The organism is Geobacillus sp. LEMMY01 (assembly GCF_002042905.1).
Lineage (GTDB): Bacteria > Bacillota > Bacilli > Bacillales > Anoxybacillaceae > Geobacillus > Geobacillus proteiniphilus.
In genome coordinates this window covers 1-56,414 of record NZ_MVKA01000024.1, presented here as the reverse complement: position 1 = coordinate 56,414, position 56,414 = coordinate 1, and the positions used below count along the sequence as shown (strand labels likewise).

At 53.0% G+C, this 56,414-nt stretch carries 60 protein-coding genes and 1 pseudogene (1 of these 61 running past the window's edge); 45 read left to right on the top strand and 16 right to left on the bottom strand.

Annotated features, from left to right (window positions below):
* Positions 1-1,245 carry the 3' portion of a phosphoenolpyruvate--protein phosphotransferase gene (ptsP, locus tag B1A75_RS12445; RefSeq protein ID WP_079936292.1) on the top strand. It extends 477 nt beyond the left edge of the window, so 1,245 of the gene's 1,722 nt are visible here — the last part of the coding sequence; its start codon lies beyond the left edge, outside the window; its stop codon occupies positions 1,243-1,245.
* On the opposite strand, the gene B1A75_RS20310 is transcribed toward ptsP, so the two are convergent.
* On the bottom strand, positions 1,220-1,357 hold the full coding sequence (locus B1A75_RS20310; protein WP_254866632.1) for a DUF5370 family protein: 138 nt from the start codon (positions 1,355-1,357) through the stop codon (positions 1,220-1,222). The genes ptsP and B1A75_RS20310 overlap by 26 nt on opposite strands.
* 149 nt (positions 1,358-1,506) lie before the next feature.
* Between B1A75_RS20310 and B1A75_RS12440 the strand changes: the two genes are divergently transcribed.
* The 4 genes from B1A75_RS12440 to odhB all read left to right on the top strand — a co-directional run bounded on the left by B1A75_RS12440 (position 1,507) and on the right by odhB (position 8,000).
* Positions 1,507-3,483, top strand: a complete 1,977-nt coding sequence (locus B1A75_RS12440) for a methyl-accepting chemotaxis protein (protein ID WP_074043531.1) — start codon at positions 1,507-1,509, stop codon at positions 3,481-3,483.
* A gap of 92 nt (positions 3,484-3,575) precedes the next feature.
* Complete coding sequence (locus B1A75_RS12435; RefSeq protein WP_074043532.1) at positions 3,576-3,848, top strand: hypothetical protein; 273 nt, start codon at positions 3,576-3,578, stop codon at positions 3,846-3,848.
* Positions 3,848-6,700: a 2-oxoglutarate dehydrogenase E1 component gene (locus tag B1A75_RS12430; protein ID WP_074043554.1), complete on the top strand. Its 2,853-nt coding sequence runs from the start codon at positions 3,848-3,850 to the stop codon at positions 6,698-6,700. Before B1A75_RS12435 ends, B1A75_RS12430 begins: the two co-directional genes overlap by 1 nt.
* 31 nt (positions 6,701-6,731) lie before the next feature.
* Positions 6,732-8,000 carry a 2-oxoglutarate dehydrogenase complex dihydrolipoyllysine-residue succinyltransferase gene (gene odhB / locus B1A75_RS12425; RefSeq protein WP_074043555.1) on the top strand — a complete coding sequence of 423 codons (1,269 nt, stop codon included), beginning with the start codon at positions 6,732-6,734 and terminating at the stop codon, positions 7,998-8,000.
* Positions 8,001-8,268: 268 nt separating this feature from the next.
* Here odhB and B1A75_RS12420 read toward each other — a convergent pair whose 3' ends face one another.
* A complete protein-coding gene (locus B1A75_RS12420; RefSeq protein ID WP_074043533.1) occupies positions 8,269-8,523 on the bottom strand; it encodes a hypothetical protein in 255 nt (84 codons plus the stop codon).
* 148 nt (positions 8,524-8,671) lie between these two features.
* Positions 8,672-8,959 carry a hypothetical protein gene (locus B1A75_RS12415; RefSeq protein WP_239691224.1) on the bottom strand — a complete coding sequence of 96 codons (288 nt, stop codon included), beginning with the start codon at positions 8,957-8,959 and terminating at the stop codon, positions 8,672-8,674.
* Positions 8,960-9,318: 359 nt separating this feature from the next.
* On the opposite strand from B1A75_RS12415, the gene B1A75_RS12410 reads away from it, so the two are divergent.
* The 9 genes from B1A75_RS12410 to B1A75_RS12370 all read left to right on the top strand — a co-directional run bounded on the left by B1A75_RS12410 (position 9,319) and on the right by B1A75_RS12370 (position 18,429).
* Positions 9,319-10,104 carry an SDR family oxidoreductase gene (locus B1A75_RS12410; RefSeq protein ID WP_079936291.1) on the top strand — a complete coding sequence of 262 codons (786 nt, stop codon included), beginning with the start codon at positions 9,319-9,321 and terminating at the stop codon, positions 10,102-10,104.
* Positions 10,105-10,130: 26 nt separating this feature from the next.
* Positions 10,131-10,997, top strand: a complete 867-nt coding sequence (locus tag B1A75_RS12405; protein ID WP_079936290.1) for an NAD(P)-dependent oxidoreductase — start codon at positions 10,131-10,133, stop codon at positions 10,995-10,997.
* A 176-nt stretch (positions 10,998-11,173) separates the two neighbouring features.
* On the top strand, positions 11,174-12,385 hold the full coding sequence (locus B1A75_RS12400; RefSeq protein ID WP_079936289.1) for an acyl-CoA dehydrogenase: 1,212 nt from the start codon (positions 11,174-11,176) through the stop codon (positions 12,383-12,385).
* 19 nt (positions 12,386-12,404) lie between these two features.
* Entirely contained in the window at positions 12,405-13,187 is a 783-nt protein-coding gene (locus B1A75_RS12395) for an SDR family oxidoreductase (RefSeq protein WP_079936288.1), read from the top strand.
* 26 nt (positions 13,188-13,213) lie between these two features.
* Positions 13,214-14,833 carry a long-chain-fatty-acid--CoA ligase gene (locus tag B1A75_RS12390; RefSeq protein ID WP_079936287.1) on the top strand — a complete coding sequence of 540 codons (1,620 nt, stop codon included), beginning with the start codon at positions 13,214-13,216 and terminating at the stop codon, positions 14,831-14,833.
* A gap of 91 nt (positions 14,834-14,924) precedes the next feature.
* A complete protein-coding gene (locus B1A75_RS12385) occupies positions 14,925-15,509 on the top strand; it encodes a TetR/AcrR family transcriptional regulator (RefSeq protein ID WP_483299635.1) in 585 nt (194 codons plus the stop codon).
* A 98-nt stretch (positions 15,510-15,607) separates the two neighbouring features.
* Positions 15,608-16,666, top strand: coding sequence for a phosphotransferase family protein (locus B1A75_RS12380; RefSeq protein WP_079936285.1), 1,059 nt, complete (start codon positions 15,608-15,610; stop codon positions 16,664-16,666).
* 9 nt (positions 16,667-16,675) lie between these two features.
* Positions 16,676-17,458: a 2-phosphosulfolactate phosphatase gene (locus B1A75_RS12375; protein WP_079936284.1), complete on the top strand. Its 783-nt coding sequence runs from the start codon at positions 16,676-16,678 to the stop codon at positions 17,456-17,458.
* Positions 17,455-18,429 (top strand): quinone oxidoreductase family protein, encoded by a 975-nt coding sequence (locus B1A75_RS12370; protein ID WP_079936283.1) that lies wholly within the window; start codon positions 17,455-17,457, stop codon positions 18,427-18,429. Before B1A75_RS12375 ends, B1A75_RS12370 begins: the two co-directional genes overlap by 4 nt.
* A gap of 140 nt (positions 18,430-18,569) precedes the next feature.
* Here B1A75_RS12370 and B1A75_RS12365 read toward each other — a convergent pair whose 3' ends face one another.
* Positions 18,570-19,727, bottom strand: coding sequence for an aminotransferase A (locus B1A75_RS12365; RefSeq protein ID WP_079936282.1), 1,158 nt, complete (start codon positions 19,725-19,727; stop codon positions 18,570-18,572).
* A gap of 154 nt (positions 19,728-19,881) precedes the next feature.
* Positions 19,882-20,109 (bottom strand): IDEAL domain-containing protein, encoded by a 228-nt coding sequence (locus tag B1A75_RS12360; RefSeq protein ID WP_011230536.1) that lies wholly within the window; start codon positions 20,107-20,109, stop codon positions 19,882-19,884.
* Between the two features lie 189 nt (positions 20,110-20,298).
* Here B1A75_RS12360 and corA point away from each other — a divergent pair, with 189 nt between their 5' ends.
* The 4 genes and pseudogenes from corA to B1A75_RS12340 form a co-directional block, all read left to right on the top strand.
* Positions 20,299-21,297 carry a magnesium/cobalt transporter CorA gene (gene corA, locus B1A75_RS12355; protein ID WP_074043537.1) on the top strand — a complete coding sequence of 333 codons (999 nt, stop codon included), beginning with the start codon at positions 20,299-20,301 and terminating at the stop codon, positions 21,295-21,297.
* Between the two features lie 76 nt (positions 21,298-21,373).
* Positions 21,374-22,024 carry a glycoside hydrolase domain-containing protein gene (locus B1A75_RS12350; protein WP_079936281.1) on the top strand — a complete coding sequence of 217 codons (651 nt, stop codon included), beginning with the start codon at positions 21,374-21,376 and terminating at the stop codon, positions 22,022-22,024.
* 171 nt (positions 22,025-22,195) lie between these two features.
* Positions 22,196-23,824 carry a diguanylate cyclase gene (locus B1A75_RS12345; RefSeq protein WP_079936280.1) on the top strand — a complete coding sequence of 543 codons (1,629 nt, stop codon included), beginning with the start codon at positions 22,196-22,198 and terminating at the stop codon, positions 23,822-23,824.
* A 55-nt stretch (positions 23,825-23,879) separates the two neighbouring features.
* Positions 23,880-24,176 (top strand): annotated as a pseudogene (locus tag B1A75_RS12340) (glycosyltransferase family 2 protein); the annotation flags it as partial.
* Positions 24,177-24,345: 169 nt separating this feature from the next.
* Here B1A75_RS12340 and B1A75_RS12335 read toward each other — a convergent pair.
* Together B1A75_RS12335 and B1A75_RS12330 are read right to left on the bottom strand one after the other, a co-directional pair.
* Complete coding sequence (locus B1A75_RS12335) at positions 24,346-24,780, bottom strand: YkyB family protein (RefSeq protein ID WP_074043539.1); 435 nt, start codon at positions 24,778-24,780, stop codon at positions 24,346-24,348.
* 80 nt (positions 24,781-24,860) lie between these two features.
* Complete coding sequence (locus tag B1A75_RS12330) at positions 24,861-25,730, bottom strand: metallophosphoesterase (RefSeq protein WP_074043540.1); 870 nt, start codon at positions 25,728-25,730, stop codon at positions 24,861-24,863.
* 181 nt (positions 25,731-25,911) lie between these two features.
* On the opposite strand from B1A75_RS12330, the gene B1A75_RS12325 reads away from it, so the two are divergent.
* The 10 genes from B1A75_RS12325 (at position 25,912) to B1A75_RS12280 (ending at position 33,850) form a co-directional block, all read left to right on the top strand.
* Positions 25,912-26,967, top strand: a complete 1,056-nt coding sequence (locus tag B1A75_RS12325; protein ID WP_079936279.1) for an RNA-guided endonuclease InsQ/TnpB family protein — start codon at positions 25,912-25,914, stop codon at positions 26,965-26,967.
* Positions 26,968-27,176: 209 nt separating this feature from the next.
* The gene (gene fadH / locus B1A75_RS12320; protein ID WP_074043541.1) at positions 27,177-27,944 is read left to right on the top strand and encodes a 2,4-dienoyl-CoA reductase; all 768 of its coding nucleotides are present in this window, start codon (positions 27,177-27,179) and stop codon (positions 27,942-27,944) included.
* Positions 27,945-28,158: 214 nt separating this feature from the next.
* Positions 28,159-29,376: an EAL domain-containing protein gene (locus B1A75_RS12315; protein WP_079936278.1), complete on the top strand. Its 1,218-nt coding sequence runs from the start codon at positions 28,159-28,161 to the stop codon at positions 29,374-29,376.
* Between the two features lie 48 nt (positions 29,377-29,424).
* Entirely contained in the window at positions 29,425-29,658 is a 234-nt protein-coding gene (locus B1A75_RS12310) for a hypothetical protein (RefSeq protein WP_074043543.1), read from the top strand.
* Positions 29,659-29,859: 201 nt separating this feature from the next.
* Complete coding sequence (gene abbA, locus B1A75_RS12305; RefSeq protein WP_074043544.1) at positions 29,860-30,057, top strand: antirepressor AbbA; 198 nt, start codon at positions 29,860-29,862, stop codon at positions 30,055-30,057.
* 102 nt (positions 30,058-30,159) lie between these two features.
* Positions 30,160-30,633, top strand: coding sequence for a cyclic-di-AMP-binding protein CbpB (gene cbpB / locus B1A75_RS12300; RefSeq protein ID WP_074043545.1), 474 nt, complete (start codon positions 30,160-30,162; stop codon positions 30,631-30,633).
* 195 nt (positions 30,634-30,828) lie between these two features.
* On the top strand, positions 30,829-31,539 hold the full coding sequence (dapD, locus tag B1A75_RS12295) for a 2,3,4,5-tetrahydropyridine-2,6-dicarboxylate N-acetyltransferase (RefSeq protein WP_011230549.1): 711 nt from the start codon (positions 30,829-30,831) through the stop codon (positions 31,537-31,539).
* Positions 31,540-31,598: 59 nt separating this feature from the next.
* Complete coding sequence (locus B1A75_RS12290; RefSeq protein ID WP_074043546.1) at positions 31,599-32,735, top strand: N-acetyldiaminopimelate deacetylase; 1,137 nt, start codon at positions 31,599-31,601, stop codon at positions 32,733-32,735.
* 45 nt (positions 32,736-32,780) lie between these two features.
* Complete coding sequence (locus tag B1A75_RS12285; RefSeq protein WP_074043547.1) at positions 32,781-33,023, top strand: YkuS family protein; 243 nt, start codon at positions 32,781-32,783, stop codon at positions 33,021-33,023.
* A 164-nt stretch (positions 33,024-33,187) separates the two neighbouring features.
* Entirely contained in the window at positions 33,188-33,850 is a 663-nt protein-coding gene (locus B1A75_RS12280; RefSeq protein ID WP_013145901.1) for a potassium channel family protein, read from the top strand.
* A 71-nt stretch (positions 33,851-33,921) separates the two neighbouring features.
* Here the strand turns inward: B1A75_RS12280 and rnjA are convergent, their stop codons facing one another.
* The 3 genes from rnjA to B1A75_RS20555 all read right to left on the bottom strand — a co-directional run bounded on the left by rnjA (position 33,922) and on the right by B1A75_RS20555 (position 36,082).
* Entirely contained in the window at positions 33,922-35,589 is a 1,668-nt protein-coding gene (gene rnjA, locus B1A75_RS12275; protein ID WP_011230553.1) for a ribonuclease J1, read from the bottom strand.
* Positions 35,586-35,801, bottom strand: a complete 216-nt coding sequence (locus B1A75_RS12270) for a DNA-dependent RNA polymerase subunit epsilon (protein WP_013145900.1) — start codon at positions 35,799-35,801, stop codon at positions 35,586-35,588. The genes rnjA and B1A75_RS12270 overlap by 4 nt, the downstream gene beginning before the upstream one ends.
* Positions 35,802-35,947: 146 nt before the next feature.
* A complete protein-coding gene (locus B1A75_RS20555) occupies positions 35,948-36,082 on the bottom strand; it encodes a hypothetical protein (RefSeq protein WP_014195339.1) in 135 nt (44 codons plus the stop codon).
* 176 nt (positions 36,083-36,258) lie between these two features.
* On the opposite strand from B1A75_RS20555, the gene B1A75_RS12265 reads away from it, so the two are divergent.
* Positions 36,259-37,041 (top strand): Cof-type HAD-IIB family hydrolase, encoded by a 783-nt coding sequence (locus tag B1A75_RS12265; RefSeq protein ID WP_079936277.1) that lies wholly within the window; start codon positions 36,259-36,261, stop codon positions 37,039-37,041.
* A 53-nt stretch (positions 37,042-37,094) separates the two neighbouring features.
* Here the strand turns inward: B1A75_RS12265 and def are convergent, their stop codons facing one another.
* Positions 37,095-37,649 carry a peptide deformylase gene (def, locus tag B1A75_RS12260; RefSeq protein ID WP_074043549.1) on the bottom strand — a complete coding sequence of 185 codons (555 nt, stop codon included), beginning with the start codon at positions 37,647-37,649 and terminating at the stop codon, positions 37,095-37,097.
* Positions 37,650-38,176: 527 nt separating this feature from the next.
* Here def and pdhA point away from each other — a divergent pair.
* From pdhA to B1A75_RS12235, 5 genes are all read left to right on the top strand, one after another.
* Entirely contained in the window at positions 38,177-39,286 is a 1,110-nt protein-coding gene (pdhA, locus tag B1A75_RS12255; protein WP_074043550.1) for a pyruvate dehydrogenase (acetyl-transferring) E1 component subunit alpha, read from the top strand.
* Positions 39,287-39,289: 3 nt separating this feature from the next.
* A complete protein-coding gene (gene pdhB / locus B1A75_RS12250) occupies positions 39,290-40,267 on the top strand; it encodes a pyruvate dehydrogenase complex E1 component subunit beta (RefSeq protein WP_011230559.1) in 978 nt (325 codons plus the stop codon).
* 72 nt (positions 40,268-40,339) lie between these two features.
* Complete coding sequence (locus tag B1A75_RS12245) at positions 40,340-41,635, top strand: dihydrolipoamide acetyltransferase family protein (protein WP_074043551.1); 1,296 nt, start codon at positions 40,340-40,342, stop codon at positions 41,633-41,635.
* 4 nt (positions 41,636-41,639) lie between these two features.
* Complete coding sequence (gene lpdA / locus B1A75_RS12240) at positions 41,640-43,052, top strand: dihydrolipoyl dehydrogenase (RefSeq protein WP_074043552.1); 1,413 nt, start codon at positions 41,640-41,642, stop codon at positions 43,050-43,052.
* Between the two features lie 240 nt (positions 43,053-43,292).
* A complete protein-coding gene (locus tag B1A75_RS12235; protein ID WP_042380168.1) occupies positions 43,293-43,535 on the top strand; it encodes a hypothetical protein in 243 nt (80 codons plus the stop codon).
* A 26-nt stretch (positions 43,536-43,561) separates the two neighbouring features.
* On the opposite strand, the gene B1A75_RS12230 is transcribed toward B1A75_RS12235, so the two are convergent.
* Positions 43,562-43,939 carry a DUF1885 family protein gene (locus B1A75_RS12230; RefSeq protein WP_042380166.1) on the bottom strand — a complete coding sequence of 126 codons (378 nt, stop codon included), beginning with the start codon at positions 43,937-43,939 and terminating at the stop codon, positions 43,562-43,564.
* 325 nt (positions 43,940-44,264) lie between these two features.
* Between B1A75_RS12230 and B1A75_RS12225 the strand changes: the two genes are divergently transcribed.
* The gene (locus B1A75_RS12225) at positions 44,265-44,390 is read left to right on the top strand and encodes a GapA-binding peptide SR1P (RefSeq protein ID WP_042380163.1); all 126 of its coding nucleotides are present in this window, start codon (positions 44,265-44,267) and stop codon (positions 44,388-44,390) included.
* Positions 44,391-44,501: 111 nt separating this feature from the next.
* Here B1A75_RS12225 and B1A75_RS12220 read toward each other — a convergent pair whose 3' ends face one another.
* Complete coding sequence (locus B1A75_RS12220; protein ID WP_042380158.1) at positions 44,502-45,974, bottom strand: aminotransferase class I/II-fold pyridoxal phosphate-dependent enzyme; 1,473 nt, start codon at positions 45,972-45,974, stop codon at positions 44,502-44,504.
* Between the two features lie 157 nt (positions 45,975-46,131).
* On the opposite strand from B1A75_RS12220, the gene B1A75_RS12215 reads away from it, so the two are divergent.
* From B1A75_RS12215 to B1A75_RS12195, 5 genes are all read left to right on the top strand, one after another.
* A complete protein-coding gene (locus B1A75_RS12215; protein WP_042380156.1) occupies positions 46,132-47,091 on the top strand; it encodes an NAD(P)H-dependent flavin oxidoreductase in 960 nt (319 codons plus the stop codon).
* 16 nt (positions 47,092-47,107) lie between these two features.
* Positions 47,108-47,401, top strand: a complete 294-nt coding sequence (locus tag B1A75_RS12210) for a UPF0223 family protein (protein WP_042380152.1) — start codon at positions 47,108-47,110, stop codon at positions 47,399-47,401.
* Between the two features lie 124 nt (positions 47,402-47,525).
* The gene (locus B1A75_RS12205; RefSeq protein WP_011230567.1) at positions 47,526-47,714 is read left to right on the top strand and encodes a hypothetical protein; all 189 of its coding nucleotides are present in this window, start codon (positions 47,526-47,528) and stop codon (positions 47,712-47,714) included.
* 106 nt (positions 47,715-47,820) lie between these two features.
* Complete coding sequence (locus B1A75_RS12200; RefSeq protein ID WP_079936276.1) at positions 47,821-48,615, top strand: inositol monophosphatase family protein; 795 nt, start codon at positions 47,821-47,823, stop codon at positions 48,613-48,615.
* Between the two features lie 156 nt (positions 48,616-48,771).
* The gene (locus B1A75_RS12195) at positions 48,772-50,322 is read left to right on the top strand and encodes an IS1182 family transposase (RefSeq protein ID WP_139761734.1); all 1,551 of its coding nucleotides are present in this window, start codon (positions 48,772-48,774) and stop codon (positions 50,320-50,322) included.
* 115 nt (positions 50,323-50,437) lie between these two features.
* Here the strand turns inward: B1A75_RS12195 and B1A75_RS19930 are convergent, their stop codons facing one another.
* Positions 50,438-50,608, bottom strand: a complete 171-nt coding sequence (locus tag B1A75_RS19930) for a DUF5325 family protein (RefSeq protein WP_011230569.1) — start codon at positions 50,606-50,608, stop codon at positions 50,438-50,440.
* Positions 50,609-50,726: 118 nt separating this feature from the next.
* Here B1A75_RS19930 and typA point away from each other — a divergent pair, with 118 nt between their 5' ends.
* The 3 genes from typA (at position 50,727) to B1A75_RS12180 (ending at position 53,255) form a co-directional block, all read left to right on the top strand.
* Positions 50,727-52,565: a translational GTPase TypA gene (gene typA / locus B1A75_RS12190; protein ID WP_042380146.1), complete on the top strand. Its 1,839-nt coding sequence runs from the start codon at positions 50,727-50,729 to the stop codon at positions 52,563-52,565.
* Positions 52,566-52,668: 103 nt separating this feature from the next.
* Positions 52,669-52,977, top strand: a complete 309-nt coding sequence (locus tag B1A75_RS12185) for a YlaH-like family protein (RefSeq protein WP_014195349.1) — start codon at positions 52,669-52,671, stop codon at positions 52,975-52,977.
* A complete protein-coding gene (locus tag B1A75_RS12180) occupies positions 52,974-53,255 on the top strand; it encodes a hypothetical protein (protein ID WP_011230572.1) in 282 nt (93 codons plus the stop codon). Before B1A75_RS12185 ends, B1A75_RS12180 begins: the two co-directional genes overlap by 4 nt.
* A 70-nt stretch (positions 53,256-53,325) precedes the next feature.
* On the opposite strand, the gene B1A75_RS12175 is transcribed toward B1A75_RS12180, so the two are convergent.
* Positions 53,326-53,526, bottom strand: coding sequence for a YlaI family protein (locus tag B1A75_RS12175; protein WP_013145887.1), 201 nt, complete (start codon positions 53,524-53,526; stop codon positions 53,326-53,328).
* A gap of 160 nt (positions 53,527-53,686) precedes the next feature.
* Positions 53,687-54,286 carry a YhcN/YlaJ family sporulation lipoprotein gene (locus tag B1A75_RS12170; protein ID WP_079936275.1) on the bottom strand — a complete coding sequence of 200 codons (600 nt, stop codon included), beginning with the start codon at positions 54,284-54,286 and terminating at the stop codon, positions 53,687-53,689.
* 133 nt (positions 54,287-54,419) lie between these two features.
* On the opposite strand from B1A75_RS12170, the gene B1A75_RS12165 reads away from it, so the two are divergent.
* Positions 54,420-55,751 (top strand): PhoH family protein, encoded by a 1,332-nt coding sequence (locus B1A75_RS12165; protein WP_033025022.1) that lies wholly within the window; start codon positions 54,420-54,422, stop codon positions 55,749-55,751.
* A gap of 298 nt (positions 55,752-56,049) precedes the next feature.
* Positions 56,050-56,414, top strand: a 365-nt coding sequence (locus tag B1A75_RS12160) for a transposase (RefSeq protein ID WP_139761733.1), incomplete at its 3' end; no start/stop codon positions are given.

Below are 56,414 nucleotides of genomic sequence, written 5' to 3'. Positions count from 1 at the left end.
ATCGCTGAAGACTTGACGCCATCCGATACGGCGCAGCTGAACCGCCAATATGTCAAAGGATTTGCCACTGACATCGGCGGGCGGACGTCGCACTCGGCCATTATGGCCCGCTCACTCGAAATCCCGGCTGTCGTCGGCACGAAGGCAGTGACGGCGGAAGTGCAAAACGGTGACATCGTCGTCGTGGATGGGCTTGACGGTCAAGTCGTCGTCAATCCGTCGCCGGAGCTGCTCGCCCATTATGAGGAAAAGCGGGCGCGCTATGAGGAGCAAAAGGCGGAATGGGCGAAACTCGTCGATCAACCGACGGTGACGGCCGACGGCGTGCATGTCGAGCTGGCGGCCAATATCGGCACGCCGGATGATGTGAAAGGAGCGCTCGCCAACGGAGCGGAAGGGATCGGGCTGTATCGGACGGAGTTTTTATACATGGGACGCTCGGAGCTGCCGACGGAAGAAGAGCAGTTGGCCGCTTACAAAACGGTGCTTGAAAAGATGGATGGCAAGCCGGTCGTCGTCCGGACGCTTGACATTGGCGGCGACAAAGAGCTCCCGTATTTACACTTGCCGAAAGAGATGAACCCGTTTTTAGGATTCCGGGCAATTCGTCTTTGCCTTGAGATGCAGGAGATGTTTCGCACTCAACTGCGAGCCCTGCTGCGGGCGAGCGTGCATGGCAACTTGAAAATCATGTTCCCGATGATCGCCACGCTCGATGAATTTCGCCAAGCGAAAGCGATTTTGCTTGAAGAAAAAGAAGCGCTCCTCCGCCAAGGCGTCCCGGTCACCGACGGGATCGAAGTCGGCATGATGGTGGAAATCCCGGCCGCTGCGGTCATGGCCGATCAGTTTGCCAAGGAAGTCGATTTCTTCAGCATCGGTACAAACGATTTAATCCAATATACGGTGGCGGCCGACCGGATGAATGAGAGGGTGTCGTATTTGTATCAGCCGTACAACCCGGCCATTTTGCGTCTCATCAGTCACGTCATTGACGCCGCTCACCGCGAAGGGAAATGGGTCGGGATGTGCGGGGAAATGGCCGGCGACCCGATCGCCATTCCGATTTTGCTCGCCCTCGGTCTTGATGAGTTCAGCATGAGCGCCACCTCGATCTTGCCGGCGCGCGCCCAGCTGAAACAGCTGTCGAAAGAAGACGCAGCCCGCATCAAAGAGACGGTGCTGTCGCTTGGCACAGCCGAAGAGGTTGTGACCTTTGTCAAACAAACATTTTCTCTTGCCTAAACGAAAGCGTGGCGACGTTCGCGTCCGCCGCGCTTCTTTTTTGTCTGCCGCTTCGTAGCAGGACGCTGTATTCGATCTCAAATCGATATCCTTCGTGTTCGATGGCCCCCATCATCATTCACCCGCCTGCGTTCTATTGTCCCGCACATCGCTATGCCCTATGTATGAATTAAGAAGCTGCTCCTATAGACGGAGGACGATGGTCCTTTTATAATGAAACGTAGTTCGACAAAAAGAGGAAACAGAGGGGAGAAATAGCGAGTGTTCCGGACATTGCGCAGCAAATTGATCGTCTTGATGGCTTTATTGTTAGTTATTTCCTTGGCAGCGACGCAGCTCGTTGGAGTTGTGCAAATGCGGCGGATGGTTGACACTGATGTGAAACAACGGGCGCAGACGGCGCTCGATGGGTTGCTTGGCGACATTCGCGACAGTTTTCAAAGTGAAGAGAACAGCTTAGTGCAATTCAGTGAATCGCCGTTGGCTTTGCAAATGGTTCGGGACGAAAGCGCCTGGTCAGGGCTGGAAAAGCAGTTCCGCACGTTTTTGCGCTTGCATGAGAATGTGCAATTCATCTATATTGGCACTGAGCAGAAGAAAATGTACATCACGCCGATGACAGAGCTCCCGGACGGATACGATCCGACGAGCCGCCCGTGGTATAAGGAAGCGATGAAGCGGCCGGATGAAGTCGTGTGGACCGAACCTTATGTCGATGCCATTACCGGCAAGAACGTTGTGACGTTGGCCAAAGCGGTGAGCGAAAATGGCCGCATTGCTGCAGTCATCGGCATCGATATGACGCTCGATGCGGTGACGAGAATCGTCAATGCGAGCGACGTCGGCTATCACGGTTATCCGGTGCTGTTTGACTCGAAAGGGACGGCGGTCGTCCACCCGCAATATAAAGGAAAAAACATGGCCAAAAACGCAACGGTCCGCTATATGCTCGAACATAAAAAAGGGATGCGGGAATATGAACAAAACGGCGAACAGCGGGTTATGTATTTCACCACGATTCCGGAGCTCGGCTGGAAAGTCGGCGTCGTCTATAAAGAAAAGGACTTATCGGCGATGAGCCGATCGCTTGGGGTAAACATGCTTGTCATTACAGTTATTGCGCTCGTTGTGGCGCTTGTTGCCGTCTATTTCTTGGCGCGCTCGATCACAAGGCCGATTGCCGCGCTGCAAGAGCAAGTCGAAAAGGCGGCGGGCGGCGACTTGACGGTGCAAGCGCGTGTCACAGCCAAAGATGAGATCGGCCGCCTCGCCCGCCACTTCAATGACATGATCGACCATATGCGGACGCTGATCAGCGAGGTGAACCGCTCGGTCAATGAATTGGCCGTTTCGGCCGACCATTTGAGCGCTGTCTCGGAAGAAACGATGGCCACAAGCGAACAAGTGGCGAAAGCGATCGGCGAAATCGCCAAAGGAACGACCGATCAAGCGGGAAGCCTCGATACGATCAATGAGCGGACGACGGCGCTGTCCCAGCAAATCGAAGCGGTCACGAATGCGACGGCTGGCATGGAGTCGCTGTCCGATGAGACGAAAACCGCGAGCTACGATGGCTTGGAGCATTTAAACATTTTGCAGAAAAAATCGGAGGAAGCGAAAAATGAACTCGAGTCTGTAGAAAATGTCATTAGCGACCTTGTGAAAAAGATGGATGAAATTGACGGCGTCATTCAAACGATCACGGCCATTTCCGGACAGACGAATTTGCTGGCGTTAAACGCCAGCATCGAGGCGGCGCGGGCTGGCGAGCATGGCAAAGGGTTTGCCGTTGTCGCCGATGAGGTGCGCAAGCTGGCCGAACAATCCGCGAAAGCGACGGAGATGATCCGTGCGACGATCGTTGCCATCCAGCAGCAAGCCGGGCTGGTGATGGAAGCGGTCGGCCGCTCCAAGCAGGCGTACAACGAACAGCGGGAAGCGGTGCACACGACCGGCGATTCATTTGTCAAAATCACCGGCATGATGGAGCAAGTGGCGGCGGCGATCGCCGGGATTATGGAGGAAGCAAAGCGGATGAACGCAAGCAAAGACGATGTCGTTGGGGCGATGCAAAACATCGCCGCCATCGCCCAACAAGCAGCGGCAGCGGCGGAAGAAGTGGCCGCTTCGGCTGACGATCAGTTACAAGCCCTTTCGACAGTGACTGAATCGGCGGAGGCGTTAAGCGAAATGAGCCGGCAGTTGAAACAACTGGTGGAAAAGTTCAAGATTTCGTAAAAAACGGAAGGCGTCCCAACGGCAGCGGGGCGCCTTTTTTATCATCCCCCGCCGAGAAGACCCCACTTCCAAACGATTAGCGTAAGTGGGAGATGAAGGCCGGTCGGCGTTCGCCTAAAATCATGAATGTTCCGCCGCAACGCGGTCACGATCTTTTTTCTATTCATACAATGATAATAAGTGAAATTTTTTCAGCTTCTTCGTCGATTTTAGTGGGCGATAGTGCTAAAATAAACAGTGAAAACGTTTATACCGTTATTTTGCTGCACGTTCGGGAATACTGGCAGCTAAACGAGAGCTTTCACGCATGGATGGCTGTTGCCCAGCCCGAACGATGCGAAAACGAGGTGGAGGTTTTTTCATGATGGCAAAACAGACGAACTACGCTCAACCGTGGAGCCAGTTTTACGGGCCGAACCTCGGTTATGTCATCGAAATGTACGAACAGTATCTCGATGACCCAAACAGCATCGACCCGGAACTGAAACAATTGTTTGAACAGTGGGGGGCGCCGGTCTTGGAAGAACCGGTTTCTCCTGCGGATGATGAAGCAGCCAAAACGCATCAAACGTTTCGGCTGCCGGAGACGCCGACCGTTTTCAGCAAACTTGTCGCCGCTGTCAAGCTGGCGGACAGCATTCGCCATTATGGCCATCTGGCTGCCGATACGAATCCGCTTGTCAAAAAGGAGAAAAAGCTGCGCCGCTTGGAGCTTGACGAATACGACTTAACTGAAGAAGACTTAAAGCGAATTCCGGTCGCGTTTCTTTGCCCGCACGCTCCGGCGCATGTCAAAAACGGCTGGGACGCCATCTTGCATTTGCGCAAAATTTACACGGACAAAATCGCGTTCGAATTCTCGCAAGTACATAATCTCGAAGAGAGGAACTGGCTCATTCAGCAAATCGAGTCCGGAGCGTATTACCCGAGCTTGGCGAACAAAGAGCGGGTCGCTTTGTTGCGCCGCCTGACGGAAGTGGAAGGGTTTGAAAAGTTCATCCACCGGACGTATGTCGGGCAAAAACGGTTTTCGATCGAAGGGCTTGACGCCATGGTGCCGCTTTTGGATGAGCTCGTCCGCCAGGCGATCGAACATGAAATCGACGCCGTCAACATCGGCATGGCGCACCGCGGCCGGCTGAACGTGCTCGCCCATGTGCTCGGCAAGCCGTACGAAATGATTTTCGCTGAGTTCCAGCATGCGGAAAGCAAAAATTTCATTCCGTCCGAAGGGTCGGTGGCGATCACGTATGGTTGGACGGGCGACGTGAAATACCATTTGGGGGCAGCGCGCCGTTTGCGCAATAAAAGCGCCCATACGATGCGGATTACGCTCGCCAACAACCCAAGCCATCTCGAAGTGGTCAATCCGGTTGTGCTTGGTTACACGCGCGCCGCGCAAGAAGATCGGACGAAACCAGGCGTGCCGGTGCAAAATACCGATGCGTCGTTTGCCATCTTGATTCACGGCGACGCCGCGTTCCCGGGGCAAGGGATCGTCGCTGAAACGCTCAACTTAAGCCAGCTGCGCGGCTATACGACCGGTGGGACGATCCATATCATCGCCAATAACATGATCGGCTTTACGACGGAAAGCTACGATTCACGCTCGACGACGTATGCTTCCGATATGGCGAAAGGGTTTGAGGTGCCGATTGTGCACGTCAACGCCGACGACCCGGAGGCTTGTTTGGCGGCCGCATGCTTGGCGTTTGCCTACCGCCAGCGGTTTAAAAAAGACTTTGTCATTGACCTAATCGGCTACCGCCGCTTCGGCCATAACGAAATGGATGAGCCGATGGCGACGAACCCGACAATGTATGCGATCATCAACGAGCACCCGACCGTGCGCCAGCTGTATGCGCAAAAATTGATCGAGAAAGGGATCATCACCGAGCGGGAAGTCGACGAAATGGAGCAAGAGGTGGCCGAACGGCTGAAAATCGCCTACGAGCGGGTGCCGAAAAACGAAGACGAGCTTGATTTCATCATGGATCCGCCCAAACCGGTCGTCGATCGGCTGCCGGAAGTGAAAACGGGCGTGGCGAAAGACGTGCTCCATCGTGTGAACGAAGAATTGCTGCAGTTTCCGGACGGATTCAACGTCTTTAACAAGCTTGAGCGCATTTTAAAACGGCGAAGCGGTGTGTTTGCGCAAAACGGCAAAGTCGATTGGGCGCACGCGGAAATTTTAGCGTTTGCCACGATTTTGCAAGACGGTGTGCCGATCCGCTTGACCGGACAAGATTCGCAGCGCGGCACGTTTGCGCAGCGCCATTTGGTGCTCCATGACGTGAAAACCGGAGAAGAGTATGTGCCGCTTCACCACATCAGCGGCGCCAAAGCGTCGTTTGTCGTGTACAACAGCCCGCTGACGGAAGCCGCCGTGCTCGGCTATGAATACGGCTACAACGTTTACGCGCCGGAGACGCTCGTGCTTTGGGAAGCGCAATTTGGCGACTTCGCCAACATGGCGCAAGTGATGTTTGATCAATTCATTTCATCCGGCCGGGCGAAATGGGGGCAAAAATCCGGGCTTGTCATGCTCTTGCCGCACGGCTACGAAGGGCAAGGCCCTGAACATTCAAGCGGCCGCGTCGAGCGCTTTTTGCAGCTGGCGGCGGAAAACAACTGGACGGTTGCCAACTTATCGACGGCCGCGCAATATTTCCATATTTTGCGGCGGCAGGCGGCGCTGTTGACAAGAGAAGAAGTGCGTCCGCTCATCATTATGACGCCAAAAAGCTTGCTCCGTCATCCGCTGGCAGCGTCGGATGCGGAAGCGTTCGTTGACGGTGCGTTCTCGCCGGTGCTCGAGCAGCCGGGATTGGGCGCTGACGCTGGCAAAGTGGAACGCATCGTGTTTGGCACCGGAAAATTGATGATCGATTTGGCGGAACAAATCGGCAAAATGGAAGGTCTTGACTGGCTGCATATCGTGCGCATTGAAGAGCTGTATCCGTTCCCGGAAGAAGCGGTGAAAGACATCATCGCCCGCTATCCGAACGTCAAAGAGCTCGTCTGGGTGCAAGAAGAACCGAAAAACATGGGGGCATGGCTGTATATGGAACCGCGCCTGCGGGCGTTGGCTCCAGAGGGTGTCGACGTCAGCTACATCGGGCGGCGCCGGCGCGCCAGCCCGGCGGAAGGCGATCCGGTCGTCCACCGAAAAGAGCAAGAGCGCATCATCCGCTGTGCATTGACGAAGCATGAATGATGACTACGGAACATTTGAGGAGGGCATCAACGTGGCTGAGATCAAAGTCCCAGAGTTAGCAGAATCCATCACGGAGGGAACGATCGCCCAATGGCTGAAAAAACCGGGCGACTACGTGGAAAAAGGAGAATCGATTTGCGAGCTTGAAACGGATAAAGTGAATGTGGAAATTATGGCGGAAGAGTCGGGTGTTTTGCAACAGCTGCTTGCCAATGAAGGCGATACGGTTGCGGTTGGCCAAGCGATCGCCATTATCGGCGAAGGAGCGGCAGCACCGACTGCCGCTCCGCAAGCTGCCCCGCAGCCAGCCGATGAAACGGAAACGGTCGCGCCGGCCGACAGCAATGAACAGCCAGCGCCGCAGCCAGTCGCGGCCGCCCAAGCTCCGGGCCAACGACCGATCGCCTCGCCGGCCGCTCGAAAAATGGCGCGCGAAAAAGGAATTGATTTGACGCAAGTGCCGACCGTTGATCCACTTGGGCGCGTGCGCAAACAAGACGTCGCCTCGTTTGCCGCACAACCGGCCGCCGCTTTGCAGCCGGCTCCACAAGCTGCGCCGACGTCGACGCCGGCCGCCGTTCCAGCCGCTGAGGCCGGCAAGCCGGTCATCCGCGAAAAAATGTCGCGCCGTCGGCAAACGATCGCCAAACGGCTGCTTGAAGTGACGCAAACGACTGCGATGTTGACGACGTTCAACGAAATTGACATGTCGGCGGTCATCGATCTGCGCAAGCGGAAAAAAGATAAATTTTTCGAAGAGCATGACGTCCGCCTTGGCTTTATGTCATTTTTCGTCAAAGCGGCTGTCGCTGCGCTGAAAAAATATCCGTACGTCAACGCGGAAATTCAAGGCGATGAAATTTTGTTGAAAAAATATTATGATATCGGCGTCGCCGTGTCGACGGACGAAGGGCTTGTCGTCCCGGTTGTGCGCGACTGCGACCGGAAAAACTTCGCTGAAATTGAGCGCGACATTGCCGAATTGGCAGCGAAAGCGCGCAGCAACAAGTTGTCGCTCGCCGATTTGCAAGGCGGCACGTTTACGATTACGAACGGCGGCGTGTTCGGTTCGCTTCTGTCGACCCCGCTTCTCAACGGGCCGCAAGTCGGCATTTTAGGGATGCATTCGATCAAACTGCGTCCGGTTGCCGTCGATGAGGAGCGGATCGAAAACCGTCCAATGATGTACGTCGCCTTGTCATACGACCACCGCATCATCGATGGCAAAGAGGCCGTAGGGTTCTTAAAAACGGTGAAAGACTTGATCGAAAATCCGGAAGATTTGCTGCTTGAAAGTTGATTAGGAAGGAAAAGGGGAGCCTGCGATGCGCGGGCTCTTTCTTTTTCCCCGCCTTTCCTTGATCGGTGAATGATTTTCCATGTCTTACGGAACACTACCGGAAAAAAGGGGGGAATTTGATGCCAGAGCGTGGACGAAACGATCACCCGCACATGTTTTACCGCGACGGCGCCCCGATCTTCTTAATCTTATATTCGAAATGTGCAAAAGATAATAAAAAACCTGCACAAATGCAGGTTGCTCCATACTCCATGGACAAACACAACGCTTACTGATGATGATTGTTAAGAAAAGAAAACAAGCCCACAAACAAAAAAATCCCCCCTAGCGTTTTATAAGTGCTTATATATTCTTTTAACATTTGCAAATATTCTTGAGAATCCACAGAACCCCCCATGGATCGAACCCACGATGAGGCAAGGCGACTCCCTAATTCAGGGCTGTTTAACATTAACAACAATCCAATGAGAGAAAGAATAAGCGAAACAAACTTCATTCTGTTTGGGTCTTTTAAAATATTCATTTTGCATGCCTCCTTTTTAACTATCCGTTCTCTGCTTTACGCTGAATCCCCTAAACGTTGCAGGACTTCGCTCGGAAGTTTGGATGAATAATATGCCAATCGAGTAATGGCATGGTTCATATCGTTGTTAGATGAATAATTTTTAATTTCATTTAAATTGAAAAAACGCATAATATAAAAGTAATATACTATTCATGATAAGTGTAGCAAGTAAGATTTTATGGATAGTTGCTTTTCTCTCTCCAGCCTTTAAAAACTTAATTTGGAAAAATAAAAATAGGATATTCAAAAAGGTAGGCACCAAAGTATAAAAATACCTTTCATCACTAATGGATACTACGTTTGGATTAAACCAATAAACGAACACATCGGAACTTTGAATCATCAGGGTAAATAAAATAATAAACCATGAAATAGCTAACAAAATGATCTTCATGGACATTCCCCTTTTTAATAATAAATGTGTCCTCAGTAAGTTGGCAGAAGCAAAAAAAGAAAAGGGTAGCAAAAGAAACACTGTTGGAGAGCAGCACTTCCTTTTAAATCACCAGCCTTTAAACGAAAAATACGTTGTCAGTATCCATCCCACCCCCTTTTTAACTTTTATTTTACAATTGTTCGCTTTGCTTGAATATCCATTAATGGTTTCGATTCTGCCGTAAGACGGGTTGACAGGGTCATGTTGGTTGTTTTGGGTCCCCATTCTTCATTCTCTTTTGAATTGATAAAGGAGGAAAATGACGAATGAGCGCGAATATGGTTACTTAACACCATTCTTTTGTTGGAGGGATGACGATGGAACTTGGATTGGCGGGAAAAACGGCGCTTGTCGCTGCTTCGAGCCAAGGGCTTGGCAAGGCGATCGCGCGAGCGCTTGTGCTTGAAGGAGCAAACGTGATGATCACGAGCCGAAACGAAGAAAAGTTGCACGAAGTGGCGGAAGAATTGAACAGTTTACATAAGGGACGCGTCGCTTATACGCGCACAGATGTCACCAACGCCGACGACATTCGCCAGCTTGTCGCCAAAACGGTCGAGACGTTTGGGACGATCGATTTGCTCGTCAACAACGCCGGCGGCCCTCCGGCGGGAACGTTTGAAACGGTGAGCGACGAAGACTGGCAATATGCGTTTGAGCTCAATTTGTTGAGCTATATTCGCCTCATTCGCGAAACGCTCCCTTACTTAAAGAAAAAGGGAGGAAAAATTGTCAACATCGCCTCATCATCGATTAAAGAGCCGATTCCGGGACTTATTTTATCCAACACGTTCCGCACTGGCATCGTTGGGCTGACGAAAACGCTTGCTGTTGAGCTGGCTCCGGATGGCATTTTAATCAATACGGTGGCTCCTGGTCGGATCGCGACGGAGCGCGTCGCCTTTTTGGACAAAGTGAATGCCGAGAAACTCGGCATTACGAAAGAAGAAATGGAAGCGCGCATGAAAAGCGCCATTCCGCTCGGCCGCTACGGAACCCCGGAAGAGTTTGCCAATGTCGTCGTCTTCTTGCTGTCCGAAGCGAATTCGTACGTTACTGGTCAAGCGCTCATTGTCGATGGCGGCATGGTGAAGGCGATTTAAGGCAAACCGACAGGAGGGGAGACCGGATGAAAACGATCGGATTCATCGGCCTTGGCGTCATGGGGAAAAGCATGGCGCGCCACTTGCTGAAGGCGGGCTATCCACTTCTAGCTTATACGCGCACGAAAGAAAAGGCGGAAGACTTGCTTAAAGAAGGGGCTGTTTGGAAGGAAACGGTTGCTGATTTGGCGCGGGAGGCGGATGTCGTCATTACGATGGTCGGCTATCCGCGCGATGTCGAGCAAGTGTATTTTGGCGAGGGCGGCATTTTGGAAAACGCACGGCCGGGAACATACGTCATCGATATGACGACGTCAACGCCGACGCTCGCGCAATCGATTTACGAGGCGGCCAAACAAAAGGGCATCCACGCTTTGGACGCCCCGGTGTCCGGCGGCGACATCGGCGCGCGCGAAGGAACGTTGACGATTATGGTCGGCGGTGATGAGGACGTCTTTTTGGCGTGCAAGCCGATTCTCGAGCGGCTTGGCACGAACATCGTGCGGCAAGGAGGAGCTGGAGCCGGCCAGCATACGAAAATGTGCAACCAAATTGCCATCGCTACGAACATGATTGGGGTGTGCGAGGCAATGGCGTATGCGAAGCGGGCTGGGCTTGATCCATTCAAAGTGCTTGAAAGCATCGCCAAAGGGGCGGCCGGCAGCTGGTCGCTGAGCAACTTGGCGCCGCGCATGTTGTCAGGAGATTTTGCTCCTGGGTTTTACGTAAAGCATTTCATTAAAGATATGAAAATTGCGCTTGAGGAAGCCGAGCGGATGAACTTGCCGCTGCCAGGGTTGGCGCTGGCGAAACAACTGTACGAAGAGTTGGCGCAAGCCGGTGAGGAAAACAGCGGCACGCAAGCGTTATACAAGCGGTATGTTAAGGCGTAAGCGGGGCGGTTGTTCGCCCCTTTTTTATCCTCTCTGTCTTCTCAGCGAAGCAGGGGAGATGGGAAGCGCAAATTCGAATGCATTTATTCTAAAAATATTGAATATTTCTTCTTGTAGAGGTATAGTAAAAGTAGAAAGGACATACCAACCGGTTAGTATAAAAGGGAGGGGAGCATATGGACTTTTCCTATTCGCCGAAAGTGAAAGAGTTGATCAAAAAATTAAGCGCTTTCATGGAAGAGTATATTTATCCGAATGAGAAAGTATACGAAGAGCAGCTAAACGTACAAGAGTCGAGATGGTCGGGCGTGCCGCCGATCATGGAAGAATTGAAGGAAAAGGCGAAAAAAGAAGGACTGTGGAATTTATTTTTGCCAGACAGCGAATACGGCGCGGGATTAACGAATGTCGAATACGCGCCGCTTTGCGAAATTATGGGCCGTTCGCTCATCGCTCCGGAAGTGTTCAACTGCAATGCGCCCGATACCGGCAACATGGAAGTGCTCGTCCGCTATGGCACAGAGGAGCAAAAGAAAAAATGGCTGATCCCGTTGTTAAACGGGGAAATCCGCTCATGCTTTTCGATGACGGAGCCGGATGTCGCGTCGAGCGATGCGACGAACATTCGCGCCTCCATCGTCCGCGACGGCGATGAGTATGTCATCACCGGGCGGAAATGGTGGTCGTCTGGAGCCGGCGACCCGCGCTGCAAAGTTGCCATCGTCATGGGAAAAACGAATCCGGATGCGCCAAAACATGAGCAACAGTCGATGATCATCGTTCCGCTCGATACGCCAGGAGTGAAAATCGAACGGATGCTGCCGGTGTTCGGCTTTGACCATGCGCCGCACGGACATGCCGAAATTACGTATGACCATGTGCGCGTGCCGAAAGAAAACATCATTTGGGGCGAAGGAAAAGGGTTCGCCATCGCTCAAGGTCGGCTTGGCCCGGGACGGATGCACCATTGCATGCGCTTGATTGGAGCGGCGGAGCGAGCGCTTGAACTCATGTGCCGGCGCGTACAGTCGCGGGTGGCGTTCGGCAAGCCGCTCGCTGAACACGGCGTCATCCGCGAGTGGATCGCCCAGTCGCGCATTGAGATCGAGCAGGCGCGCTTGCTGACGCTAAAGGCGGCGTACATGATGGATACGGTCGGCAACAAAGCGGCGCGCAAAGAAATTGCGATGATTAAAGTGGTGGCGCCCAATGTCGCTCTGAAGGTCATCGACCGTGCCATTCAGGCGTTTGGCGCCGCTGGGGTGAGCAACGATTTTCCGCTTGCCGCCATGTGGGCGAACTCGCGCACGCTCCGTTTGGCCGATGGGCCGGACGAAGTGCATAAAGAGCAAGTTGCCAAGCTTGAATTGCGGCAATATCAACAATAAAGGGAGAGGAAGTGGCCATATGCATGTGTTGGACTTATTTAAAATCGAGGGAAAAACCGCCATTGTCACTGGCGGTGGGCGCGGGCTCGGCGAGCAAATCGCCATTGGCCTCGCTGAAGCCGGGGCGAATGTCGTCGTTTGTTCGCGGAAAGTGGAAGCGTGCGAGCAAGTGAAAGAAAAGCTTGAACAGCTCGGCGTCCGTTCGCTGGCGCTGCGGTGCGATGTGACGAATCCGGAGGAGGTCAAACATGTCGTCGAAACGACCGTCAAAGAGTTTGGCGGCATCGACATTTTAGTGAACAACAGCGGAGCGACGTGGGGAGCGCCGGTCGAGGAAATGCCGCTTGAGGCATGGCAAAAGGTGATCAACGTCAACGTTACCGGCACGTTTCTCATGAGCCAGGCGGTCGGCAAGGTGATGATTGCCAAACAAACCGGCGGCTCCATCATCAATATCGCTTCCGTCGCTGGCCTTGGCGGCACGCACCCGGACATTTTAAATACGATCGGCTACAACACGAGCAAAGGGGCGGTTATTACGTTTACGAGGGACCTAGCGGCCAAATGGGGGAAGCACGGCATTCGCGTCAACGCGGTGGCGCCAGGCTTCTTCCCAACGAAAATGTCAAAAGTCGTTCTTGAGCGCGTCGGGAAAAAAGTGCTCGAGCATACGCCGCTCGGCCGCTTTGGCGGCGAAGATGACTTGAAAGGGGCCGTCTTGTTTCTCGCTTCCCCGGCGTCCGCCTTTGTCACGGGCGCGCTCCTCGTCGTTGACGGCGGCAGCCATGCGACCGGCATTTAATTAAATGAAAAAAGGGGGAAACGCAAATGAGCGAAAAACGGGCGTTGTCTCTTTATCCTGAACACATTTCGTTCTATATGGATATTCCCGACAAAACGGTATGCGATGTACTGCATGAACGGGCGGCGGAATTTGGCGCTCAGCCGGCGCTGACGTTTTATGACAAAACGATCACCTACGCCGAGCTCGCTGCAGCAGTCAACCGTTTCACCTCGAGCCTGCAGGCGCTTGGGGTGCAAAAAGGGGATCGGGTCGCGATCATGCTGCCGAACTGCCCGCAATATGTCATCGCTTACTATGGCATTTTGCAGGCGGGCGCCATCGTCACCCAAGTGAATCCGATGCTTGTCGAACGTGAACTCTCGTATTTGCTGAACGATTCCGGAGCGGAGATGATCGTCATTTACGAACCGCTTTATCCGCGCCTTGCCGCTGTCAGAGGGGAGACAGCCGTCAAACAAGCGATCACTGTCAGCTTCGGAGCGCCGCCATCCGTTTCGCTGGCTGAAGGAGATGTCACGTTTGACGAATTTCTTGCTGCAGGAAGCGGAGCTGTGCGCCCGGTGCCGATCGAATCAACGCATGACGTCGCTGTGTTGCAATATACTGGCGGGACGACAGGGCGCTCAAAAGGGGCGATGCTCACCCACCGCAACATTTTCGTCAACGTCTTGCAATGCGCCGAATTTTTCAAAGGGACATTTGAGTTCGGGAAAGAGCGATATTTAACTGTCATCCCGTTGTTCCACGTGTTCGCGATGACGTCGGGAATGAACTTGGCCATTTACCAAGGAGCGGAAAACATTTTGCTGCCGCGCTTTGAGCTGAAAGAAGTGTTGGAGACGATTCGCGACAAGCAGCCGACCGTGTTTCCAGGCGTGCCGACGATGTATGTCGCTATTACAAATACGCCCGGAGTCGAGCAATATGGCATCAGTAGCATTAAAACGTGCAACAGCGGCAGCGCGCCGATGCCGCTTGAATTGATGCGCGACTTCGAAGCGAAAACCGGGGCGGTTGTCCTCGAAGGATACGGATTGTCAGAAGCCTCGCCGGTGACGCATTGCAACCCGCCGTTTGCCGCGCGCAAGCCGGGCACGGTCGGCATCGGCATGCCGCTGACCGAGTACAAAGTCGTCGATGTGGCGACTGGCACGCAAGAGCTGCCGCCAGGCGAAGTCGGCGAGCTGATTATCCGCGGACCGCAAGTGATGAAAGGCTATTGGAACATGCCGGAAGAAACGGCAGTGGCGCTGCGCGACGGCTGGCTGTACACCGGGGACTTGGCTTCGATTGACGAGGAAGGGTATGTGACGATCGTCGATCGGAAAAAAGATTTGATCATCGCTGGGGGCTATAATATTTATCCGCGCGAAATCGAAGAAGTGCTGTATGAACACCCAGCGGTGAAAGAGGCGGCGGCGGTTGGCGTGCCTGATCCATACCGCGGCGAAACGGTGAAGGCGATCATCGTCTTAAAAGATGGAATGCAGGCAAGCGAAGAAGATATTCTTGCCCATTGCCGGAAAAACTTAGCGGCGTACAAAGTGCCGCGCATCGTCGAGTTCCGTGCCGAACTGCCGAAGACGAACGTCGGCAAAATTTTGCGCCGCGCCTTGCGTGAAGAAGCGTCCCGCTCGCAATAACGGCGCGGCTTTCGGCCAAGTCCTAAGCGGGCTTGGCCGTTTTATGGTACAATAGCTGACAGCAATCATATTAGACAAGAGGTGTAAAAACGTGAAGGAGAAAATTATGGCTGTCAGCATCGAACTATTTGAACAAAATGGGTTCAGCGAAACATCGATCCAAGACATCGTTGACGCCCTTGGGGTGACAAAAGGGACGTTTTATTACTATTTTACAAGCAAAGAAGAACTGTTGATGGATATTCACCTTCGCTACATTGAAAGGCTGCTTGACGAAGAGGAGCGCATTATAAGCGATAAACAGCGCTCGGTGCGGGAAAAGCTGTATGATATTATCTTCATGCTCATCCATAATGTCGAACGGCAAGGACGGGAAGCGCGCATTTTTTTTCGCGAAATGAAGCATTTGAATGAGGAGCATTTACAGAAAGTAAAAGAAAAGCGCGATTTGTTTCGTCATCGGTTGCAGGCGTTAATTGAGGAAGGAATGAAAAGCGGTGAACTGCGCCGCGATTTGTCGCCATCGATCGCCACGCTTACCGTGCTTGGGGCGGCCAATTGGAGCTACCAATGGTTTCGCCCGGATGGCGAGCTGACCGATGCCGAGGTGGCGAAACAGATGGTGGTGATTCTGCTTGATGGCATGAGCGCGTCGTCTGTCTCGAAAGCCGAGTGAAAAGAGAGACAAACAAGTCTGAGCCGATGTGTGTCGATGGATGCTGTCCGTGCGGCGGCATGGCGCGCTTGAATTTGTTGACCAAGGGGGAAAGGGAGATGACAGCGATTATTCCGGTGCGCAAAGGGGAAGAACTGCCGGCTGAGAAGTTGGCCAAGTTTTTGCGCACGGTGCTGCCGGACATGCCGGATGGGGAGCTCGAGATCCAGCAATTTTCCGCCGGCCGGTCGAATTTGACGTATTTGCTCCGCTGTGGGGAGTGGGAGGCGGTGCTGCGCCGTCCGCCGTTTGGCCCGGTGCCGCCGAAAGCGCACGATATGAAGCGGGAGAGCACGTGGCTTTCTGAAATCCATCCGTTGTTCCCGTTGGCGCCGAAACCGTTCTATTTTTGTGAGGACGAATCGGTGATCGGAAGCCCGTTTTTCGTCATGGAGCGGCGGCATGGCGTCGTGATTGACAGCGATTTTCCCGATGGCGTCATTCCGACAGAAGACGTTTGCCGTGGCATCTCCGAGACGATGGTAGAGACGCTTGTCCGCATTCATCAAATTGATTATACGAAAACACGCCTCGTTCAGATGGTAAAGCCGGATGGGTTTATGGAACGGCAAGTGCACGGGTGGATTCAGCGCTATGAGCGGGCCAAGACGGATGATATTCCGGAAGCCGAGGCGCTGATGAATTGGCTCGCTTCTCATATCCCACCGCAGCGCGAAGCGACCGTGATCCATTATGACTTTAAGCTGAATAACGCTTTGTTTGCCAAGGATGATGTAACGAAAATGGTCGGTTTATTTGATTGGGAGATGTCGACGGTCGGCGACCCGCTTGCCGATTTGGCGGTGGCCATGAGTTATTGGATTGAGGAAGACGATCCTCCGCTCATCAAAAATGGGTTTGGCCGCGCGCCGGTCACGGTCCGCCCTGGTTTTTATACGCGCGAACAGTTTATTGAGGCATATGCCAAAAAAAGCGGCCGTGATGTGTCCGATATGCACGTTTATTTAACGTTTGCCTACTTTAAATTAGCGGTCATTTGCCAGCAAATTTATTACCGTTACCGCCGCGGACAGACGAACGATGAGCGGTTTCGGCATTTCGGCCAGTTTGTCGAAGCGCTCATTGGGCATGCATGGCAGCTGGCGACAGGACGGTGAGGCGGCGTGATGACAAAAGTGCATGTCGTGCTGCGCAAAGAAGACATTGATGAGATGGCGCTTGCTGACGGAAAGGTGGCTGTCGTGTTCGATGTTTTGCTTGCTACCTCGTCGATTACGGCAACGCTCTCTGCCGGCGCTCGTTCGGTGATCCCGGTGCGCGATGCCGAGGAGGCCAAGGAGATCGCGCTTCGCTTGCCGGCGGGCAGCTATGAGCTCGTCGGCGAATACGAAGGGCGGACGATCGCCGGTTTTCATCCACCGGCGCCGCTATTTTTGCAAACGGTTTGCCCGGGGAAAACAGTCGTGCTATCGACAACCAATGGCACGGTGGCGATTCGCAGAGCTCAGCCAGCCCATGCGGTGTACGCGGCGAGTTTGCTGAACAGCCCGGCGGTCAGCGAGCATATTTGCCATTGGCATCAGGAAGAGACGATCATTGTGATTTGTTCCGGCTCGTCCGGCCGTTTTTGCCTGGAAGACTTTTATGGCGCCGGCTACTTTGTGCACTGCTTGATCGAGAAAGGGATCAACGCGGCGGAGCTGTCCGACAGTGCGACGGCCGCATGGCTCTTTTATCGGCAATATTCGGGTGAAAGAAAGGCGAAGGAAGTGTTGTCCGCTTCGCGCGTCGGCCGCTGGATGACGGCGTACGGCTTGGAAAAAGAAATCGACTACATCAACCGACATGGGGCGCTTTCTGCCGTTCCAAAACTTGAGCTGGGGCCGTTCGGCCTGGAACTGCGCGATATGGCGTCAACAAAAGTAACGAAAGAGGGGATATCGCCATGAAATTTGTCCAATTCGTTGAATACGGTGGACCGGATGTCTTGCGTGTTTGCGAAGGCGAACGTCCGAAGCCCACGGGGCGGCAAGTAGTGATTGAAGCTGAAGCGATCGGCGTCAACTATGCGGATACAGCCCGACGGGAAGGCCGCTATGTCGTGCCGACGCCGCTTCCGTTCATACCTGGGACGGAAGTGGCCGGCGTTGTCCGTGAAGTTGGTCCGGAGGTGCAAACGGTCCGCCCGGGGCAACGCGTCGTCGCTTTGATCGAATCCGGCGGCTACGCTGAGTTTGTCGCTGTCGATGAACGGGCGGTCGTGCTGCTTCCGGATGGAATGGATGCCCGGCAGGCGGCGGCCTTGCCGGTGCAAGGGCTAAGCGCCTACCATATTCTCAAAACAATGGGCCGCTTGGAAGAAGGGGAGACGGTGCTCGTTCACGCCGCAGCCGGCGGCGTTGGGACGATTGCCGTCCAATTGGCGAAACGGTTCGGCGCAAAAATGGTCATCGCCACGGCAAGCACGGAGGAAAAACGGGCGCTCGCCAAACAGCTTGGCGCTGATGTCACCATTGATTATACAAAAGACAGCTGGGCTGCGGCCGTGATGGAGGCGACCGGTGGGCGCGGCGTCGATGTCGCTTTGGAAATGGCGGGCGGCGATGTATTTCATCAGACGCTCGATTGCCTTGCTCCGTTCGGCCGCCTGGTCGTATATGGGGCGGCGAGCGGGGAAATGACGCGTCTCAATCCAGTCCGGTTGATGGCAAAAAACTGGTCGGTGATCGGCTTTTTCTTGCCGCAAATCATGAAAAAGCGGGCGTTGTACGAACAAAGTTTGCGGGAATTGCTCGCGTGGGTGCAGGAAGGAAGCCTGAAGCTGACGATCGGCGGCGTTTATCCGCTTGAGCAAGCCGCTAGTGTGCATTGGCTTTTGCAAGGACGGAAAACGCATGGCAAGCTATTGCTTGTGCCATAAGTAAAGAAGGTGTCCCAAAAAGGTCGGGACACCTTTTCTTGTATATCCCCCTAAAGCCAATGGTGAACAAAAGTCGAAAGAAAAGCAGCCTTTTTCTTATGGGGCATGGCGGTCTAAACCGATACGATTTTTGAAAACAGTTACTGTCTGCGGCGCTTCGTTTGGATATACCGCTCGAGCCGGTCAAGCCCTTCTTTGAGCACATCGAGCGAATAAGCGTACGACAGGCGGACGTGGCCTTCACCGTATTCGGAAAAGGCGCTGCCGGGAACGAGGGCGACGCCGGCGTTTTCGACGACATCGAGGGCAAAATCAAACGAAGACATGCCAAAGGCGGCGATTGACGGAAACAAGTAAAAGGCTCCATCCGGCTTCTCAACCGGCAGCCCCATGGCGGTGAGACGACTGTAGGCATACTCAAGCCGCTCGGCGTAGGCGGCGCGCATCACCTCGGCGTCGTTTTTGCCGGCGGTCAGCGCCTCCACCGCCGCTTTTTGGCTGATCGATGACGTGCACGAGACGCTGTATTGGTGCACTTTCACCATTTGTTCAACGGCGAACGCTGGAGCGAAGACAAACCCGATGCGCCAACCCGTCATGGAGTGCGATTTGCTTAAACCGTTGATGACGATCGTCTGCTCCGGCAGCCACTCGGCGATCGAGCGATGGCGTCCGTGGTAAACGAGCTCGCTGTAAATTTCATCGGAAACGATCCAAATCGGCCGTCCTTTCAAAAGGGAAGCGATGTTCTCAAGCTCTTTGGCTGACAGCGCCGTCCCGGTTGGATTTGATGGGTATGGAAGAACGAGGCAGCGCGTCTTTTCCGTCAAATAAGGCGCAATGAGCTCGGCCGACAGACGGAAACCGTTTGGCCTTGTGTCGATGTACACCGGTTTCGCCCCGCACAGGCGGATGAGCGGTTCATAGCCAGGATAGACTGGCGCGGGAAGAAGCACTTCCGTCCCTTCCTCCAAAATCGTGCGAAACGCGATATCAAGCGCTTGGCTGGCGCCGACGGTGGCGATGACTTCGTCCGGCGTGTAGCGAAGGCCGTACTTGTCAGCGACGAATTGGCAAGCCGCCTGGCGCAGTTCAAGCAGGCCGGCGTTCGCTGTATACGTCGTGAAATCGGCGGCGATCGCTTCCTGAGCGGCCGCTTTGACATGATCGGGCGTTGGGAAATCAGGCTGGCCGATCGTCAAGGAAACAAGTCCCGGCCGGTCGGCGACAAGGTTGAAAAATTGGCGGATGCCTGATAACTGAATGGCTTGAACGCGTGGTTGAATGAGGTGTTTCACCGGTTGTCCACCTTTCTTTTTTGTTTCTATTGTACCATTGGCGAGGAAAACGAAAAAACAAAAATGAGCCCCTTTCCGTCCGGATTGTTTCCTCAAACGGAAATGGGGCTCACTTGGTCATCGACGATTCACTTTCCAACTTCGTTCGCTCCTTTTACGCGCCGTATTTTTTCAACAGGTCGTTATATTGGGCGGAAAGCTTGAAAAACAACGGTTTGTTGCCGGCCGCGAGCGCTTCATCGATTTGTTCCATCAGTTTTTTTCTTTGAAACTGGAAGATCGCTTCTTTCAGCACTTGTTCGGCCATCGGCCCGTAGCTGCTTTTTTCTTCCGGCTGGTTGAACAAAACGGCGCCTTCATTCGGGTATTGTTTTTCGTACATGATTCAGTCCCTCCCATATGGGAACGAAACAGTTCCCTTTATTATATTATCGTCGTTTTTGATGCCAATGTAAAGAAAATTTAGATAAATATTTTTTGTCAATTTTTTCTCTACATGATTTTTATACCCGTTTTTTGTTGGGGCTTAACAGTTTTTCGGTTATGATAAGAGGAGAACAAGGCAAAGGTGATGGCGATGATTCGCACGTGTGTCGTGACAAAAGAATTTGAGATTTTATATGATGTTGACTTAACGCTTGTCAACAGCCCAGACGTCTCATGGTATTGGGTTGACTTTCATGAGCCGACGGATGAGGAATCGGAGTTGCTCGCCTCCTTTTTCCGTTTCCACCCACTGGCGATTGAAGACTGTCTCGAATATGTGCAACGGCCGAAGCTCGATTTTTACGACCGCTACTTGTTTGTCGTTCTTCATGCCATTGCCGGGATGACGCTGGAGGCTGAGGAGGTCGATTTGTTTGTCGGGCAAAACTTCATCGTTTCGTTTCATAAGTCGCCGATCCATGCCGTCGACGAGGTGTGGGAGCGATTGAAGCATGAAGAAGATGTTCAGCAGGGGCCGTTTCACGTCATGTACCGGCTGATCGATAAGCTTGTGGATGATTATTTCCCACCGCTTTACCATATTGAAGACGTGCTGAACGATTTAGAGGAGAATACGAACAACGAACCGATTCATGACATTATTGAAAAAGTGTTTGACATCCGTGGTGATTTATCGAAGCTGCGCCGGACGATCGTGCCGATGCGCGACTTGTTGTACCGCATCATCCATTCCGACCGGCTGCAGCGCATGAAAGAACGGCAGCTGTACTTTCATGATATTTACGATCATTTGCTGAAGTTGTCGGAAATGATTGAGACAAACCGAGAAATTACCGCGGATATCCGCGACAGCTATTTATCGCTCAACTCGAATCGAATGAACAACATTATGATGACATTTACAGCCATTACGACCATTTTCATGCCGCTCTCCTTTATTGCCGGCATTTATGGGATGAACTTTGATTATATGCCTGAATTGCACTGGAAGTACGGATACTTTGTTGTATTGGCCGCCATGGCGGTGATCGGCATGACGATGTTCGTCTGGTTTAAGCGCAACGGCTGGTTTCAGTTGTTGAAAGGCGACTGGGCGAAGGAGGAGCGGGAGCGCCGCCAGTAGCCGTATAAAACATGCTGTTCCCCTCATATATATAATTACATAATGACGGCAGCGTGAGCGCGAAGGAGGGAAAACGATGGCAAGAGGCATTTGGGGCGTCGACTCGGCGCAAGTCGTAACGGATCAGCTGTTTCAATGCGTGCGGACGGAGCTTGGCTATCCGAAATTTTGGGGCCGTTATTTGTCGGAAGTGCCGAACGTGTCCGAAGGGTTGACACGCGACGAGATCGCCCGCATCCGCAACTATGGCGTGAAGGTGCTGCCGATTTATAACGCCTTCCGCGAAGCGGTCGGCTATGCGAACGGCCAGGTGGCGGCGCGCAACGCGGTGTTCCATGCGCGGCGGCTCGGCATTCCGAAAAATAAACTGCTGTTTGCCAACATCGAAGACTTTTTCGCCGTGGATGCCGCTTGGATCGCTGCTTGGGTGGAAACGCTCTATCCGACCGGATACCGGCCGGGGCTGTACGCGGACCCGACGAAAGGGGATTTCGGCGTTGCCTATTGCGAGGCGGTCAGCCGGAACAACCAAGTGGCGGTGCAGGCGGTCATTTGGAGCGCCGCACCAAGGCCGGGAACGACGAAAGAGCAGAAAGCGCCGCGCTATCAGCCGGCCGCCCCGCCTTGCAGCGCGAATGTCTGGGTGTGGCAGTACGGGCGTGATGCAGAAGTCTGCCCGGTTGACACGAATTTAGCTGACCGCCGCCTATTGGACTTTTTGTATTGAACAAAGCCGTTGCAAAAAGGCAGCGGCTTTTTTATGCGGTTGTGAAATTGTTGGATGTTGCGCGTCTTTTCTTTTAATTTTTTTACTTGGATCGATTATATTAGTAATAGGAAAAAAGGAGGATGTCAGTCGGTTGGGAAAAACGGAACGATGATCGAAAGGAGAGGGAATATGGATCGATCTGTCGCCTCACTGTTGGATCGCATCCATGAACAATACGAACGATGGAGGACGGGACCGCCGCTTGACGGTGCGGAATTGGCCCGATTTTTCGATGCTGTTGGCCGGACGGCGGCGGTGGTTGGCCGCAGCGATATCGTTGCCGAAGCGGAGCGGCTCATTCATCGGTTGAACAGCCAAACGGAACGGCAATGGACAGCGGAGGAGGCGCTGATGGAGATGGTTCCTCTCCTTCGCTGCTTCTATGAAGCCGGGGAAGCGGCTTCTGCCATCATTCCCTCCTCGCACCGCCAAGGGCCGAAAGCAGCTATTCTCCTCTGTGGAAATGACCCCCTGTTTTTTGCCTACGTCCGCGGCGCCCTGCAAACCGTGCCATGGCGTTTCATGACGCTCCCCTCCCTTGAGCAGGCGGCCGCGTCGATGTTTCGTCTCAGCCCGGATTGCATCATCGTCAGCGTGAAGGAGGGAGAGTGGGAAGATCTTGACTTGACGGTTTTGCTTGAGCGCGCCGGACAGCGCTCCTATCTTCCTGTTGTCATTGTGAGCAGAGACGAGGGCAAAGAGGGGCGGTTGAAAGGTTATGAGCTTGGCGCGGATGATGTCATCGCCTCCCCAGCGGCAGATGAACTGTTCGTTCGCGTTCGTCGGCTCATTGAAAAAAAACGAAAAATCGATGACCTTGTGCTCATTGACGAATTGACAGGTGTGTACAACCGGAAGTATTTGCCGCGGGTATACGCCCGTCTTCGGAGCGACCTCGAGCGTTCCGGAGCGCCAAGCTGTTTGGCGTTGCTTGATTTGGACCATTTCAAACAAGTCAACGACCGCTTCGGCCACCTTGCAGGCGATGCGGTATTGCAAAAGCTGGCTGCCTTTTTGCGCCAACATACACGCGGAGTGGATACGATCGTTCGCTTTGGGGGCGAAGAGTTTGTCGTTTGGCTGGCCAAAACGTCCAAAAGCGAGGCGCGTGCAGTGCTTGAGCGGCTGCAACGCCAGTTCGCCGCCGAAAAAGTCGAGGTGGATGGCGCACTTCTATCATGCACGTTTTCCGCCGGCTTGGTTGAGTGCGATGAACCGGATCGGCCGCTTGACCATTGGCTGCGTCTCGCCGACAAGGCGCTGTATGCGGCGAAACGAGGCGGCGGCAATCGGATCGAAGAGGCGGCGCGTGAGAAAAGCGGTTCTTCGGATGAGGCCCCACGTCAAGCGCCAACGGATCGGCGGCGATGGGCGATTGCCATCGTGGACGACGATGAACTCGTGCGGATGATGATCGCTGATCTTGTCCGCAAGCTCGTCAATGAACAGGGGAGGAAAGTAGACATTTACGAGTTTGGCGACGGCCTTTCGTTTCTCGAATCTCCGTTTTATCAAAGCGGGCGGCAATCTGTCGTCATTTTGGATCGGGTGATGCCAAAAATGGACGGCCTTGAGGTGCTGAACCGCCTCCGTCAAGAGCGAAAGCCATACAAGGTGATGATGCTAACGTCGCGCCAAGATGAGCGGGATATTGCCCATGCTTTGAACCGAGGGGCGGACGAATATGTGACAAAGCCGTTCAAATGGCTTGAACTTGAGGCGCGGCTGCGCCGGCTGCTGAAGGAGCTGGATGAGTGATGGCGCTGTTGGTCGTCTTCGCGGCAGCAACAGTGGGTGATCGAAGCGGGCGAATATTGTCGTTGTTTTCTCCTTATTTCTCGGAATCCTGTACATCGAATTCGCTCTTCTTTTGCTGACGGTTTCGGTTTTGTACGGTTCGCTCTTCTCAGCCGCCGCCGTCTTGCTTGAAGAATGGACCGAGCGGAAGCTCCCGAGCGTTTCTGATTTGGTGAAGCTTTTTTTCTTCGCGTTGACCGAGACGTTTTGGTACCGCCCGCTTACCGCTTGGTGGCGGTGCGAAGGGGTGATCGATGCCATTCGCCGAAAAAAGCAATGGGGGAGCATAAAGCGGAAAGGGGTGTCAGCGTAGCCGACAGAACAGCAGCCAGATTGTTGGTTTTAGAGCAACGAAACAGGAGGGCATGGTCTTCATGAAAGGAAGCGAAAATGCGGGGGAAAGATGAAGCGAAAAGAGGCATCAGCTCCCCTGTTGCCGCCCTGGCACCAAGGTGAGCCTCCTGTTAAAAACCGGCGGCCGCTTAATAGCGGTCGCCGAGCCGTTTAAATACCGGCCTTGTCAGCTGTTTCGGACTTTGTTCCGGTTTTTCCTTCAGTCCGGTGTAGGCGATGAGAATGGCTTTGGCCTCCGACAGCGGCATCCGAGCTGGAGGGTTGCGGTACGAATCGTTGAGAGCGCCAAGATGCGGAAGGGCAGCGAAATCTTGTTTCGTCGGTGGGATGTGGAAATAGTAGTCGCCGACGGCGACGAGCACGTCGGATTGCTGTTGGCTGTATTTCGGATTGCGTGAAAAATGGAGGCCGACTTTTTTCGCCTTGCCCTCCTCAAGCAGCTTCTCGATCGCTTTTTTCTTCAGAAGATAAAGAAACGAAGGGTTCAATGCTGTTTTGGCATGGCGGTTGACGGTAAAAATCGCTTTGGCAATATTGTCGACCGTCAATTGCACCGGTTTCATCGGCATGTCTCCTTTTTTCTTTCTATTATAACATAGAAAGATCACATAGGAAGCGGCATTGTTGCTAGTTTGTCCCGCTTCTAACTAGGAGCAAGCGAAAAAACGGTCAACTCCGGCGGGGCGAAGAAGCGAAGCGGCACCCGCGTCGTGCCAAGACCGCGGTTGACGTACAACAAGAGCCCGCCGACGTGGTAAAACCCTTCATAATACCGCTCAGACAGCGGCGGCGTGATGAGCGGCCCGATAAACGGCAACTGAATTTGCCCGCCGTGGCTATGGCCAGACAACTGAACGTGAATAGGGAAGCGGCGCGCCTCAATGGCACCGTCCGGCTCATGAACGAGGGCGATCGTATATGTCGCCGGCGGAATGCCGTTCGTCATTTTCGACCAGTCCGGTTGCCCGAGCATCATATCGTCGCTGCCGGCGATAGCGATCGCGTCATGGCCGCGTCGGACGAGGGTATGCTCATTGATGAGAACGCGGAAACCGGCTCGTTCCATCAATCGATGGTAAATATCTGTTCCGTAGCCGCCGTGATCATGGTTTCCGTAAATGCAAAATTTTCCGAGAGGAGCGCGGACGCCAGCCAACGCCTCAGCGACCGCGTCGATGTGCGGATACCGGTTCGCCTCATGGAGCAGATCGCCTGTGAATACGACGAGATCGGGCCCGAGTTCGTTGATGCGGCCGATGCTGCGGTAAAAGCGTTCCAAGCCGTAATAATGGCCGAGATGGATGTCACTGAACTGCAACAGCTTGACGCCGGCAAACGACTTTGGGATCAGAGGATGCGACAGCGTATGGTGCGTCACGGTCAGCTCGGCCGGCTCAATCCAGCGGGCGTAGCCAAAGGCGGCTGCCGTCGCCAGCGCTGCGCTGAAACTTGTGCGCGTCAGCTTTTTCAAAAAGGCGCGCCGGCTTAGTTTGGTTGTTTCGATATGGTGCATCGTTTCGCCGTCCTTTCACAAGCAGCTTTATTATAACGAAAAGAGAGGGAAAAGGACAATAGGAGGACTAAGATGTTCGAATATTCCACTATTTTATAGAAATGCGAGCGAGAAAACCCACTTCTTTCGAGGTGAGAGGAAAGCGAGCATAATGGTATAATAAACATGAGGAGGTGAAAGGATGCCCACCATCACCTTGAAATTGGAGCTTCACAAGCCGACCAAAGCCAAACAAGAGATGTATGAACGGATGACCAACATCAACACCCAATTTGCGAATTGGCTCTTGAATCATCCTGAATTAAACAAAGCAACCAGCAAGATTTTTAGAGAATTTTCATCACAATGGTTTCCGTCTGCAATTGCCTGTCAAACCATTCGAGATGTGAAGTCTCAAAAGAAACATCAGAAGGCAAAGCAATTTCGAAAACGATGGTGTTGCTTTAACAATCAAAATTGGAAAGTCGAACGAAAGGGAGATTTTTACACCATTTCATTTCCGACATTAGAGAAGCGAATTGGCGTGCCTGTGGTCACGCGTCCCTATCAAGAAGCATGGCTGAATCGGCTGCTCAATGGAACAGCCAAACAAGGGACAGCCAAGCTCTACAAGAAGAAAACGAAATGGTACTTCGCCATCACCATCACGTTTGAAGTGGAACAACGAAACGAAACGAACGTGATGGGCGTTGACCTAGGGCTGCGATATATCGCCGTTGCTAGCGTTGGAACGAAATCGTTGTTTTTCAAAGGGAATCCATGTGCCTTCATTCGCAGACGATATGCGGCTCTGCGGCGAGAATTGGGCAAAGCCAAGAAGCTTCATATGATTCGCAAAATCGGCCATAAAGAGTCCCGCTGGATGAAGGATGTGAACCATAAAATCAGCCGTCAAATCGTCAACTTTGCCCTCGTCAACGGTGTTGGCGTGATTCGGATGGAAGATTTGACGGGGATTCGGAAACGGGCAACTTCCGCAAAAGAAGCAGGACGAAGCCTTCATTCCTGGGCGTTTCATCAGCTGCAAACGATGATCGCCTATAAAGCCGAAATGGCAGGCATTAAAGTGGAGTGGGTGAATCCGACCTACACGAGCCAAACGTGTAAATGTGGGCATCGGGAAAAGGAAAATCGCAATGGCATCCACTTTCAGTGTAAAAAATGCGGATACACCATCCACGCCGACTTAAATGGGGCGATCAACATCGCCAAAGCGATTTCAGGCTTGAGCGCCTAACCTAGCGCACTGGTCACAGGTGCGCCGCCCATTCGGGTACCTATCTAACCGGATGGGATGGGCTGATGACACAGCCCCGAACTTGGGCGTGGTCCGAACTCGAAAGGGATGAGGACGCGAACGACCCAAGAATCCCACGGCTTTAGCCGTGTGGAGTGTCAAGATATGATAGAAATGAATGAGTAATCAGTCATAGGGAGGAGAAATGGATGAACGGAAAAGTAATCATTGTGACGGGCGGGTCGAGCGGAATGGGGAAATATATGGCGAAGCGGTTTGTCGCTGAGGGGGCCAACGTCGTCATTACGGGAAGGCGGGCAGAGGCGCTCGAAGAGGCCAAGCGGGAAATCGCTACGCCGGATGGGGGACAAGTGCTTACGGTTCCGATGGATGTGCGCAACCCGGAACAAGTGGCGCACATGGTGGAGCGGGCTGATGAGGAGTTTGGCCGCATCGATGCCCTCATCAACAATGCGGCGGGCAATTTCATTTGCCCGGCGGAAAAGTTGTCGATCAACGGCTGGAACAGCGTCATTAACATCGTTTTAAACGGCACGTTTTACTGCAGCCGGGAAGTCGGCAACTATTGGATTCAGCGCGGCTTGAAAGGAACGATCATCAACATCGTTGCGACATACGCCTGGCATGCCGGCGCCGGGGTCATTCATTCAGCGAGCGCCAAGGCTGGAGTGCTGGCGATGACGCGCACGCTTGCCGTGGAATGGGGGAAAAAGTACGGCTTCCGCGTCAACGCCATCGCCCCGGGTCCGATCGAGCGGACAGGCGGGGCGGAACGTCTTTGGGAGTCGGAAGAGGCAGAGCGGATGACGATCGAGAGCGTGCCGCTTGGGCGGCTCGGAACGCCGGAAGAAATCGCGGCGGTCGCTTCGTTTTTGCTTTCCGATGAAGCCGCTTACATTAACGGCGCTTGCATCACAGTCGACGGCGGCCAATGGCTGAACCGGCGGCCGTTTTAATCAAATTTGCCGTAAAGCAAGATGGTCCTCACCCAAAAGGGATTGCAGGCGGTATTTCTTCATTTATCGCGGGCAACCGGCTCATTGCACGTAACGGCTTTTGTCACAAGCGGATTCCCTGCTGTCAGGGGAGCCGCTTTTTTTGCGTCGGGAACGATGAGGCAATTATGCTATAATAAGGGCAAAGATGGTCGATGGGAATGAGGTGAGCACGATGGATGCATTAGACGTTATGGCCAACTTGCCGCAAGTGATTCCGCACTATCAACCGATTTTCAGCGCCGATGAGCATGGGGTCGTCGGCTATGAAGTGCTCGGTCGGTTTCAAACGGAAACAGGACCGGTCAGCCTTGGATCGTTTTTTCATGATGAAACCATTCCAGAAGAATTTCGCATCGAAGTGGATGATGTGATCACGAAAAAGGCGCTCGACTATTTTCTGTCACTCGCTGATCAAACGCTGCTCATTTTTTTAAACCGCGACGCCAACTTGCTCATGCTTGACCGCGGCGAATCGTTTTTGCAGCTGCTTCTCTCCTATGAAGCAAAAGGGTTGGCGCTTAGCCGCATTGTTTTGGAAATCAATGAGCAGCATTTCAAGGGAGACGTCGATCAGCTCAGCCATTTATTGACGTATCTTCGTACATACGGCGTTAAAGTGGCGGTCGACAACATCGCCGAACATAGCATTCATCTTGAGCGAATCGGCGTCTTGTCGCCTGACATTTTAAAAATCGATTTGCGTGAATTGCGGAAAACGTCCGTTCATCAAGCATACCAGGAAATCGTTCACTCGATTTCGCTGTTGGCGCGCAAAATCGGAGCGACGCTCCTGTATGAGGACATCGAAACGTCGTTTCAGCTTCAGTATGCTTGGCGGCATGGCGGCCGCTATTATCAAGGGTATTATTTGGCCAAGCCGGCGCCTGAGGTCGTGCCGCGCGATTTGTTGAAAGACTTGCTCCGCCAAGAGTGCCATCGCTTCATCCAGCAGGAGAAGAAAAAGCTTGAAACGCTGTATCAAATTGCTGAGCAGTTTCAGCAGCGGATCAGCACACTGCTTGGCAAATACAAAAAAGCCGCCGATTTTAACGAGCTCATTTCCCTATTGGCCGGCGAGCTCGACGACGTTTGCTTCCGCATTTATGTTTGTGATGAGGACGGCTTCCAGCAGTCGGGCAATATGTTCAAGCGCGGCGGCCGGTGGGAGCTTGAGCCGCAATATTATATGAAAAACTGGAGCTGGCGCCCGTATTTTTTGGAAAACATCATTCGCATGCGCTCGCGCCGAAGAGGGATTTTGTCCGATTTATACACGGACATTGAAACAGGGGAAACGATCCGGACGTATTCGTATCCGATCGATGAGCGCCATTACTTGTTTATCGACTTGTCGTACAGCTATTTGTTTGAGCATGATGCTCATTATTGATCGTATAAAATCGCCTCATTGCGGAAAAGTAAGCATGAGGTGAAACGTATGGCACAGCTGACTTTCGTATTATCTGTCCTTTCTGTATTGATTGCGGTCATTGGATTCGTTTATACGGTCCGACTCGGCCGCCAGCAGCGATGGCAAGGAGAGCTTGACGGACCGATCCCGAAAGCAGTTGAGGAGCATGCCTATTTGCGCAACCCGATATTGCTTGCGTATGTGCTCGCCGTCTTGCTTGCTGTGTTTGCCATCGGTTATTTGGCGCTTCGATATTATTGAACGGAAGGTGTCCCAACAGAGGCGGGACACCTTTTTTGATGGCCGCCATGCACAAAATATCACGCATCTGTCTGCTTTAAGGAGAGAAAGCCGTTTTTTCGCTTCATTTTTTGATCGTTTGGAAATGACGGTTTTTTCCACGACTTTTTTCCTTTGCCGGCGAATATATATGAAAGCGGAAAGGGCAAAGGGGGAATGGAGATGGCGAAGCGGCTGCCGCCAAGGCTGTCGGGCGAGGAGGCGGCGTTATTGCTTGACGTTTTGTTCAGCCAGCAATATGCACTCGAGCTCATCCGCTCTGAGCTGGCGGATATCGAAAACGGAGACAAGGCGGTCGATGAACGCCGGTATCGGCAGCTGTTGCGTTTATACGACCGCCTGTTGACAGAGGAAGGATAAAAGTCATTGTGCACTATCGCTATCGCAGGAAGCGATAGTCTTTTTTATGGTATGATAACAGTGTGGAGAGGAGAAGATGCAGAAGAAAGGCGGAACATCGGCATGACATGGGAACACAATGAATTCATGCAAATGACTGTGAAGCCCTTTCTGATTCCGGCGGATAAAGTGGCGCATGTGCAGCCGGGAAATTATTTGGATCATGCGCTGCTCGTCCTTACGAAAACCGGCTATTCGGCGATTCCGGTATTGGACACATCTTATAAGCTTCACGGGCTCATCAGCATGACGATGATGATGGATGCGATTTTAGGATTGGAGCGCATCGAATTTGAACGGCTCGAGACGATGAAGGTCGAAGAAGTGATGAACCGAAACATTCCGCGCCTGCGGCTTGACGACAGCCTGATGAAGGCCATCGGGCTGATTGTCAACCATCCGTTCGTGTGTGTGGAAAATGATGACGGCTATTTTGCGGGCATTTTCACTCGACGGGAAATACTGAAGCAACTGAATAAACAGCTGCGGAAGCCTAATGGCGGCCGGAAATCAGGCCGAAAAGAAGCTGAACAATGAGCAGAAAGGTAATCGTATGCAATAACAAGCGCAGCTGGCTTTGGTTGATCAGTTCGGAAGCAGCATGGCAACTTCCGCAAGTACAAGCCTTCGAGAAGGTGCTGCAAAATTTTGTTCGATGAATTTATGCTTGTCACGATGATCTCTGTTTTGCTAAAGTAAAAAAGAATACAGGTGTAAAGGAGGATATCGCCCATGAAGATGATGGACGCCAATGAAATCATTTCGTTTATTCAAAACAGCAAAAAATCGACACCAGTCAAAGTATACATAAAAGGGGATCTCGAAGGCATCGATTTCGGCTCAAGCGCGAAAACGTTTATTACCGGCAACGTCGGCGTCGTGTTTGGCGAATGGCAAGACATTCAAGCAGCAATCGAAGCGAATCAAGACAAAATCGAGGACTATGTCGTCGAGAACGACCGCCGCAACTCGGCCATTCCGCTCTTGGATTTGAAAGGCATCAAGGCGCGCATCGAGCCGGGCGCCATCATCCGCGACCATGTCGAAATCGGCGACAACGCCGTCATTATGATGGGAGCGGTCATCAATATCGGCGCCGTCGTCGGCGAAGGAACGATGATCGACATGAACGCGGTGCTCGGCGGCCGGGCGACGGTCGGGAAAAACTGCCATATCGGCGCCGGCGCGGTGTTGGCAGGCGTGATCGAGCCGCCATCAGCCAAGCCGGTCGTCATTGAAGACGATGTGCTCGTCGGGGCGAACGCCGTCATTTTAGAAGGCGTCACCGTGGGCAAAGGAGCGGTTGTGGCTGCCGGCGCGGTTGTCGTGGAAGACGTGCCGCCGTATACGGTTGTCGCCGGCGTGCCGGCGCGCGTCATTAAGCAGATCGACGAGCAAACGCGGGCGAAAACGGAGATTAAACAGGAGCTTCGCCAATTATAATCACAACAAAGGCTGTCCCTTCACACGAGGACAGCTTTTTTGCCCATGGAGGAGAGAGGATGGAAACGATCAGTCCGTTTGTCGCCATTCGCCGCGACTTGCATCAAATCCCGGAGCTTGGGTTTCAGGAGTTTAAGACGCAGCAATATTTGCTTCGCTATATCCAGTCCCTGCCGCAAGAGCGGCTTCAAGTCCGGACGTGGAAAACAGGGATTTTTGTCAAAGTCAACGGAACATCGCCGCGCAAAACGATCGGCTACCGCGCCGATATGGACGGGCTGCCGATTCGTGAGGAGACCGGTTTGCCGTATCGGTCGAAACATGAAGGGCACATGCACGCGTGCGGCCACGATGTGCATATGAGCATCGCTCTTGGCGTGCTCACCCATTTTGCTCATCATCCATTGAAAGACGATTTGCTGTTTGTGTTCCAGCCGGCCGAGGAAGGACCGGGCGGAGCAAAGCCAATGTTAGAAAGCGACATCATGCGGGAATGGAAGCCGGATATGATCGTCGCCTTGCATATTGCGCCGGAATATCCAGTCGGTACGATTGCAACGAAAGAAGGGTTGCTGTTTGCCAATACGTCGGAGCTGTTTATTGATTTGAAGGGAAGAGGTGGCCACGCGGCGTTTCCGCATTTAGCGAATGACATGGTCGTCGCCGCCTGCGCATTGGTGACGCAACTGCAGTCGATCGTCGCCCGCAACGTCGATCCGCTTGACAGCGCGGTCATTACGATCGGGAAAATTGTCGGTGGGACGGTACAGAACGTCATTGCGGAGCACGCCCGGCTCGAAGGAACGATTCGGACGCTGTCGACTGCAGCGATGCAGAAGGTGAAGCGGCGGATTGAAGCGATCGTGCATGGCATTGAAGTCGCGTACGAATGTGAAGCATCCATCGATTACGGTGCCATGTACCATGAAGTGTACAACGATCCGGAGCTGACAGCGGAATTTATGAAGTTTGCCGAGACGCACGGCGGCGTGAACGTCATTCGTTGCAAAGAGGCGATGACCGGCGAAGATTTCGGCTATATGCTGGCGGACATCCCGGGTTTTATGTTTTGGCTTGGTGTCGCCTCGCCCTATGGGCTGCATCATGCGAAGCTGGCCCCGGATGAAGCGGCGATCGACCGCGCGATCGCTTTTTTGATCGACTATTTTTCCTGGAAGGGGAATTCGAAAGTATAGTTCCACCTCTGACAAGGCACATTATGTGTGAGGAGGTGGAGTGTGATGGCGAAAATCGGTGTCGAGCCATCGCTGACTGATGTGCAAGAGGCATTGAGAGAAAGAGGGTATAATGTTGTGCCGCTCCGCGGGGAGCAAGACGCAAGAGGCTGCGACTGCTGCGTCATTACCGGCCTGGACGCCAATATCGCCGGCATTCACAACATCGTGACGTCCGGTCCGGTCATTGAAGCGAGCGGGCTCACCGCAGAAGAGATTTGCCAAAAAGTCGAAGAAAAACTCCGCTGATGATCGAACGTTCGGGCTGTGCGCGCTGGCAGCCCGTTTTTTTTTTGCGGAATCACATGGTGCAAAGGATGGTGGAAAAGGAGCGAAGATCGTTTTCGTTCCTTTTTCTTTTTTGCTAAAATAAGAGGAAGAAACAATGCTTGATCAACGATGGAGGAGTGTCAATGAAAAAGAAACAGTTTGCCGTCATCGGCCTCGGGCGCTTTGGCGGCAGCATCTGCCGCACGCTGAGCGAACAAGGGATGGAAGTATTGGCCATCGATATTGACGAAGACCGAGTGAATGAATTTGCCTCGATCGCTTCGCACGCCGTCGTCGGCGATACGACCGATGAAAACGTGCTGAAAAGTTTAGGCATCCGCAACTTCGACCATGTCATCGTCGCGATCGGGGACAACATCCAGGCGAGCATTTTGACGACGCTTATTTTAAAAGAGCTCGGCGTCAACCATATTACGGTCAAGGCGACAAACGATTACCATGAGAAAGTGCTGAAAAAAATCGGCGCTGACCAAATCGTGCACCCAGAGCGCGACATGGGCGAGCGGATCGCCCACAATTTGATTTCCAACAACGTCCTAGATTATCTGGAGCTGTCGGACAAATACAGCATTGTTGAAATCGTGGCAAGCGAGCGGCTTGACGGCCATTCGCTTTTGGAGCTTGACATCCGCGCCCGCTACGGCATCAACATCGTCGCCATCAAGCGTGGAGCAAGCGTCATCGTCTCCCCCCTCGCTTCGGAAATCATCCGCAAAGGCGATGTGTTGGTTGTCATCGGCGCTGACAGCGACATTGACCGGTTTGAGGAAAAAGTGGTCGGTTGACGGCGGGCAGGCGGCCTGTGCATGATGATAACGGAAAAAGGGCATCCTTTTGCAAGGACGCCCTTTTTTCTTTAGATTTCCATGATGATCGGCAAAATCATTGGCCGCCGTTTCGTCCGCTCGTACAAGAACGGAGCGAGCGTTTCCGTAATTTCGTTTTTGATCTCCGACCATTGATTCGTTTTTCGTTCCAGCACTTTTTCGAGATGCTTGGAGATCAACACTTGCGCTTCGCTGATTAAGTCACCTGACTCGCGCATATAGACGAAGCCGCGAGAAATAATGTCCGGGCCGGCGGCGATTTTGAACTCTTTCATGTTGATGCTGACGACGACAATCACGAGCCCTTCTTCGGACAAAATGCGGCGGTCGCGCAAGACGATGTTGCCGATGTCGCCGACGCCGCTGCCGTCGATGTAGACGGAGCCGGACGGGATCTTACCGACAATGCGCGCTTCTTTGTCGCTGATGCCAAGCACTTCGCCGTTGTCCATAATAAAGCAGTTTTCCTCCGGCACGCCGCAGTCGATGGCGAGCTTGGCATGCATTTTTTGCATTCGGTATTCGCCGTGGATCGGCATGAAATATTTCGGCTTCATCAGCCGGATCATCAATTTTTGCTCTTCCTGCCCGCCGTGGCCGGACGTATGGATGTCGTTGAGCGGACCATGGATCACCTCAGCGCCGGCTCGGTACAGCATGTTAATCGTCCGGTTGACGCTTACCGTGTTGCCCGGAATCGGTGACGAGGAAAAGACAACCGTATCGCCCGGGATGATTTGAATTTGCCGATGCGTGCCGTTCGCGATGCGCGACAAGGCGGCCATCGGCTCGCCTTGGCTGCCGGTGCATAAAATTGTCACCCGGTTGGCCGGCAGGCGGTTGATTTCGTTCGCGTCGACGAACGTGCCTTTCGGACATTTGATATAGCCGAGGTCTTGTCCGATCTCAATCGCCGCTTCCATGCTCCGGCCGAAGACAGCGATTTTTCGGTTGTTGGCGACGGCTGCTTCCGTCACCTGTTGGAGACGGTGGATGTTTGAGGCGAACGTGGCGAAAATGATGCGACCTTCCACCTTGCGGAAAATGTCGTGAATGCTCTCGCCGACGCGCCGCTCCGACATCGTAAAATGCGGGATCTCGCTGTTCGTGCTGTCCGATAGCAGGCAAAGCACGCCTTCTTTCCCGATTTCGGCCATTTTCGTCAAATTGGCCGGCTCGCCGACCGGCGTAAAGTCGAATTTAAAATCTCCAGTGTGAACGATTTGCCCGACTGGCGTTTTCACAACAATACCGTAGCTGTCCGGAATGCTGTGCGTTGTCCGGAAAAAGGTGACGGCCGTTTTTTGGAAGCGGATGACATCGTCTTCGCGAATTTCAATGAGCTTTGCCTGGCGCAACAGCCCGTGCTCTTCAAGTTTATTGCGAATAAGCCCAAGCGCCAATTTGCCGCCATAAATCGGGATGTTCACCTGCCGGAGCAAATACGGAATGCCGCCGATATGGTCTTCGTGCCCGTGGGTGATGAACAGTCCTTTTACTTTGTCTGCGTGCTTCACTAAATAGGAGTAGTCTGGAATGACGTAGTCGATCCCGAGCAGCTCATCTTCCGGGAACTTAATGCCCGCGTCAATGACAATGATTTCGTCTTGGAATTGTACGCCGTATGTATTTTTTCCGATTTCACCCAGTCCGCCGAGGGCAAAAACGCCAACTTGCTGGTCTGTCAACAGCTTCATGATGAAATCTCCAATACTTGAAAGTTCGGGCTTTTCTTTTCGTATTCTAGATGCGCTCCCTCTAACGGCTGAATATACTCAATATTGATCGGACGGCCTTCGAGTTTTCGGCGTACATCCCGCTCTGATTCTGCTTCGATGTAGAGTGTTTTCGTTTTTTCTCTCACGGGCACCTCGTCTGCGTTTTCTTGGTAAAACACTTTGAAAATCATCGTGAAATCTCTCCTTATCGTACAATGGTTGCTCTATCTATTATATAAGAATGTAACTTTCTTTTCATGTGTTTTGTTGCCAAAAGCAAAAAACAGGCGTGAGATGTGCCGACGATATGCATCATCTTTGACGAATGTTGCCCGCTTTATTCGCCAAAGTGGGAAAGAAGCCCTTCGAATGGAAGGGCTGTTGTTGTAACGGTCAGGCGATCAATTTTTTCCGGAGCAGGTCTTTCCACTGTTGAAGCAGCTTTTTTTTCAGCTTTTTCAACATGTTTCATCACTCCTTACCTTTTATTGTACTCATTTTGCGGCGAAAGTAAATGTTCTATTATATATGATATGTAGGCGGAGGTTTGTTTTTCATGGGTAAAAATGGAACAGATCGTGCCTCTTGGTTGACATTCCGGGTGTTTTTCAGTACGGTAAACAATGAACAACTTTTCAACAAGGGGAAGTGAACGTGGGCAGAAAAATCGTCTTTTTCGATATCGACGGCACGCTTCTTGATGAGCAAAAGCAGCTGCCGCTGTCAACGATCGAAGCGGTTCGCCGCCTGAAGCAGTCGGGCGTTTATGTCGCCATCGCCACCGGACGCGCTCCGTTTATGTTTGAGCATGTGCGCAAACAGCTTGGCATCGATTCGTTCGTCAGCTTCAACGGTCAGTACGTCGTTTTTGAAGGGAACGTGTTATACAAGCAGCCGCTCCGGCGCGAGAAAGTCAGGGCGCTGACAGAGGAAGCCCACAAAAACGGCCATCCGCTCGTCTTTATGGATGCGGAGAAAATGAGAGCGAGCATCGGCGACCATCCGCACATCCACGTCAGCATGGCGAGCCTAAAATTCGCCCACCCGCCCGTCGACCCTCTTTATTATGAGAACAAAGACATTTACCAAGCGCTTCTGTTTTGCCGCGCCGAGGAAGAAGAACCGTATGTGCGCAACTATCCCGAATTTCGCTTCGTCCGTTGGCACGACGTCTCGACCGATGTGCTGCCGGCAGGGGGCTCGAAGGCAGAAGGCATCCGCATGATGATCGAAAAGCTCGGGATCGATAAGAAGGATGTGTACGCGTTCGGCGACGGATTGAATGACATTGAAATGCTGTTGTTCGTCGGAACTGGGGTGGCGATGGGCAACGCCCATGAGGAAGTGAAGCGGGTCGCCGACTTCGTTACGAAGCCGGTCGATAAGGAAGGCATTTGGCACGGATTGAAGCAGCTGCAGCTCATCCGATAAAAAGCGGCCTCTGCCTTTTAGGCGGGGCCGCTCGCAATTTACAAGAGGACTTTTTAGCGCCCGATCGGAATCGCCCCGTCCGGCACTTGAAACGGGTCATCGGGGTTGATGCGGTCATAGAACATAATGCCGTTTAAATGGTCGATTTCATGTTGGAAGACGATGGCCGGCAACCCTTTCAAGCGCAGTGTGACTTCTTCGCCGTCGATCGTCGTCCCGGTGACGGTGATGCGGGCGTAGCGCAGCACATACCCCGGCACGTCGCGGTCAACCGACAAACAGCCTTCCCCGGTCGTTAAGTAACATTGCTGCACGGAATGGCTGACGATTTTTGGATTGAACAAGGCATAGCTGTACAGCGTCCCGTTTTCGTCGGTGACATGGACGGCGATCATCCGCTTCGAGACGTTGATTTGCGGGGCGGCAAGGCCAATGCCGGGCCGCAGGCCGTATTTAGACGCCAGCTCCGGGTCTTGGCTCATTTTCACGTAGTCAAGCAAGCTTTGCAAAATGCGCTTATCTTCCTCTGAAGGCGGCAACGGAACGGGTTCGGCGATTTTCCGCAATGTCGGATGCCCCTCTTTGATGATGTCTTTCATCGTGATCATTCGCTTCGTTCACTCCCTATGTTTGGCATCGCTGTCTATCGTTTAGTCTAACAAAATGAGCATCGATCGTAAATAAAAACACAGCTGCACGGATATATTATTCGAGTATAAGGAAAGCAATAAGACAAATTCAAGGAAACGTTTTCATTATCTTGTCAAGCCACTGTGTGTTTTATATTTTGTGAAAATATAATACAGGACTTATACAGGTAGTGAGGAATGTAATATAACAGTTTGTCGACGGAATATTAACAATTCCAATTTCAACCAAAAGGTAAAGCGAAAAACATGAGAAATCAAAGTCATTGACGGTTGGTCCAAGAACGTGTAAACTAAAACTTGCAAATAGGTATTGTACTAATTTAGTCTTGAAAAATAGTGATACAGATTTCGGCGCCTTTGTTGTTTGGCGTTGGCGCCGGCCGGCGGTCGTTTTTTTATTTCTCTTTCGTTTTGGGTACATTAATAGTATATGGATGAATGTAGCCTGATTTCCAAATTTTTAATGAAAGGCAGAGGTGAACAACATGGGTGTGAAAACCTCCCAATTTCGATTTGCGGAGCAGCTCGAGAAAGTAGCCGAGCAGTTCCCGATGTTTCAAATTTTGAATGAAGAAGGCGAAATCGTCAACGAAGAGGCGATGCCGGAGTTAAGCGATGAGCAGCTGAAAGAGCTGATGCGCCGCATGGTGTATACGCGCATCCTCGACCAGCGCTCCATTTCGTTGAACCGCCAGGGCCGCCTCGGGTTTTACGCGCCGACCGCTGGGCAAGAGGCGAGCCAAATCGCCAGCCATTTTGCGCTTGAGAAAGAAGACTTCATTTTGCCGGGATATCGCGACGTTCCGCAAATCATTTGGCACGGGCTTCCGCTCTATCAAGCGTTTTTGTTCTCGCGCGGCCACTTCCACGGAAACCAAATTCCTGAAGGCGTCAACGTCTTGCCGCCGCAAATTATCATCGGGGCTCAATACATTCAAGCGGCCGGCGTGGCGCTCGGCTTGAAAATGCGGGGCAAAAAAGCGGTGGCGATTACATATACCGGCGATGGGGGCACATCGCAAGGCGACTTTTACGAAGGGATCAACTTTGCGGGGGCGTTTAAGGCGCCGGCCATCTTTGTCGTGCAAAACAACCGCTTTGCCATCTCTACGCCAGTGGAAAAGCAAACGGTCGCCAAAACATTGGCGCAAAAAGCGGTCGCTGCCGGCATTCCGGGCATTCAAGTCGACGGCATGGATCCGCTTGCGGTCTACGCCGCGGTGAAAGCAGCCCGCGAACGCGCCATTAACGGCGAAGGGCCGACGCTCATCGAAACGCTTTGCTTCCGCTACGGCCCGCACACGATGTCCGGCGACGATCCGACGCGCTATCGTTCGAAAGAACTCGAAAACGAATGGGCGAAAAAAGACCCGCTTGTCCGCTTCCGCAAGTTTTTAGAAGCGAAAGGCTTATGGAGCGAAGAGGAAGAAAACCGCGTCATCGAGCAGGCGAAAGAGGACATCAAGGAAGCGATCAAAAAAGCGGACGAAACGCCGAAACAAAAAGTGACCGACTTAATCAGCATCATGTTCGAAGAGCTGCCGGCGAACTTAAAAGAGCAGTATGAAATTTATAAAGAGAAGGAGTCGAAGTAAGCCATGGCGCAAATGACAATGGTTCAAGCGATCACCGATGCGCTGCGCATCGAGATGAGAAACGATCCGAACGTGCTTGTGTTTGGCGAAGACGTTGGGGTCAACGGCGGCGTATTCCGGGTGACCGAAGGGTTGCAAGCTGAGTTTGGCGAAGAGCGTGTGTTTGATACGCCGCTGGCCGAATCGGGGATCGGCGGTTTGGCGATCGGCTTGGCCTTGCAAGGGTTCCGCCCGGTGCCGGAAATTCAGTTTTTCGGGTTCGTCTATGAGGCGATGGATGCGATTTGCGGACAAATGGCGCGCATCCGCTACCGCACTGGCGGCCGCTACCATGTTCCGATTACGATTCGTTCGCCGTTTGGCGGCGGCGTCCATACGCCAGAATTGCACTCAGACAGCTTAGAAGGACTCGTCGCCCAACAACCGGGCTTGAAAGTTGTCATCCCGTCGACGCCGTATGATGCGAAAGGATTGCTCATCTCGGCGATCCGCGACAACGACCCGGTTATTTTCCTTGAGCATTTGAAGCTGTACCGTTCGTTCCGACAAGAGGTGCCGGAAGGAGAGTATACAATTCCGATTGGCAAAGCAGACATTAAGCGTGAAGGGAAAGACATTACGATTATCGCGTACGGGGCCATGGTGCATGAATCGTTAAAAGCGGCGGCAGAATTAGAGAAGGAAGGCATTTCTGCCGAAGTCGTCGACTTGCGCACCGTGCAGCCGCTCGATATTGAGACGATCATTGGTTCGGTCGAAAAAACGGGCCGCGCCATCGTCGTTCAAGAAGCGCAACGGCAAGCCGGCATCGCCGCCAACGTCGTTGCTGAAATTAACGAGCGCGCGATTTTAAGCCTTGAGGCGCCGGTATTGCGCGTCGCCGCGCCGGATACCGTCTATCCGTTCGCTCAAGCAGAATCGGTGTGGCTGCCGAACTTTAAAGACGTGATCGAGACGGCGAAAAAAGTGATCAACTTCTAATGTGGACAAATCCGGGGGAGCAAAGCGCCTTCCCCCGCTCATTTTCGGCAAACGATAGGAGGTCGACCTACAGTGGCATTTGAATTTAAGCTGCCGGACATTGGCGAAGGCATTCACGAAGGTGAGATCGTCAAATGGTTCGTCAAGCCGGGCGATGAAGTGAACGAGGACGACGTGTTGTGCGAAGTGCAAAACGACAAGGCGGTCGTCGAGATCCCGTCCCCAGTCAAGGGAAAAGTGCTTGAGATTCTCGTCCCGGAAGGAACGGTGGCGACGGTCGGGCAAACGCTCATTACGCTCGATGCGCCGGGCTATGAAAACATGACGTTTAAAGGGCAGGAGCACGAAAAAGAGGCGAAAAAAGAGGAAAAAGCGGAAACCGTGTCGAAAGAAGAAAACGTTGAGGCCGCTCCGGAAGCGCCGGCGGCGGAAGCCGACCCGAACCGTCGCGTCATCGCGATGCCATCTGTGCGCAAATATGCGCGTGAAAAAGGCGTCGATATCCGACTCGTCCAAGGCACAGGGAAAAACGGCCGCATTTTGAAAGAAGATATTGATGCCTTCCTCGCCGGCGGCGCGAAAGCCGCGGCTGAGCCGACTCCACAAGCGGCGGAAGAGAAAGCAGCGCCGCAAGCGGCGGCGAAACCGGTTGTGCCGGAAGGCGAATTCCCAGAAACGCGCGAGAAAATGAGCGGCATCCGTCGAGCGATCGCCAAGGCGATGGTGCATTCGAAACATACGGCCCCGCACGTGACGCTCATGGACGAAGTCGATGTGACGAAGCTTGTTGCTCACCGGAAAAAATTCAAGGCCATTGCCGCGGAAAAAGGCATCAAGCTGACGTTCTTGCCGTATGTCGTCAAATCGCTTGTTTCCGCGCTGCGTGAATATCCGGTGCTGAATACGTCGATCGACGATGCGACGGAGGAAATTATTCATAAGCATTACTACAACATCGGCATCGCCGCTGATACGGACCGCGGGTTGCTCGTGCCGGTCATTAAACATGCCGACCGGAAGCCGATTTTCGCGCTGGCGAAAGAAATCAACGAACTCGCTGAAAAAGCGCGTGAAGGCAAACTGATGCCAAACGAAATGAAAGGCGCATCGTGCACGATCACGAACATCGGCTCAGCCGGCGGGCAATGGTTTACGCCGGTCATCAACCATCCGGAAGTGGCGATTCTTGGCATCGGCCGCATTGCCGAAAAACCGATCGTCCGTGACGGCGAAATTGTCGCTGCTCCGGTCTTGGCGCTCTCTTTGAGCTTTGATCATCGGATGATCGACGGAGCGACGGCGCAAAAAGCACTCAACCATATCAAGCAGCTGTTAAGCGATCCAGAATTATTATTAATGGAGGCGTAAAACGATGGTAGTTGGCGATTTTGCAATTGAAACAGAAACGCTCGTCGTTGGCGCCGGCCCTGGCGGCTATGTCGCCGCCATCCGCGCCGCGCAGCTCGGCCAAAAAGTGACGATTGTGGAAAAAGGCAATTTGGGCGGCGTTTGCTTAAACGTCGGCTGCATCCCGTCCAAGGCGCTCATCTCGGCAAGCCATCGCTATGAGCAGGCGAAACATTCCGAAGAGATGGGCATCAAGGCGGAAAATGTCACCGTCGATTTTTCGAAAGTACAAGAATGGAAAGCGAGCATCGTCAAAAAATTGACGGGCGGCGTCGAAGGACTGCTTAAAGGCAACAAAGTCGACATCGTCAAGGGGGAAGCGTACTTCGTCGACGCCAATACGGTGCGTGTGGTCAACGGCGACAGCGCGCAGACGTATACGTTTAAAAACGCGATTCTGGCCACCGGTTCGCGCCCGATCGAGCTGCCGAACTTCAAGTTTTCCGGCCGCATTCTCGACTCGACCGGTGCGCTCAACCTCGGGGAAATCCCGAAATCGCTTGTTGTCATCGGCGGCGGCTACATCGGCATCGAACTCGGCACGGCTTACGCCAACTTCGGGACGAAAGTGACGATTCTTGAAGGGGCCGGTGAGATTTTATCCGGCTTTGAAAAGCAAATGGTGTCCATCATTAAGCGCCGTCTGAAGAACAAAGGGGTCGAAGTCGTGACGAACGCGCTCGCGAAAGGAGCTGAAGAGCGCGCAGATGGCGTGACGGTCACGTATGAGGCCAACGGCGAAACGAAAACGATCGACGCCGACTATGTGTTGGTGACGGTCGGCCGCCGGCCGAACACGGACGAGCTTGGTCTTGAACAAATCGGCATCAAAATGAACAACCGCGGCTTGATTGAAGTTGACCAACAATGCCGGACAAGCGTGCCGAACATTTTCGCCATCGGCGACATCGTCCCAGGACCAGCGCTTGCTCATAAAGCGTCGTATGAAGGGAAAGTGGCGGCGGAAGCCATCGCCGGCCATCCGTCGGTCGTCGATTACATCGCCATTCCGGCTGTCGTCTTCTCCGATCCGGAATGCGCCTCGGTCGGCTACTTTGAACAACAGGCGAAAGATGAAGGCATCGACGTCATTACGGCGAAATTCCCGTTTGCTGCCAACGGCCGCGCTCTGTCGCTCAACGATACGGACGGTTTCCTGAAGCTTGTCGTCCGCAAAGAAGACGGCGTCGTGATCGGAGCGCAAATCATCGGCCCGAACGCTTCGGATATGATCGCCGAGCTTGGGCTTGCCATCGAAGCCGGCATGACGGCGGAAGATATCGCGCTGACGATCCACGCCCACCCGACACTTGGCGAAATCGCCATGGAAGCGGCGGAAGTGGCGCTTGGCACGCCGATTCATATCATTGCGAAGTAATGGAAAATGAAGGTGCCCCAAACACAGCGGGGCACCTTTTTCTTGCGGCGCAATAAGCAAGGAACATCATCCAGAAGTAAGATGGTTGGTGGAAAGGAGACGAATCTGCGGCGGCAGCTGGATTGTACAGCTTTTTGTCCAAAGGAGCGGCCTGGCCCATTTCTTGTCCAATTTCCCATACTATTTTCCGCTCTCGTTTCATATCGTTATGGTAAAGAACAAGCGGGGGATGAAGTCGAGATGAAAGCTTACGTTGCGTTTTTGCTGCAAATGATGATTTGGAGCAGTTTTTCGTTGATCGAGTGGCTGTCAGGAAGGGATCGGCCGTTTTTCCGTGGGCTGATGCTGTGTGTCTTTATGTACATCGCGTTTTTGCTGGCGCGCCAGCTCGGCTTGGCGACGCGCAAGGCGGCGCTGACGACGCTTGGGACGGCGGCGGTGTATTTTGCCGGCCAGCATGTCATTTGGCAAGCCGTTCAATAAAAAAACAGCGGTCGAATGCCCGCTGTTTACGCGCCGCCAAACGCCATCGTCCGGCCGCTGAACAAGTGCAATTCACCGCCGAGCGTTTTCGCCAGCCATTTGCTGAATTCATTGGCCTTCCCTTTATCCCCATGCGTCGCCCCCGGCGGCAGCGTGACGTCAATGAATGTCTCTTCTCCAGCTGTCCGCACGGAAATCGCCATCCCTTTGTATAAACGGCCGTCGCCTTGCAAGTAGAGAACGGATTCGTGTTCGCGGATCGTATACGGGAAAGCGGCCTGTTCGTACGTCCAGCCAAGCTGTTCCCCTGTTTTTTTGAGCGCCATCCGGTAGCGTTCGAGCAGCTGTTTGACGTCCTCGGTTGTCATCGTTTTCCCTGCCGGCAGCTTTAGATAGGTGTTCATGTTTCTCGCCCCTCCCATGATTCGCATTGCGTCTTTATCATTTCTCGACAGAAGATCCCCACTTCCGTTTTGTTCAGGGTATAGCCCAAAAATAAGTGGGAGATGAATGGCAGGAAGTCCAGCCTACATCATCGAATTTTCCGAACAGTGGAGTAGTTCAAATTCATTGTACCATATGTCGCTAGACGATGGGTGGAAAAAAGAGCGATTGCAAAAAAATCCCCTTTTGATTAAATGTGATATACAAATTAGGATTGACAACCGAAATGTGATATATTATTATAAAGTCAACAACGGAATTTATCATCACAAAGGGGTTTTGGGGATGGGCACGATCGTATGTCAAACGTGTGAGGCGACGATTGCGTATTTCGAAGATGAAAAAGTGACAACGCTTTACGGCAAATGCGATTGCTGCGAACATGACAGCGAGGGCGGGGAAAAAGAATAAAACGGTCAAACCGGGGGAAGGAACGGATAAAGGCGTGCATGTGACTTGTCGACATGCGCGCCGTTTATTTTGGCCAAAAAAAGCACAAGCCAGACAAACCGGCTTGTGCGGTCAGCGGATCGGTTTGTATTCTTTAATGACGCGCAACGTCTGCAGCGTGTCGTCTTCCGGCCCTTGGACAGGAAGGCCGGCAGCCAAGTTCGTCTCAATATACTTCAAGTTTTCTTCCGTGATGATTTCGCCTGGAATAAAAATCGGAATGCCAGGCGGATACACCATCACAAATTCGGCGATGATTCGGCCGGCCGATTCGTGAAACGGCACGACTTCCGTTTCGGCGTAAAACGCATCGCGCGGCGTCAAGGCGAGCGCCGGGATGTCTGGAAGGAGCACTTTCGGCTTGACCCCTTTCTCTGCCTGATGGCTGAACTGCTTCGACAAGCGGCGGAGCGCTTCAACGAGCAGGCTCGCCTCCCGTTCGGTGTCGCCCGAGGTGATGATGCACAAAATGTTGTATAAATCGGAAAGCTCGACTTCAATGTTGTACGTTTCGCGCAGCCACCGTTCGACGTCATGGCCGGTCAGCCCGAGCTCTTTAACCGAAATGATGAGCTTTGTCGGATCGTAGTCGTACGTCGCTTCCGTACCTAAAATCTCTTCACCGACGCAGTACAAATATGGAATCTCGTTGATTTGCCGGCGCGTCCAGTCGGCGAGTCGAATGGCTTTGTCGATGAGTTCACGCCCTTTCGTCGCCAACTGTTTGCGGGCGACATCAAGCGAAGCGAGCAGCAAGTACGACGTTGAGGTCGTCGTCAGCATGCTTAAAATCGCCTGCACGTGTTTCGCGGAGACGAGTCCTTCGCGCACATTCAAAATCGAGCTTTGCGTCAGCGATCCGCCGAGCTTATGGACGCTTGTCGCCGCCATATCGGCGCCCGCTTGCATCGCTGAGAGCGGCAAGTCCTCATGAAAATGAATGTGCACGCCGTGCGCTTCGTCGACAAGCACTGGAACGTTGTACGAGTGGGCGATATCGACGATTTTTTTCAAATCGCCGGCAATGCCAAAGTACGTCGGGTTGATGACGAGCACCCCTTTGGCGTCCGGGTGCTGGCGGAGCGCTTTTTCCACTGCTTGCGGCGTGATGCCGTGAGAAATGCCAAGCTCCTTGTCGATTTCGGGATGAATGAAAATCGGCGTCGCTCCAGAAAAGACAATGGCCGACATGACCGATTTATGGACGTTGCGCGGCACGATGATTTTATCGCCCGGCCCGGCGACCGACATGACCATCGTCATGATGGCGCCGCTCGTTCCTTGCACTGAAAAAAACGTATAATCGGCGCCGAACGCTTCGGCAGCAAGCTCCTGCGCTCGCTTAATCATCCCCTTTGGATGGTGCAAGTCATCGAGCGGGCTGATGTTGATCAAATCAATCGCCAAGGCGTTGTCTCCGATGAATGCGCGAAACTCCGGATCCATGCCGGCCCCTTTTTTATGGCCGGGAATGTGAAATTGAACCGGATTTTTTTTCATATGCTCCAACAAACCGGTAAACAATGGTGTCTCGAGTTGCGACAATGGTTTTTCACACCTCTTTTAACTCGGAGAATAAAACAAAATGCATTATAGCATGGATTTTTCCGTTTGCAAAGAAGAAATGAATGGACGATGAAAAAGGAAAACGGGGGTTCAAAAGAGAATAAAAGAACAGCAAAAGGAAAAGGAGGCGTTTATCGTGAAATGGAAAACGAGGGTAACGGAATTGCTCGGTATTACATATCCGATCATTCAAGGGGGACTTGCCTACTTGGCGTACGCTGATTTGGCCGCAGCAGTCTCGAACGCCGGCGGGCTCGGACAAATTACGGCGATGTCGCTCGATGGCCCGGAGCAGCTGCGCGAGGAAATCCGCAAGGTGAAGGAAAAAACCGATCGACCGTTCGGCGTCAATTTCGCCATCGGCCAGCACGGCCGCCCGTTTGCTCATATGCTTGAAGCAGCGCTTGATGAGGGGGTGCCGGTCGTTTCGGTCACCGGCGGCAACCCAGCGCCGTTTTTTGAACAATTGAAAGGAACAAACGTGAAAAAGCTCGTGCTCGTCGCCGCCGTCCGCCAGGCAGTGAAAGCAGAGGAGCTCGGCGCTGATGCGGTGATGGTCGTCGGTCAGGAAGGGGGCGGGCATCTCGGCAAATACGATACTGGCACGTTCGTCCTCATTCCGAAAGTCGTTGACTCCGTATCGATCCCGGTCATCGCCTCGGGCGGCATCGCCGATGGACGCGGGTTGATGGCGGCATTGGCGCTTGGAGCGGAAGGGATTGAGATGGGAACGCGGTTTATCGCCACGAAAGAATGCGTTCATGCTCACCCCGCGTATAAAGAAATGATTCTCAACGCCACCGAAAACGATACGGTGATCATTAAACGGTCGCTCGGGGCGCCGGGGCGGGTGCTGGCCAACGCCTGGGCGGAAAAAATATTGGAAATCGAGCGCCAAGGCGGTACGTATGATGATTTAAAAGAATATATTAGCGGAGAAGCGAACCGGCGCTTCATTTACGAAGGAAAGGTGGACGAAGGATTCGCCTGGGCCGGGCAGGCGATCGGGCTCATTCACGACGTTCCGTCCGTCGCTGAGCTGTTTGCCCGCATGATTGAAGAGGCGGAACAAATTCGGCGCCGTTGGGCAAACTAACGGCGGAGGTGGAACAATGGGTTATTCCTATCCGTTTTCCTACGACTGGTCAACACAAGAAATCATTGATGTCATCAAATTTTTCACGGCGATCGAAACGGTCTATGAGCAGGGGATGAGGCGCGAGGAGCTGATGGATGTCTACCGTCGTTTCAAAGAGATCGTCCCATCGAAAAGCGAAGAAAACCGGCTGTATGCCGAATTTGAAAAAGAAAGCGGCTACTCGTCATATGCGGTCATGAAGCAGGCGAAAGAGGCCAAAAACGGCGATTGGATTCGCATCGAGCCACAAGGGAAGCGCGGTAGGTAAACGCACAAATTAGTTGCATACACCCCTTTTTCCACATAATATAATATAAAACAAAATGAAGCAGCACATTCGGTGACGGGCGCCGGAAGTTTAGCGGATGATAGGGAAAGGGGTGCGGACGAACATGAAAAAAACCGCCAATTCGCTGAAGCGGCCAGATGGAGACAAACGCATGGCGGTGTTGCGGCTCGAACTTGATTACGAATTAGCGACGCTGTACGAAGCTATGATGGAAAACGATGAAGAAAAGAAAAAAGAGTGCAAACGGCGGCTTGAAAAGCTGCGCCAAGAACTGATGCGCCTTCAAGTATGATCCTTATTCAAGGCGAACCATCTTTCCGGTTCGTTTTTTTCTTGAGCGGTGTCCGCCCCCTTTCCAGCTGCTATCCTATACATAACCGATGGCAGGAGGAATCAATATGGCAGAAAAATGGGAAGAGATCGACCGATACGCCCGGCAATGGATCGACGAAGCAGGAAAGCGCATCCGCGCCTCGTTTGCAAAACAGCTGACGGTGGAAGCGAAAGAGAACCCGAACGACTTAGTGACGAACGTTGACCGCGGCATTGAGCAGTTTTTCGCCGAGCACATCCGCCGCCAGTTCCCTAGTCACCGCCTGTTGGGAGAAGAAGGATTCGGCGACCGGATCGATGTCTTGGACGGCGTTGTTTGGGTGATTGACCCGATCGACGGCACGATGAATTTCGTTCATCAGCGGCGCCATTTTGCTGTATCGATCGGCATTTTTGAAGATGGCGTCGGGCAGCTCGGCTACGTGTATGACGTCGTGTTTGACGAACTGTATGCGGCGCAAAAAGGGCGGGGGCTATTTTTGAACGACGAGCCGCTCGGCCGCCTGCAGCCCGTGCCAGTGGCGGAGTCGATCATCGCCATCAACGGGACATGGCTCATGGAAAACAAGCGCCTCGACCATCGTCCGCTCATGAGGCTGGCGAAAGAGGCGCGCGGCACGCGCTCGTATGGTTCAGCGGCGCTTGAGCTCGCGTATGTTGCCGCCGGCCGTTTGGACGCCTACATTTCGCCGCGCCTGTCGCCGTGGGATTTCGCCGGCGGGATGATTTTGATTGAAGAAGCGGGCGGAATGGTGACGACCCTTGACGGGAAGCCGCTGGATCTGCTTGGCCGCAATTCGGTGCTTGCTGCGAAACCCGGGGTGCACGAAGAAATTTTGCGGCGCTATCTTCACTATTGATGAGGCGAGAAATCACGAAAACGGGGCTGACCCAAAACGCGAATGCGTTTTGGGATCAGCCCCCACTTTTTTGCCCCAAATATAGAAGAATCGCCCTTTTTTCTGGTAGAATAGAGTCACCGAAACCACTACCACCGAAAGAAGGGCGATTCTTTTATGAAACATGATCATATTTCCTTTAAAGAGTATACCATGGACAACCTCTCTTTGCCAAGCAACATCGCCGATCTCATTCCGCGGGATAACATGGCCCACGTGGTTCATGAGATGGTTGAACGCATCCCGATGGAGACGTTTCTTCCTTACTACAAAGGAGGGGGCACCTCCGCCTATCATCCGAAAATGATGACCAAAATTCTCCTTTACGCTTACACCCAAAAAATGTATCATGGCCGTGAGATTGCACGGCAGCTCGAAGTCCACCTTCCCCTCATGTGGCTAAGTGGATTTCAAAAGCCGGACTTCCGCTCCATCAATCGGTTTCGTTCGGAGCGGATGAAAGACCTGATTGACGACCTGTTCCGGGAAATGATCACGCTGCTCGTGGCCGACGGCTATGTCAAGATGGAAGACTATTTTGTGGATGGAACGAAAATTGAAGCGAATGCCAACCGGTACACCTTCGTTTGGCGCAAATCGGCTGAGAAGTACCAGGAGAAACTCCAAGCCAATGTCGATCGGCTGATTGCCCAGATCGAGGCGATCGTGGAAGAAGAAAAGGCGGAAGAAATCGACGCTTCGCCTGCCTTTACGTCAGAAGAAATCCGAAAGAAAACCGAGGAGTGGGAAAAACGGTTGGAGGCCGAGCCGGACAACCAACCGTTGAAGAAGGCCGTCAAGAAGATGAAGGAGGACTACTTGCCTCGCAGTGAAAAGTATGAACACCAACTCCATGTATGCGGGGATCGCAACAGCTATTCCAAGACCGATGTGGATGCCACCTTCATGCGGTTGAAGGAGGATCACATGCGAAACGGCCAGCTCAAGCCGGCCTATAACGTACAGGCGGGTTCTTCCGGCCAATTTATTTTGGGGTATTCCCTTCATCAGAGGCCGGGCGACACTCGTTGTCTTCTCCCGCATTTGGAGACCGTTCGAGAGAAGTACGGCGTGGAACCCGAACGTTTGATCGCTGACGCGGCCTATGGCTCGGAAGAGAACTACGTGAAGCTGGAAGAGAAGCACATATCGGCCTTGATCAAGTACCATACGTATGAGGAGGAGAACACGCGCAAGGTCAAGAAAAATCCGCATCATCAGCAGAATTGGACCTATGTGGAAGAAGAAGACGTTTGGATTTGCGCGAATGGGAAAAAGCTGGTTCGCACCGGAACTTCGAAACAGACCACGGAATCAGGATACACCTCGGTCACCCGACACTACCAATGCCATGAATGCGAAGGATGTCCGTTCCGTTCGGCCTGCACGACTTCCAAGTATGGACGAACCACGCAATGGAACCCCGTCTATCATGAACAAAAACAGAAAGCCCGCGAACGGCTGGAGAGTGAAGAAGGGCAAGCCCGATACCGCCAACGCAAAACCGACATTGAGAGTGTGTTTGGGCAAATCAAACAAAATCGCGGGTTTCGTCGCTTTGTCCTGCGAGGCCTCCAAAAAGTTTCCATCGAATGGGGGCTGATTTGTGCTGCCCACAATCTTCTCAAAAAAGCCGCTAGGGACAAGCAATTGTCCTTGGTGGCGTAAATCAGGGGGGTGAACAGAGTCGGAATTTTCTTCCGTTTGGTAAAATATACAAAAACCAAAGAGGGCTGACTCCAAAAGTCCGCTTTTTGGCGGACTTTTGGGTCAGCCCCGTTTTTTAGCGCGTCCGTTTTTTATGGGCGAACCCGGCGCCCATGGCGGCGATGAAGATGAGCGTGGAAGCGGCGATGCCGATCAAACTTTGCTCGGCGATGAAGACGCCGATCGCCATGATGGCGGCGACGGCAAGAATGGCGAGCAACAGCGGTACAGGCTCGATCCGTTTCATTGGGTTGACTCCTTTCTGGCAAAGTGGGCGTCTTTTTCTAGTGTACCGGAAAACATGCCGATTTTCTATCGGTTGTGATATAATAGACAAGCAGTTTGCCGAACAGGAGTGACCGACATTGACGAACAAACGAATCGATCTTCGCAATATCGCGATCATCGCTCACGTCGACCATGGAAAAACGACGCTCGTTGACCAGCTGCTTCGGCAGTCGGGGACGTTCCGCGAAAACGAACAAGTCGAGGAGCGGGCGCTTGACCGCAACGATTTGGAGCGGGAGCGCGGCATTACGATTTTGGCAAAAAACACCGCTGTCTTGTATAAAGGAACGCGCATCAACATTTTGGATACGCCGGGACACGCTGATTTCGGCGGGGAAGTGGAGCGGATCATGCGCCTTGTCGACGGCGTCTTGCTTGTCGTCGATGCGTATGAAGGCTGCATGCCGCAAACGCGGTTCGTGCTGAAAAAGGCGCTTGAGCAGCAGCTTGTGCCGATCGTCGTCGTCAACAAAATCGACCGCGAATTCGCTCGGCCGGCGGAAGTCGTCGATGAGGTGATCGACCTGTTTATCGAACTCGGTGCTTCCGAGGAGCAGTTGGAGTTTCCTGTTGTATACACATCGGCGCTGCGCGGGACGGCAAGCCTCGATCCGGATCGCCAGGACGGCGATATGACCGTCTTGTTTGAAACGATCATCCGCCATATTCCTGCGCCGGCGGACAACCGCAACGAACCGTTGCAGTTTCAAGTGGCGCTGCTCGACTATAATGAATACGTCGGACGCATCGGCATCGGCCGCATTTTCCGCGGCACGATGAAAACAGGCCAGCAAGTCGCCCTCTTAAAGCGCGACGGTGCCGTCAAGATGTTTCGTGTCACGAAGCTGTTTGGTTTTATTGGGTTGAAGCGGATTGAGATTGAAGAAGCGCACGCTGGCGACATCGTCGCGGTCGCCGGGATGGAGGACATCAATGTCGGTGAAACGGTTTGCCCGCCCGATCATCAAGAGCCGCTGCCGCCGCTTCGCATCGATGAGCCGACGTTGAAAATGACGTTTCTCGTCAACAACAGCCCGTTTGCGGGACGCGAAGGCAAATACGTGACGGCGAGAAAGCTGGAGGAGCGGCTTCGCACCCAGCTGGAGACGGATGTCAGTCTGCGCGTTGAGCCGACCGAGTCGCCGGATGCGTGGATTGTCTCCGGCCGCGGGGAGCTTCATTTGGCGATTTTGATTGAAAGCATGCGCCGCGAAGGATACGAACTGCAAGTATCGAAGCCGGAAGTCATTCTAAAAGAGATTGACGGTGTCACGTGCGAGCCGATCGAGCGGGTCGTCATTGACATCCCGGAGGAATATACGGGAGCGATCATGGAGTCGCTCGGCAGCCGCAAGGGCGAGCTCGTCGATATGGTGCACGGCGACAACGGGCAAGTGCGTCTCGTCTTCCTTGTGCCGTCGCGTGGCTTGATCGGCTATCGGAGTGAATTTATGTCGTTGACGCGCGGATATGGCATTTTAAACCATTCGTTTGACCATTATGCCCCCGTGCAGCCTGGCGCAATCGGCGGCCGCCGCCAAGGGGTGCTCGTCTCGATGGAAACCGGAAAGGCGACGGCTTACAGCATCATGCAGCTTGAGGACCGCGGCACGATTTTTGTCGAGCCGGGCACTGAAGTGTACGAAGGGATGATCGTCGGCGAGCATAACCGTGAGAACGACCTGATTGTCAACATTTGCCGGGAAAAACATGTCACCAACATGCGCTCGTCGACGAAAGAACAGACGGTGACAATGAAAAAGCCGCGTCTGTTGACTCTCGAAGAAGCGCTTGAGTATTTGAACGATGACGAATATTGCGAAGTGACGCCAGCCTCGATCCGTCTGCGCAAAAAAATCTTGAATAAAAGCGAGCGTGAAAAGGCGGAGAAGAAAAAGAAAGCGGTTAGCGGTTGAGCAGGCGAAATAGCCGGAAACGCCATGCGCGCGTCTTTGGTTTGCGAACAATCGAAAACGCCTTGGAGAAGGGCGCTATTAGGATGAACGGGAGGGGAATGGTGTGAATGTGCTCGAACGGCTCACGTTTTTCGCCTCGCTTTATAAGGTGCACGACAATCCCGAGCGCGGTATGTGGCTATTGTATGTGACAGTGTTGTTGCTTGCCGCGCTTGTGTATCGGCTCGGCTTTGCCCGCCGCCTGCCGCTGTTGAAAAACGTCATCATTTACGTATTGCTGGCGCTCGGCTGCACGGTTTTGACTTTTTTTGCCGTCTTTTTGCCGGTGGCAGAAGGATTGGCCGTCGCCGCCCTCGTATTAATCATTTATAAAGTTCGCCTGAAGCAGGCGAAAGAGGGAGAAAAGTCATGAAATCCGTGCAAGACGCCCTTTATAACTGGCTGACGATCCACATCGTCGCCAAAGCCCGTCCGCACGATGCAGCGGCGCGCGATACGGCCTCGTTTTTCCGCGCCATCTTGGAAAATGACTTTGGTGTGACGGCCGTAGACGCCGTCAAAGATGAAACGAACGGGCAATACATCGTCGAATATGTGCGCGGCGGGGAAACGAAGGCGGCGTGTTTCCCGCTTGAGCTCGCTGAGGCGATGTGGCGGCAGATCGAAGCCGAACCGGAAAAGTATGGATGATGACAACCAAAACGGCGCGGAAAAGCGATCGCTCTTCCGCACCGTTTTTTTTTTTTTTTTTTTTGCGGGATCACCAATCATCGTCTGCGCGGCGGCCGCGATAGAAGCGGAACTTTCCTGTTGCCAGCCGCTGTTTCGTTTTTTCGGTGATGCGGTCGTGGCATTCGCGGCACATATACGTATGGATCGGGCGGTTGCGCAGCCGCTTGGCGAGCGGCGATTCATCGTCAATCGTATCGATTTGGTCGCAAAGCACGCATTTGACTCTCATTGTTCACCTCAATACATCCAAACGCGAAATCGCGGGTTGTTCTCCCGTTCCCATTATACCATATTTCCCGCCATCGTTTGTTGATTCAAATGCATTTCACTCCCGTTGGCCTCGGAAATGAGCCGCGCTTTCTGTTCCATTATAACCACACAGAAACTGTCTATCGATTTAAATGTTCATTCGATTGCTTGTTTTGCTGTTCGTTCAGCTGCCGCTCCTCCCGTTCGTTCAGCTGTCCGTTGTTTTCTTGGGTCGGCTTCGGCGTCGTTTCAAACAAATCGCTTGGCACTTCCGGCATCACTCGTCCGACGATGTCGGCGATTTCGTTCATGAACGCTTGCACCGGCCTCCCCTCATCGATTTGCCGGCCGATGTTGCGCACGCGGGTGTAAAGATCCGGGTCGGTGACAATAATGGCGTTCGCACCGTACGGATCTTTTTGCAATGCTTCGGCGACGGAATATTTGATGGTGCTGACGCGCGAGGCATCCATATTGGCGCCGACGTCAATGCCGACGATGGCATATTTGCCGACGACGATCGCGGCGGCATTGTGAACGTTTGGAACACGGTCGGCGATTTCTGCAAGCTGGCGGGCGATCTCTTGCCCGGATTTGTTCTCGACGCGTTCATCGACCGTATTTTTGACGCGCACGAGCGAACGATTGGGCTCGTTCGCTTCATTATCGTTTCCAAATGTGCAACCGCTGAAAATCAAAAGGGGAAGGAAGAAAGCGGCGAGCCAGCAATTTCTCTTCATAATGGGCCACCTCGACTTTTTTTCTTTAGTTTGCAAATGTCCTTCTATCTTTATACATGTTTTCATATGTTGTATTACAGCTATTCCCATCCAACGGAAAAACGTGAAAAACTCACATGGGGGGAAGCGGAATTTGGGGGAAAAAATTTACGTGCTCGATACGAACGTGCTGTTGCAAGATCCGTATTCGATTTTCGCGTTTGAGGATAATGAGGTCGTCATTCCGGCGGTCGTGCTTGAGGAAGTGGATTCGAAAAAGCGTTATATGGATGAAATTGGGAGGAATGCCCGCCAAGTGTCAAAGCTCATCGACCGTCTGCGCGAAAACGGCAAGCTGCATGAAAAAATTCCGCTTGAAAACGGAGGGGCGCTGCGCATTGAGTTGAACCATCGTTCGTTTCATCAACTGCAAGAAATTTTTGTCGAAAAAACAAATGACAACCGCATTTTGGCGGTGGCGAAAAATTTATCGCTTGAAGAGCAGGCGAAGGAAGATGGGCGCTCCGTCATTTTGGTGAGCAAAGATGCGCTCGTGCGCGTCAAAGCGGATGCCATCGGGCTGCAGGCAGAAGACTTTTTAAGCGACCGCGTCGTTGATGTCGACCATATTTACAGCGGATTTTTGGAGCTGTACATAGGAAAGGACCACCTGCAGCGATTTTACGACAAAGGGGAGCTCGTGCTCGCCGATATCGCCGACCACCCGTTTTATCCGAACCAGTTCATCATCATGAAAGACGCGTTTGGCAGCTCGGCGTCAGCGATTGGCATTGTCGACCAAAATGGAAAAAAAGTGAAAAAGCTCATCTTCCATTACGAACATATATGGGGCATTCGCCCGCGCAACGTGCAGCAGACGATGGCGTTTGAGCTTCTCATGCGCGACGACATTCCGCTTGTGACGCTAATCGGCAAAGCCGGGACGGGCAAGACGCTGCTTGCCCTTGCCGCCGGGTTGATGCAAACGGAAGATTTGCGCACATACAAAAAATTGCTCGTCGCTCGGCCGATTGTGCCGATGGGGAAAGATCTCGGCTTTCTGCCAGGGGAAAAGGAAGAAAAACTGCGCCCGTGGATGCAGCCGATTTTTGACAACTTGGAATACTTGTTCAACACGAAAAAACCGGGGGAACTCGATGCGATTTTAGCCGGCATGAGCTCGATTGAAGTCGAGGCGCTTACGTACATCCGCGGCCGGAGCCTCCCGGAGCAGTTTATCATCATCGATGAGGCGCAAAATTTAACGAAGCATGAAGTGAAGACGATTTTGACGCGCGTCGGGGAGAAAAGCAAAATCATTTTAATGGGCGACCCGGAACAGATCGACCACCCGTATTTGGATGAATATAACAACGGGTTGACGTACGTCGTCGAAAAGTTTAAAGACCAAAAAATCGCCGGCCATATCCGACTCGTCAAAGGGGAGCGTTCGGCGCTCGCCCAGCTTGCCGCTGATTTGCTGTAGCTAGGCGTTCCTTAGAGCATCCGCCGTCCAAGAAAGAACGGGTGCCAGGCGCGCGGCCCGATGCCGCGAACGTTTCTAAAGGCGCCCGCCGCCCGGGGCGCTGTGGAAAACATCTAGGTTCAAAGCGCTTGAGGCGGCTGAAGGCGTAAAAAGCTCAAACACCGGGGGCTGACCCAAAACGCGAATGCGTTTTGGGATCAGCCCCCACTTTTTTGCCCCAAATATAGAAGAATCGCCCTTTTTTCTGGTAGAATAGAGTCACCGAAACCACTACCACCGAAAGAAGGGCGATTCTTTTATGAAACATGATCATATTTCCTTTAAAGAGTATACCATGGACAACCTCTCTTTGCCAAGCAACATCGCCGATCTCATTCCGCGGGATAACATGGCCCACGTGGTTCATGAGATGGTTGAACGCATCCCGATGGAGACGTTTCTTCCTTACTACAAAGGAGGGGGCACCTCCGCCTATCATCCGAAAATGATGACCAAAATTCTCCTTTACGCTTACACCCAAAAAATGTATCATGGCCGTGAGATTGCACGGCAGCTCGAAGTCCACCTTCCCCTCATGTGGCTAAGTGGATTTCAAAAGCCGGACTTCCGCTCCATCAATCGGTTTCGTTCGGAGCGGATGAAAGACCTGATTGAMGACCTGTT

Coding starts and splice junctions, on each gene's coding strand:
- corA (WP_074043537.1), top strand. CDS start 20,299: ATGGCGATGATTCGCACGTGTGTCGTGACAAAAGAATTTGAGATTTTA.
- dapD (WP_011230549.1), top strand. CDS start 30,829: ATGAAGATGATGGACGCCAATGAAATCATTTCGTTTATTCAAAACAGC.
- B1A75_RS12285 (WP_074043547.1), top strand. CDS start 32,781: ATGGCGAAAATCGGTGTCGAGCCATCGCTGACTGATGTGCAAGAGGCA.
- B1A75_RS12195 (WP_139761734.1), top strand. CDS start 48,772: ATGAAACATGATCATATTTCCTTTAAAGAGTATACCATGGACAACCTC.
- B1A75_RS12410 (WP_079936291.1), top strand. CDS start 9,319: ATGGAACTTGGATTGGCGGGAAAAACGGCGCTTGTCGCTGCTTCGAGC.
- cbpB (WP_074043545.1), top strand. CDS start 30,160: ATGACATGGGAACACAATGAATTCATGCAAATGACTGTGAAGCCCTTT.
- pdhB (WP_011230559.1), top strand. CDS start 39,290: ATGGCGCAAATGACAATGGTTCAAGCGATCACCGATGCGCTGCGCATC.
- B1A75_RS12390 (WP_079936287.1), top strand. CDS start 13,214: ATGAGCGAAAAACGGGCGTTGTCTCTTTATCCTGAACACATTTCGTTC.
- B1A75_RS12435 (WP_074043532.1), top strand. CDS start 3,576: ATGAAGGCCGGTCGGCGTTCGCCTAAAATCATGAATGTTCCGCCGCAA.
- B1A75_RS12360 (WP_011230536.1), bottom strand. CDS start 20,109: ATGTACGAAAAACAATACCCGAATGAAGGCGCCGTTTTGTTCAACCAG.
- B1A75_RS12315 (WP_079936278.1), top strand. CDS start 28,159: ATGGATGCATTAGACGTTATGGCCAACTTGCCGCAAGTGATTCCGCAC.
- B1A75_RS12200 (WP_079936276.1), top strand. CDS start 47,821: ATGGCAGAAAAATGGGAAGAGATCGACCGATACGCCCGGCAATGGATC.
- B1A75_RS12280 (WP_013145901.1), top strand. CDS start 33,188: ATGAAAAAGAAACAGTTTGCCGTCATCGGCCTCGGGCGCTTTGGCGGC.
- B1A75_RS12335 (WP_074043539.1), bottom strand. CDS start 24,780: ATGAAACCGGTGCAATTGACGGTCGACAATATTGCCAAAGCGATTTTT.
- abbA (WP_074043544.1), top strand. CDS start 29,860: ATGGCGAAGCGGCTGCCGCCAAGGCTGTCGGGCGAGGAGGCGGCGTTA.
- pdhA (WP_074043550.1), top strand. CDS start 38,177: ATGGGTGTGAAAACCTCCCAATTTCGATTTGCGGAGCAGCTCGAGAAA.
- B1A75_RS12290 (WP_074043546.1), top strand. CDS start 31,599: ATGGAAACGATCAGTCCGTTTGTCGCCATTCGCCGCGACTTGCATCAA.
- B1A75_RS12405 (WP_079936290.1), top strand. CDS start 10,131: ATGAAAACGATCGGATTCATCGGCCTTGGCGTCATGGGGAAAAGCATG.
- B1A75_RS12270 (WP_013145900.1), bottom strand. CDS start 35,801: ATGATTTTCAAAGTGTTTTACCAAGAAAACGCAGACGAGGTGCCCGTG.
- B1A75_RS12230 (WP_042380166.1), bottom strand. CDS start 43,939: ATGAACACCTATCTAAAGCTGCCGGCAGGGAAAACGATGACAACCGAG.
- B1A75_RS12235 (WP_042380168.1), top strand. CDS start 43,293: ATGAAAGCTTACGTTGCGTTTTTGCTGCAAATGATGATTTGGAGCAGT.
- B1A75_RS12330 (WP_074043540.1), bottom strand. CDS start 25,730: ATGCACCATATCGAAACAACCAAACTAAGCCGGCGCGCCTTTTTGAAA.
- B1A75_RS19930 (WP_011230569.1), bottom strand. CDS start 50,608: ATGAAACGGATCGAGCCTGTACCGCTGTTGCTCGCCATTCTTGCCGTC.
- B1A75_RS12430 (WP_074043554.1), top strand. CDS start 3,848: ATGGCAAAACAGACGAACTACGCTCAACCGTGGAGCCAGTTTTACGGG.
- fadH (WP_074043541.1), top strand. CDS start 27,177: ATGAACGGAAAAGTAATCATTGTGACGGGCGGGTCGAGCGGAATGGGG.
- B1A75_RS12395 (WP_079936288.1), top strand. CDS start 12,405: ATGCATGTGTTGGACTTATTTAAAATCGAGGGAAAAACCGCCATTGTC.
- B1A75_RS12375 (WP_079936284.1), top strand. CDS start 16,676: ATGACAAAAGTGCATGTCGTGCTGCGCAAAGAAGACATTGATGAGATG.
- B1A75_RS12380 (WP_079936285.1), top strand. CDS start 15,608: ATGACAGCGATTATTCCGGTGCGCAAAGGGGAAGAACTGCCGGCTGAG.
- lpdA (WP_074043552.1), top strand. CDS start 41,640: ATGGTAGTTGGCGATTTTGCAATTGAAACAGAAACGCTCGTCGTTGGC.
- B1A75_RS12210 (WP_042380152.1), top strand. CDS start 47,108: ATGGGTTATTCCTATCCGTTTTCCTACGACTGGTCAACACAAGAAATC.
- B1A75_RS12325 (WP_079936279.1), top strand. CDS start 25,912: ATGCCCACCATCACCTTGAAATTGGAGCTTCACAAGCCGACCAAAGCC.
- B1A75_RS12415 (WP_239691224.1), bottom strand. CDS start 8,959: ATGAAGATCATTTTGTTAGCTATTTCATGGTTTATTATTTTATTTACC.
- B1A75_RS12370 (WP_079936283.1), top strand. CDS start 17,455: ATGAAATTTGTCCAATTCGTTGAATACGGTGGACCGGATGTCTTGCGT.
- B1A75_RS12170 (WP_079936275.1), bottom strand. CDS start 54,286: ATGAAGAGAAATTGCTGGCTCGCCGCTTTCTTCCTTCCCCTTTTGATT.
- def (WP_074043549.1), bottom strand. CDS start 37,649: ATGATCACGATGAAAGACATCATCAAAGAGGGGCATCCGACATTGCGG.
- B1A75_RS20310 (WP_254866632.1), bottom strand. CDS start 1,357: ATGGGGGCCATCGAACACGAAGGATATCGATTTGAGATCGAATACAGC.
- B1A75_RS20555 (WP_014195339.1), bottom strand. CDS start 36,082: ATGAAACATGTTGAAAAAGCTGAAAAAAAAGCTGCTTCAACAGTGGAA.
- B1A75_RS12205 (WP_011230567.1), top strand. CDS start 47,526: ATGAAAAAAACCGCCAATTCGCTGAAGCGGCCAGATGGAGACAAACGC.
- B1A75_RS12420 (WP_074043533.1), bottom strand. CDS start 8,523: ATGAATATTTTAAAAGACCCAAACAGAATGAAGTTTGTTTCGCTTATT.
- B1A75_RS12400 (WP_079936289.1), top strand. CDS start 11,174: ATGGACTTTTCCTATTCGCCGAAAGTGAAAGAGTTGATCAAAAAATTA.
- B1A75_RS12310 (WP_074043543.1), top strand. CDS start 29,425: ATGGCACAGCTGACTTTCGTATTATCTGTCCTTTCTGTATTGATTGCG.
- rnjA (WP_011230553.1), bottom strand. CDS start 35,589: ATGAAGCTGTTGACAGACCAGCAAGTTGGCGTTTTTGCCCTCGGCGGA.
- B1A75_RS12175 (WP_013145887.1), bottom strand. CDS start 53,526: ATGAGAGTCAAATGCGTGCTTTGCGACCAAATCGATACGATTGACGAT.
- B1A75_RS12225 (WP_042380163.1), top strand. CDS start 44,265: ATGGGCACGATCGTATGTCAAACGTGTGAGGCGACGATTGCGTATTTC.
- B1A75_RS12350 (WP_079936281.1), top strand. CDS start 21,374: ATGGCAAGAGGCATTTGGGGCGTCGACTCGGCGCAAGTCGTAACGGAT.
- B1A75_RS12345 (WP_079936280.1), top strand. CDS start 22,196: ATGGATCGATCTGTCGCCTCACTGTTGGATCGCATCCATGAACAATAC.
- B1A75_RS12180 (WP_011230572.1), top strand. CDS start 52,974: ATGAAATCCGTGCAAGACGCCCTTTATAACTGGCTGACGATCCACATC.